This is a genomic window from Nonomuraea longispora, assembly GCF_004348345.1.
Lineage (GTDB): Bacteria > Actinomycetota > Actinomycetes > Streptosporangiales > Streptosporangiaceae > Nonomuraea > Nonomuraea longispora.
The window spans coordinates 1-57,671 of the sequence record NZ_SMJZ01000016.1 but is presented as its reverse complement, the minus strand read 5'-3'; the positions used below and the strand labels follow the sequence as shown (position 1 = coordinate 57,671).

General features: G+C 71.8%; 54 protein-coding genes and 1 riboswitch (1 of these 55 running past the window's edge). Of the genes, 6 read left to right on the top strand and 48 right to left on the bottom strand.

Annotated elements, in window-relative coordinates; all coding sequences use genetic code 11:
- The 5 genes from E1267_RS07105 to mraZ form a co-directional block, all read right to left on the bottom strand.
- On the bottom strand, positions 1-163 hold the 5' portion of the coding sequence (locus E1267_RS07105; RefSeq protein WP_132330997.1) for a UDP-N-acetylmuramoyl-L-alanyl-D-glutamate--2,6-diaminopimelate ligase. 1,367 nt of this gene lie to the left of the window's left edge; the window shows 163 of its 1,530 coding nt (coding positions 1-163); the start codon lies at positions 161-163; its stop codon lies off the left edge, out of view.
- Positions 164-203: 40 nt separating this feature from the next.
- Complete coding sequence (locus tag E1267_RS07100) at positions 204-1,934, bottom strand: peptidoglycan D,D-transpeptidase FtsI family protein (RefSeq protein ID WP_132331024.1); 1,731 nt, start codon at positions 1,932-1,934, stop codon at positions 204-206.
- Between the two features lie 950 nt (positions 1,935-2,884).
- Complete coding sequence (locus tag E1267_RS07095; RefSeq protein ID WP_132330995.1) at positions 2,885-3,382, bottom strand: hypothetical protein; 498 nt, start codon at positions 3,380-3,382, stop codon at positions 2,885-2,887.
- Positions 3,372-4,337: a 16S rRNA (cytosine(1402)-N(4))-methyltransferase RsmH gene (gene rsmH / locus E1267_RS07090; RefSeq protein WP_132330994.1), complete on the bottom strand. Its 966-nt coding sequence runs from the start codon at positions 4,335-4,337 to the stop codon at positions 3,372-3,374. The genes E1267_RS07095 and rsmH overlap by 11 nt, the downstream gene beginning before the upstream one ends.
- Positions 4,338-4,555: 218 nt before the next feature.
- Positions 4,556-4,987 carry a division/cell wall cluster transcriptional repressor MraZ gene (gene mraZ / locus E1267_RS07085; protein WP_132330992.1) on the bottom strand — a complete coding sequence of 144 codons (432 nt, stop codon included), beginning with the start codon at positions 4,985-4,987 and terminating at the stop codon, positions 4,556-4,558.
- Between the two features lie 423 nt (positions 4,988-5,410).
- On the opposite strand from mraZ, the gene E1267_RS07080 reads away from it, so the two are divergent.
- From E1267_RS07080 to E1267_RS07070, 3 genes are read left to right on the top strand one after another with little or no spacing between them, the layout of a single operon-like run.
- Positions 5,411-6,433, top strand: coding sequence for an AAA family ATPase (locus E1267_RS07080; RefSeq protein WP_236667697.1), 1,023 nt, complete (start codon positions 5,411-5,413; stop codon positions 6,431-6,433).
- The gene (locus tag E1267_RS07075) at positions 6,430-7,692 is read left to right on the top strand and encodes a DUF58 domain-containing protein (RefSeq protein WP_132330989.1); all 1,263 of its coding nucleotides are present in this window, start codon (positions 6,430-6,432) and stop codon (positions 7,690-7,692) included. Before E1267_RS07080 ends, E1267_RS07075 begins: the two co-directional genes overlap by 4 nt.
- Complete coding sequence (locus E1267_RS07070) at positions 7,689-10,145, top strand: transglutaminase TgpA family protein (RefSeq protein WP_132330988.1); 2,457 nt, start codon at positions 7,689-7,691, stop codon at positions 10,143-10,145. The genes E1267_RS07075 and E1267_RS07070 overlap by 4 nt, the downstream gene beginning before the upstream one ends.
- 63 nt (positions 10,146-10,208) lie before the next feature.
- Here the strand turns inward: E1267_RS07070 and E1267_RS07065 are convergent, their stop codons facing one another.
- From E1267_RS07065 to E1267_RS47145, 8 genes are all read right to left on the bottom strand, one after another.
- Complete coding sequence (locus E1267_RS07065) at positions 10,209-10,625, bottom strand: DUF3040 domain-containing protein (RefSeq protein WP_132330986.1); 417 nt, start codon at positions 10,623-10,625, stop codon at positions 10,209-10,211.
- A gap of 229 nt (positions 10,626-10,854) precedes the next feature.
- Complete coding sequence (gene dinB, locus E1267_RS07060) at positions 10,855-12,096, bottom strand: DNA polymerase IV (RefSeq protein ID WP_132330985.1); 1,242 nt, start codon at positions 12,094-12,096, stop codon at positions 10,855-10,857.
- Between the two features lie 112 nt (positions 12,097-12,208).
- Complete coding sequence (locus E1267_RS07055) at positions 12,209-12,928, bottom strand: methyltransferase domain-containing protein (protein WP_132330983.1); 720 nt, start codon at positions 12,926-12,928, stop codon at positions 12,209-12,211.
- Positions 12,929-13,217: 289 nt separating this feature from the next.
- Positions 13,218-13,562: an MmcQ/YjbR family DNA-binding protein gene (locus E1267_RS07050; RefSeq protein WP_132330982.1), complete on the bottom strand. Its 345-nt coding sequence runs from the start codon at positions 13,560-13,562 to the stop codon at positions 13,218-13,220.
- A 157-nt stretch (positions 13,563-13,719) separates the two neighbouring features.
- Positions 13,720-14,130 (bottom strand): transcription antitermination factor NusB, encoded by a 411-nt coding sequence (gene nusB, locus E1267_RS07045; protein WP_132330980.1) that lies wholly within the window; start codon positions 14,128-14,130, stop codon positions 13,720-13,722.
- Between the two features lies 1 nt (position 14,131).
- The gene (efp, locus tag E1267_RS07040; RefSeq protein ID WP_132330978.1) at positions 14,132-14,692 is read right to left on the bottom strand and encodes an elongation factor P; all 561 of its coding nucleotides are present in this window, start codon (positions 14,690-14,692) and stop codon (positions 14,132-14,134) included.
- A 25-nt stretch (positions 14,693-14,717) separates the two neighbouring features.
- Complete coding sequence (locus E1267_RS07035; RefSeq protein WP_132330976.1) at positions 14,718-15,755, bottom strand: M24 family metallopeptidase; 1,038 nt, start codon at positions 15,753-15,755, stop codon at positions 14,718-14,720.
- A gap of 58 nt (positions 15,756-15,813) precedes the next feature.
- Complete coding sequence (locus E1267_RS47145; RefSeq protein ID WP_165959492.1) at positions 15,814-17,394, bottom strand: serine/threonine-protein kinase; 1,581 nt, start codon at positions 17,392-17,394, stop codon at positions 15,814-15,816.
- A 166-nt stretch (positions 17,395-17,560) separates the two neighbouring features.
- Between E1267_RS47145 and E1267_RS07025 the strand changes: the two genes are divergently transcribed.
- Positions 17,561-18,166, top strand: coding sequence for a DUF2975 domain-containing protein (locus E1267_RS07025; protein ID WP_132330973.1), 606 nt, complete (start codon positions 17,561-17,563; stop codon positions 18,164-18,166).
- A complete protein-coding gene (locus E1267_RS07020) occupies positions 18,166-18,375 on the top strand; it encodes a helix-turn-helix domain-containing protein (RefSeq protein WP_132330971.1) in 210 nt (69 codons plus the stop codon). The genes E1267_RS07025 and E1267_RS07020 overlap by 1 nt, the downstream gene beginning before the upstream one ends.
- A 61-nt stretch (positions 18,376-18,436) precedes the next feature.
- On the opposite strand, the gene E1267_RS07015 is transcribed toward E1267_RS07020, so the two are convergent.
- The 3 genes from E1267_RS07015 to E1267_RS07010 form a co-directional block, all read right to left on the bottom strand.
- Positions 18,437-19,723, bottom strand: coding sequence for a dicarboxylate/amino acid:cation symporter (locus E1267_RS07015; protein ID WP_132330969.1), 1,287 nt, complete (start codon positions 19,721-19,723; stop codon positions 18,437-18,439).
- Between the two features lie 69 nt (positions 19,724-19,792).
- On the bottom strand, positions 19,793-19,861 hold the full coding sequence (locus E1267_RS47830; protein WP_425465068.1) for a putative leader peptide: 69 nt from the start codon (positions 19,859-19,861) through the stop codon (positions 19,793-19,795).
- A 73-nt stretch (positions 19,862-19,934) separates the two neighbouring features.
- On the bottom strand, positions 19,935-20,975 hold the full coding sequence (locus E1267_RS07010; protein WP_132330968.1) for an LLM class F420-dependent oxidoreductase: 1,041 nt from the start codon (positions 20,973-20,975) through the stop codon (positions 19,935-19,937).
- A 91-nt stretch (positions 20,976-21,066) separates the two neighbouring features.
- Here E1267_RS07010 and E1267_RS07005 point away from each other — a divergent pair, with 91 nt between their 5' ends.
- Positions 21,067-21,954: an endonuclease/exonuclease/phosphatase family protein gene (locus tag E1267_RS07005; RefSeq protein ID WP_132330967.1), complete on the top strand. Its 888-nt coding sequence runs from the start codon at positions 21,067-21,069 to the stop codon at positions 21,952-21,954.
- Here the strand turns inward: E1267_RS07005 and E1267_RS07000 are convergent.
- From E1267_RS07000 to pyrR, 32 genes are all read right to left on the bottom strand, one after another.
- Positions 21,940-22,506 (bottom strand): nucleotidyltransferase family protein, encoded by a 567-nt coding sequence (locus E1267_RS07000; protein WP_181957755.1) that lies wholly within the window; start codon positions 22,504-22,506, stop codon positions 21,940-21,942. The two genes, E1267_RS07005 and E1267_RS07000, sit on opposite strands and share 15 nt — an antisense overlap.
- Positions 22,503-23,606 (bottom strand): XdhC family protein, encoded by a 1,104-nt coding sequence (locus E1267_RS06995; RefSeq protein WP_132330965.1) that lies wholly within the window; start codon positions 23,604-23,606, stop codon positions 22,503-22,505. Before E1267_RS06995 ends, E1267_RS07000 begins: the two co-directional genes overlap by 4 nt.
- A complete protein-coding gene (locus E1267_RS06990; protein ID WP_132330963.1) occupies positions 23,599-24,675 on the bottom strand; it encodes a vWA domain-containing protein in 1,077 nt (358 codons plus the stop codon). The genes E1267_RS06995 and E1267_RS06990 overlap by 8 nt, the downstream gene beginning before the upstream one ends.
- Positions 24,668-25,534, bottom strand: a complete 867-nt coding sequence (locus E1267_RS06985; protein ID WP_132330961.1) for an AAA family ATPase — start codon at positions 25,532-25,534, stop codon at positions 24,668-24,670. The genes E1267_RS06990 and E1267_RS06985 overlap by 8 nt, the downstream gene beginning before the upstream one ends.
- Positions 25,535-25,605: 71 nt before the next feature.
- Entirely contained in the window at positions 25,606-26,052 is a 447-nt protein-coding gene (locus E1267_RS06980; protein ID WP_132330959.1) for a PH domain-containing protein, read from the bottom strand.
- 19 nt (positions 26,053-26,071) lie between these two features.
- Positions 26,072-26,539, bottom strand: coding sequence for a 6,7-dimethyl-8-ribityllumazine synthase (ribH, locus tag E1267_RS06975; RefSeq protein WP_132330957.1), 468 nt, complete (start codon positions 26,537-26,539; stop codon positions 26,072-26,074).
- Positions 26,536-27,762, bottom strand: a complete 1,227-nt coding sequence (locus E1267_RS06970; protein WP_132330955.1) for a bifunctional 3,4-dihydroxy-2-butanone-4-phosphate synthase/GTP cyclohydrolase II — start codon at positions 27,760-27,762, stop codon at positions 26,536-26,538. The genes ribH and E1267_RS06970 overlap by 4 nt, the downstream gene beginning before the upstream one ends.
- On the bottom strand, positions 27,759-28,418 hold the full coding sequence (locus tag E1267_RS06965) for a nicotinamide mononucleotide transporter family protein (protein WP_132330953.1): 660 nt from the start codon (positions 28,416-28,418) through the stop codon (positions 27,759-27,761). The genes E1267_RS06970 and E1267_RS06965 overlap by 4 nt, the downstream gene beginning before the upstream one ends.
- Positions 28,415-29,005 carry a riboflavin synthase gene (locus E1267_RS06960; RefSeq protein WP_132330951.1) on the bottom strand — a complete coding sequence of 197 codons (591 nt, stop codon included), beginning with the start codon at positions 29,003-29,005 and terminating at the stop codon, positions 28,415-28,417. Before E1267_RS06960 ends, E1267_RS06965 begins: the two co-directional genes overlap by 4 nt.
- The gene (gene ribD / locus E1267_RS06955) at positions 29,005-30,099 is read right to left on the bottom strand and encodes a bifunctional diaminohydroxyphosphoribosylaminopyrimidine deaminase/5-amino-6-(5-phosphoribosylamino)uracil reductase RibD (protein WP_132330949.1); all 1,095 of its coding nucleotides are present in this window, start codon (positions 30,097-30,099) and stop codon (positions 29,005-29,007) included. Before ribD ends, E1267_RS06960 begins: the two co-directional genes overlap by 1 nt.
- A gap of 106 nt (positions 30,100-30,205) precedes the next feature.
- Positions 30,206-30,336: riboswitch (FMN riboswitch) on the bottom strand.
- Between the two features lie 83 nt (positions 30,337-30,419).
- Positions 30,420-31,229, bottom strand: a complete 810-nt coding sequence (locus E1267_RS06950) for an oxygenase MpaB family protein (protein ID WP_132330947.1) — start codon at positions 31,227-31,229, stop codon at positions 30,420-30,422.
- 35 nt (positions 31,230-31,264) lie between these two features.
- Positions 31,265-31,927, bottom strand: coding sequence for a ribulose-phosphate 3-epimerase (gene rpe / locus E1267_RS06945; RefSeq protein WP_132330945.1), 663 nt, complete (start codon positions 31,925-31,927; stop codon positions 31,265-31,267).
- Positions 31,928-31,938: 11 nt separating this feature from the next.
- Positions 31,939-32,949 carry a phosphatase PAP2 family protein gene (locus tag E1267_RS06940; protein ID WP_132330943.1) on the bottom strand — a complete coding sequence of 337 codons (1,011 nt, stop codon included), beginning with the start codon at positions 32,947-32,949 and terminating at the stop codon, positions 31,939-31,941.
- A 76-nt stretch (positions 32,950-33,025) separates the two neighbouring features.
- Positions 33,026-34,456, bottom strand: a complete 1,431-nt coding sequence (locus E1267_RS06935) for an RsmB/NOP family class I SAM-dependent RNA methyltransferase (protein WP_132330941.1) — start codon at positions 34,454-34,456, stop codon at positions 33,026-33,028.
- A 22-nt stretch (positions 34,457-34,478) separates the two neighbouring features.
- The gene (gene fmt / locus E1267_RS06930; RefSeq protein WP_132330939.1) at positions 34,479-35,405 is read right to left on the bottom strand and encodes a methionyl-tRNA formyltransferase; all 927 of its coding nucleotides are present in this window, start codon (positions 35,403-35,405) and stop codon (positions 34,479-34,481) included.
- Between the two features lie 4 nt (positions 35,406-35,409).
- Positions 35,410-35,958: a peptide deformylase gene (gene def, locus E1267_RS06925; protein WP_132330937.1), complete on the bottom strand. Its 549-nt coding sequence runs from the start codon at positions 35,956-35,958 to the stop codon at positions 35,410-35,412.
- A 99-nt stretch (positions 35,959-36,057) separates the two neighbouring features.
- Positions 36,058-37,410 carry a hypothetical protein gene (locus E1267_RS06920; protein ID WP_132330935.1) on the bottom strand — a complete coding sequence of 451 codons (1,353 nt, stop codon included), beginning with the start codon at positions 37,408-37,410 and terminating at the stop codon, positions 36,058-36,060.
- A gap of 37 nt (positions 37,411-37,447) precedes the next feature.
- A complete protein-coding gene (locus E1267_RS06915) occupies positions 37,448-38,920 on the bottom strand; it encodes a hypothetical protein (protein WP_132330933.1) in 1,473 nt (490 codons plus the stop codon).
- 49 nt (positions 38,921-38,969) lie between these two features.
- Entirely contained in the window at positions 38,970-41,801 is a 2,832-nt protein-coding gene (locus E1267_RS06910) for a primosomal protein N' (RefSeq protein WP_246063570.1), read from the bottom strand.
- A 318-nt stretch (positions 41,802-42,119) separates the two neighbouring features.
- A complete protein-coding gene (gene metK / locus E1267_RS06900; protein ID WP_132330931.1) occupies positions 42,120-43,307 on the bottom strand; it encodes a methionine adenosyltransferase in 1,188 nt (395 codons plus the stop codon).
- A 640-nt stretch (positions 43,308-43,947) separates the two neighbouring features.
- Entirely contained in the window at positions 43,948-45,345 is a 1,398-nt protein-coding gene (gene coaBC / locus E1267_RS06890) for a bifunctional phosphopantothenoylcysteine decarboxylase/phosphopantothenate--cysteine ligase CoaBC (protein ID WP_132330929.1), read from the bottom strand.
- 8 nt (positions 45,346-45,353) lie between these two features.
- Positions 45,354-45,623, bottom strand: a complete 270-nt coding sequence (rpoZ, locus tag E1267_RS06885) for a DNA-directed RNA polymerase subunit omega (protein WP_132330927.1) — start codon at positions 45,621-45,623, stop codon at positions 45,354-45,356.
- Between the two features lie 5 nt (positions 45,624-45,628).
- Positions 45,629-46,222 carry a guanylate kinase gene (gmk, locus tag E1267_RS06880; protein ID WP_201761084.1) on the bottom strand — a complete coding sequence of 198 codons (594 nt, stop codon included), beginning with the start codon at positions 46,220-46,222 and terminating at the stop codon, positions 45,629-45,631.
- Between the two features lie 115 nt (positions 46,223-46,337).
- A complete protein-coding gene (gene mihF, locus E1267_RS06875; RefSeq protein WP_020541698.1) occupies positions 46,338-46,661 on the bottom strand; it encodes an integration host factor, actinobacterial type in 324 nt (107 codons plus the stop codon).
- 809 nt (positions 46,662-47,470) lie between these two features.
- Positions 47,471-48,163, bottom strand: coding sequence for an orotidine-5'-phosphate decarboxylase (gene pyrF, locus E1267_RS06870; RefSeq protein ID WP_132330923.1), 693 nt, complete (start codon positions 48,161-48,163; stop codon positions 47,471-47,473).
- Positions 48,164-48,359: 196 nt separating this feature from the next.
- Complete coding sequence (locus E1267_RS06865; protein WP_132330921.1) at positions 48,360-49,337, bottom strand: dihydroorotate dehydrogenase; 978 nt, start codon at positions 49,335-49,337, stop codon at positions 48,360-48,362.
- A complete protein-coding gene (locus tag E1267_RS06860; RefSeq protein ID WP_246063568.1) occupies positions 49,327-50,178 on the bottom strand; it encodes a dihydroorotate dehydrogenase electron transfer subunit in 852 nt (283 codons plus the stop codon). Before E1267_RS06860 ends, E1267_RS06865 begins: the two co-directional genes overlap by 11 nt.
- Positions 50,179-50,228: 50 nt before the next feature.
- A complete protein-coding gene (carB, locus tag E1267_RS06855; RefSeq protein ID WP_132330919.1) occupies positions 50,229-53,516 on the bottom strand; it encodes a carbamoyl-phosphate synthase large subunit in 3,288 nt (1,095 codons plus the stop codon).
- Complete coding sequence (gene carA, locus E1267_RS06850; protein WP_132331018.1) at positions 53,503-54,660, bottom strand: glutamine-hydrolyzing carbamoyl-phosphate synthase small subunit; 1,158 nt, start codon at positions 54,658-54,660, stop codon at positions 53,503-53,505. Before carA ends, carB begins: the two co-directional genes overlap by 14 nt.
- Positions 54,661-54,689: 29 nt before the next feature.
- On the bottom strand, positions 54,690-55,979 hold the full coding sequence (locus E1267_RS06845) for a dihydroorotase (RefSeq protein WP_132330918.1): 1,290 nt from the start codon (positions 55,977-55,979) through the stop codon (positions 54,690-54,692).
- 61 nt (positions 55,980-56,040) lie between these two features.
- Positions 56,041-56,958, bottom strand: a complete 918-nt coding sequence (locus tag E1267_RS06840) for an aspartate carbamoyltransferase catalytic subunit (protein ID WP_132330917.1) — start codon at positions 56,956-56,958, stop codon at positions 56,041-56,043.
- Complete coding sequence (gene pyrR / locus E1267_RS06835) at positions 56,955-57,500, bottom strand: bifunctional pyr operon transcriptional regulator/uracil phosphoribosyltransferase PyrR (RefSeq protein ID WP_132330916.1); 546 nt, start codon at positions 57,498-57,500, stop codon at positions 56,955-56,957. The genes E1267_RS06840 and pyrR overlap by 4 nt, the downstream gene beginning before the upstream one ends.
- Between the last annotated feature and the right edge of the window lie 171 nt (positions 57,501-57,671).

Below are 57,671 nucleotides of genomic sequence, written 5' to 3'. Positions count from 1 at the left end.
GGCTCCCGGACAACGCGACGTAGAGATCGCCGCGCCGGACGGCACGGGAGTCGTTGGTGACACCGGTCAGTGCCGCGTGTGGCGACCGTGACGTGCCGGAATCGGCGTCGATCATGGTCGCGAGCCCGGTCAGCGGGCGGGGCGGGCTGGTCGTGGGACGCATAGACGACGGGGGACGCACGGCGAGAGCGTACCTTCCCTGCTCACTGTCCCGCGCGCGTCCGCACCGGCGGCGCGGCGGAGCCTGTGGGAGGAATCTTCTTGCTCTTGATGGCGAACGTCATCACATCCTTGAACACGGGGGCGGCCAGCTGCCCGCCGAAATGGCCGTTCTTCGGGTTCTGCAGGACGGAAAGCACCACGAGCCGAGGGTTGTCCGCGGGGCTGAACCCCACGAACGAGGCCGTGTAACCGTCATAACGGCCGAGCTCGGCATCATAGCGGTTCGCCGTGCCCGTCTTGCCCGCCACCCGATAGCCGGGGATGGCCGCGAGCTGCCCGGTGCCCTCCTCGCCCACCGCGCTCTCCAGCATGGCCGTGATCTCCTTCGCCGTCGTCTGGCTCACCACCCTGGTCTGCTTACCGGGCGGAGCAGGGACGAACCTGCCCGACGGGTCGGTCGTGCCCGCGACGATCTGCGGTTCGATCTTGACGCCCCCGTTGGCGATGGTCTGGTAGACGCTGGCCATCTGCAGCGCGGTCACCGACACGCCCTGCCCGTAGGCGACCGTGCAGCTCTGGCTGCCTGACCACTCCCTGTAGTCGGGCAGCAGGCCGGCCTCCGCGCTGGGCACGCCGCCGCCCGGCCGCGTGCCGAACCCGAACTTCTTGAGCATCTTGTGCAGGCCCTCGCTGCCGACCTCGCGCGCCGCCATGATCGTGGCCACGTTGCTGGACTGCGCCATGGCCTGGAGGAACGTCATCGACTCCGTCTTGTGCGTGTGCGCGTCGCGCAGGACCTGGTCGGCGCACCGGATCCGGTCGGGCACCTCGAACACCGTGTGCGGTTCCACCACCCCGGCCTCCAGCGCGGCGGCCGCGGTGATCACCTTGTTGGTGCTGCCGGGCTCGAAGACGTCGGCGGCGGCCTTGTTGACGTAGCTGCTCGCCGGGGCCTCGCGCCAGTCGTTCAGGTCGAGCTCGGGAGAGTTGGCCATGGCGATGATCTGCGCGTTCCGCACGTCCATCACGATGACGGTGCCGCTTTCGGCTCCGGACTCGCGTACCTGCTCGCCGATCGACTTCTGGGCGGCCCACTGGATGTCGCGGTCGATGGTGAGGCGTACGTCGCGGCCGTTCACGGGGGCCGTGCGCTGGCTGCTCGTCATCGGGATGCGCAGGCCGTCACGGCCGGTCTCGACGCGCATCTCCCCGTCGCGGCCCGCCAGCAGCGAGTTCCTGGCCTGTTCCATGCCGCCGAGGCCGTCGCCCTCGTCGCCCACGAACCCGACCAGGCTTCCCGCCAGATCACCCGCGGGGTAGAGCCGGCGGTAGGTCTTCTTCGCCGACAGCGCGGGCACGCGGGCCTGGAGCAGGCGGCTGGCCACCACGGGATCGACTCCCCTGGCCAGGAGCTGGTAGCGGGTGTTCGGCGTGGCCAGCTTGGCGGCGATCTCCTGCTGGTCCTTGCCCAGGTGCTTGGCCAGCACGGCCGCCACGTTGGCGCGCCCGGCCTCCGGCACCTTCGACGGGTCGATCGACACGTCGCGCGCCTCGACCGTCACGGCGAGCTCGTGGCCGTTGACGTCGGTGATCGAGCCGCGCTTGGCGGGGATGTTCTCGGTGTGCTGGCGCTGGTCCGCCGCCGCGGCGGCGTACACCTTGGAGTCGAGCCCCTGCATCTGGATCAGCCGCCCGGCGAAGATCGACAGCACGAACGTCATGCCGATCAGGCCGATGTTGATGCGCCTGCGCGGGCTGCCGAGCCGCAGCATGAGCGGCGGCCTGGGCGGGCGCGGCGGTGTGGGGGGCCGGCGCGGGCCCCTGGGTGGCGGCGCGTCTCCGCCGCGGCGCGTCGCCACCCGCTCACGGCCGCCCGGCGCCGGATCCGGCCTGGAGCCCGCGGCCTGCGGCCTGGCTCCTGCCGCCTGGGTACGGCGCAGCGGCCCGTCCTCGTGTCTGCCGGGGCGGCGTGGGTCACCGGCGTCCGGCCTGGCGCCGTCACGGCGCGAACGCGGGCCCTGCGGCGCGTCGGGCGCGTCCCGGCGGTCGCCGCGCCCGCGTGTGCGTTCGTCGCGGCCCCTGAGCCGGTCGGCGGCGTCGCGGCCCTGGGGAGGACGCCCTCTGGGACGCTCCCCCTCGTCCCGGCCCGGGGTGGAACGCCCTCGGGGACGCGGGCCCTCCTCGCGGCCCTGCGGAGCCCGGCCGCGCAGCCGGTCGTTCTCGTCACGCCCCTGCGGCGTGCGCCCTCTCGGGGCGTCGCCGCCGCGGCCACGGGAGACGCGGCCCCTCGGCGGGTCGCTCTCATCACGAGGCCGCCGGCGCACTCCCGCATCGCCCGCGCTGCCCCGCCCGGAAGCACGCCCGGAGTCACGCCCGGACGCGCGCCCGGAGCCGCGGCCCGGGTCGCGGTCGGAATCACGGTCCTGGTCCCGGCCGGAGTCGCTGGGGCGGCGGCCGCGTGGGGAGCCCGGCTCCTGCGGCGGCCGGTCCCTCGTCGCGTCGTCACGCCCGAACGGCAGGTCGAACGGGTCGGGCTTGCGTGGCCGGCGGGGCGGTTCGTCCGGGGACGCCGGGCGGCCCGTGCCCTCGGAGCGGGCCGAGCCGCCTTGCCGTCCGCCCCGCCCCGGACCTCCCGGCGTACGACGAGCGGCGCCTGGCCCTCCTTGAGAGCCGGCGCCGCCAGCGCCACGGCCGGGTCCCTGCCCCCTGCCGCTGGAGTCCCTCACCGTTCCCTGTCCACCCGGCTGGCTCGCTCTCCCGCGCTGGTCCAGGCGTTCGGGTTGTCCCAGTCGGGGTGCTGGCCCTGCTTCTCGGCCATCTCGGCGATGACGTCCGGCTGGGTCTTGCGCTGGTATTCCTGGTTGATCTTCTCGTTCTCCTGGCGCGCCACGGCGATCTCCTCGCGCAGGTTGGCGTCGGTGATCGCGTCCTTGGCCAGCATGGTGTTGAGCAGCAGCAGGCTCACCAGGCCACCGCAGAGCAGCCCGACGACGAGCAGCACGAACGGCGCGCGCTGCCGGCGCGCGGGCCTTGGCCGCGGGACGGGGCCGGTCTCGGGACGCGCTCGGCCGGTGACCGGCCGCGCGCCTCCGGCGTGGGGGCGCGCGTCAGGACGGGGCCGCGGCTTGGACTGGTGCTGCGCTCCGGACCGGCGCGTGCCCGTCTTGGGCACGGCGCGGCGGACGGGCGCACCCCGGCCGAACTCCTGCTCAGTCGTCAACACGGATCCTCTCTGCCGCCCGTAGCCGGGCCGAGGCCGCCCGCGGGTTGCGGGCGAGCTCTTCTTCGCTCGGGAGCTCGGCTCCCCTAGTCAGCAGGCGGAACCTCGGCTGATGCGCCGGCAGCGGGACCGGCAGCCCGGGCGGGCTGGTGTCCTTGGTTCGCGCCGTGAGGGCCTGCTTGGTCAGCCGGTCCTCGAGTGAGTGGTAGGAGAGCACGACGACTCGCCCACCGAGCGCCAGCGCGTCGAGCGCCGCGGGAAGCGCCGCCTCAAGGGCGGACAGCTCCGCGTTCACCTCGATGCGCAGCGCCTGGAAAGTCCTCTTGGCGGGGTTTCCGCCGGTACGCCGCGTCGCGGCCGGGATCGCCTGCCGGACGATGTCCGCCAGCCGCTTGGTCGAGGTTATTGCCTCTTTGGCCCGTTCTCTGATGATCAGGCCCGCGACACGCGGGGCGAATCGTTCTTCGCCGTAGTCACGCAGGATGCGGACCAACTCGTCCGCGGCGTAGGTGTTGACCACCTGCTCCGCCGTCAGCTCCTGCTCGGTGTCCATCCGCATGTCGAGCGGGGCGTCGTAAGCGTAGGCGAACCCGCGCCCGGCCTCGTCGAGCTGCGGCGAGGAGACCCCCAGGTCGAACAGCGCCCCGTCGACCGTGGTGCGCCCCTCACCGGCCAGCACCTCGGCCAGGTCGGCGGAGGACGCGTGCACCAGGGTCGTCCTGTCGGCATAAGGGCTCAGCCTGCGGGCCGAGTGCTCGATCGCGAAAGGGTCGCGGTCGATCCCGATCAGGTGGAGCGCGGGAAAGGCGGCGAGCAGGGCCTCCGCGTGCCCGCCGAGGCCGAGATTGGCGTCGACGACCACCGGCGCGCGGCCGGACAGCGCGGGACCGAGCAGTTCCAGAACGCGCTCGAGCATCACCGGAACGTGACCGCCCGTGCCGACGTCGTTCTGCATCTCCAACCCCCCTTTCGCGTCCTGCTCGCGGATGACGCGTATCGATCGTCTCGCCGGTCTTCCTGGGTCCCCACCCGGCGCCGTCCGGCCAGGTCCCCATCCGCACCCTCTTCGTGGACGCCTGTCATCTGACACCGGGGAAGGTGCATCAGCTGGCAGACAGTGGTTGCGGGTGGAGACCTCGCCGAACGACATCACCGACGGATCGACCGTGGTCACTACAGGATCCCTGGCAGCACCTCCTCCGACAGATCGGCGAACGCCTGCTCCTGCGCGCTGAGATAGGTTTCCCAGGCCTGCGCGTCCCAGATCTCCAGCCGGGTGTTGGCCCCGATGACAACGCAGTCACGCTCCAACCCCGCGTACTGGCGGAGACTCTGCGGGATCGTGATGCGTCCTTGTTTGTCCGGTTTCTCGTCGGACGCACTGGCGAAGAAGACGCGGCTGTAGTCACGCACCGCCTTGGCGGTGACCGGGGCGGTGCCGAGAGCCTCGGTTATGCGCTGGAACTCCTCCACGGGAAAGACGTAGAGGCATCGCTCCTGGCCTTTGGTGATCACAAGACCCTCCGCCAGCTCCTCACGGTACTTAGCCGGCAGGAACAGCCGTCCCTTGTCGTCCAGACGCGGTTGATGGGTGCCGAGGAACATCGGCCCCACCTCCCGTGCCTCGTGAAGCGCTCAGCGCTGGCGCACCGGGCCCTCCACTGCGCACCACCATACTCCACTTCTCCCCACCGTCAACTGATTCGAACCGTCTTCATCATCAGTTTCCGTTGCGTTACCGCAGGTCAGAGCGGTGGAGTGCAGTGAAGGGGGGTGAGCGGCCGGTCAACCCTCATGGGCGTGTCGAGGGTTGTAAAGACCGCGAAATTAGGCGGCGAGCGCCACACGAAGGCCGGGGTGGGGGAATGTGGCGCGGATCATGGCCCTCGTGTCACTGGATTCGCATCGCTATGCCACAAGAACAGGCACATCGCCGAGGTTCGCTGGAATATCCACAAATGTCGCTCGCGAACCCACAGCGTCGTAGGGTCGTACACACAATGGAAAAGGAATGGCATGGCTCCCGCAATGGCACCAACGGGACAGCCGTCGCACTTCTCTCATGGAGGCCTGGTGGCAGTTACCCATGACGTCCCTCCCCAGCTCGGCGAGCTGGTCTCCACCGCCCACCGGATTCGGCAGGCCATCGAATCGGTGATCGAGGGCAAGAGCGACGCCGTCCGCCTCACGCTGACCGTCCTGCTCGCCGAGGGGCACCTCCTCATCGAGGACGTGCCCGGGGTCGGCAAGACCATGCTGGCCAAGGCTCTCGCCCGGTCGATCGACTGTCCTGTGCGGCGTGTGCAGTTCACCCCCGACCTGCTGCCCAGCGACATCACCGGGGTGAGCGCGTACAACCAGCAGACCCGAGAGTTCGAGTTCAAGCCCGGACCGGTGTTCGCCAACATCGTGGTGGGCGACGAGATCAACCGTGCCTCCCCCAAGACGCAGTCCGCCTTGCTGGAATGCATGGAGGAGCACCAGGTGACGGTGGACGGGGTGACGTACAAGCTGGACTCGCCGTTCATGGTGATGGCGACCCAGAACCCCATCGAGATGGAGGGCACCTATCCCCTGCCCGAGGCACAGCGCGACCGCTTCTCCGTACGGATCGCGATGGGCTACCCGGAGCCGACAGCCGAACTGGAGATGCTCGACGTGCACGGCAGCGCCTCGCCGCTCGACAAGCTCGAGCCGGTGGCGACGACGGCCGAGGTGCGGGCGCTCATCGAGGCCGTACGCGGGGTCTACGTCTCGCAGGCGGTCAAGAAGTACGCCATCGACCTGGTCGTGGCCACCCGCCACTCCCCCGACCTGCGGCTGGGCGCCTCACCCCGGTCCACACTGCAGCTCGTACGGGCCGCGCGGGCGCACGCGGCGCTGGCGGGCCGTGACTACGTCATCCCCGACGACGTGCAGGACCTTGCCGTTCCCGTGCTCGCGCACCGGCTGCTGCCCAGCACCGAGGCGCAGGGGCAGCGCCGCCTGCCCGAGCAGGTGGTGACCGATCTGCTCAGGCGCGTGCCGGTGCCCGAGTCCCGAGCGTCGTGAGGGCCGGCCTGCAGGCGCTGACCTCCAGGGGACGATCGTTTCTCGCCTCGGGGATCGCGGCGTTGCTGATGGCCCTGCTCCTGGGTGAGAACGACCTGTTCAGGATCGGGGTGCTGGTGACCGCGCTGCCGCTGCTGGCCGCGCTCGTGGCCGCGCGCACACGCTACCGGCTGAGCTGCGCCCGGCGGCTGGACCCGGCGAGGGCCGAGGTGGGCGGCGAGGCCACCGTCACTTTGCGGCTGGAGAACGTCACCAGGCTGCCGACCGGCCTGCTGCTCATCGAGGACACCGTTCCCTACGCCCTAGGGGTGCGGCCCCGGTTCGTGCTGGACCGGGTGGAGTCGCGGGGCGTACGGGAGATCGACTACCGGGTGCGCTCCGACCTGCGCGGCCGCTACACGATCGGCCCGCTGTCGATCCGCATCACCGACCCGTTCGGGCTGGTGGAGCTGACCCGCTCGTTCACCATCAGCGACACGCTCGTGGTGACGCCGCACGTCGCGGCGCTGCCGCACGTACGGCTGTCGGGCGAGTGGACGGGCGGCGGCGACAGCCGTACGAGGAGCGTGGCGGCGGCCGGCGACGACGACGTGGCTCCGCGCGAGTACCGGCAGGGCGACGACCTGCGGCGGGTGCACTGGCGCTCGACCGCCCGCCGCGGCGAGCTGATGGTGCGCCGGGAGGAGCAGCAGTGGCAGAGCCGCGGCGCGCTCCTGCTCGACACCCGCAGGCACGCCCACCGCGGCGAGGGCCCGCGCTCCTCGTTCGAGGTGGGGGTCTCGGCCGCGGCCTCGATCGGCGTGCACCTCGCCCGTGAGGGACTAGGCCTGCGGCTGGTGACCGACCAGGGTGCCGAGCACCTGACCGACACGGGCCTGAGCTGGTCGTTGCTCGACACCCTTGCCGTGGTACGGCACAGCCCGGCCCGCTCGCTGGAGATGGGGGTCTCCGCCCTGCGGCAGGGCGGCGGCGACGGGCTGGTCGTGGCCGTGCTCGGCGCGATGGACGCGGAGGAGGCGAGGGAACTGGCCAGGCTGAGACACAGCGGCATCACCGGTGTGGCGGTCCTGCTCGACGTGGCGACCTGGAACGGCGGCGACAAGAAGGCGGCCGAGGACCTCGAGGCGGTGCAGACCGTGCTCGCCGGGTACGGCTGGCGCATCGTACGGCTGCCCGCCGGCACCTCGATCGCCAACGTCTGGCAGGACGCCGCCAGCCGCGGCAGGTTCGCGGCCGGCATGACGGGGGGTGCGGCATGAGGCTCACCGCCGCCTCGGGCGTGGCCGCGTTCACCGCGGCGATCCTGCTCTACCCGCTCTTCGAGGGCGGCGACTGGTTCTGGGCGTCGCTCGGCGCCGTGCTCGCGGTGATGGCCGCGGGTCTGCTCACCAGCCGCCTGTCGCTGCCCGCGTGGGCGGCCCCGCTCGTGGCGCTGGCCGCGACGTGGATCTACCTGACCGTCACCTTCACGTCGGACGAGGCGTGGGCGCTGGTGGTGCCGACGAAGGGCTCGGTCGCGGAGCTGGCCCGGCTGCTGGGTGTCGGCTGGGCCGACATCCAGCGCTTCGCCGCACCCGTGCCGGAGACCGCCGGCATCACGCTGCTGACCACGGGCGGCGTGGCGCTCATCGCGATCACCGTGGACCTGCTGGCCGCGCGGCTGCGGCGGGCGGCGCTGGCCGGGCTGCCGCTGCTGGCCCTGGCCACGGTGCCGGCCACGATCCTGGCCGACCCGATCAGCTGGCCCGCCTTCATCCTCGCCGCGCTGGGGTTCCTCAGCCTGCTCATCGCCGACGGGCGCGAGCGGGTGGGGCACTGGGGCCGGGCCGTGCTCGTGCGGCGCACCACCCGTGCCGCGCAGCCGCATGACGGCGCCCCTTCCACGGCCGACACGAGTGGCCTGCGCCTGTCCGGCAAGCGCATCGGGTTCGCCGCCATCGCGCTGGCCGTGCTGGTGCCGGCCGCGCTGCCGGCGATGGAGCCGGTGTCGTTCTTCACCTTCGGCGTGGGCGGCAACGGGTCGGGGCGGGGCAACTCGATCAGCATCGCCGACCCGGTCGCGAACCTGAAGGGTCAGCTGGAGCTGCCCGAGCGGCGGGAGGTCCTCACCTACAGCAACAACGACGACCAGGCCAGATACCTGCGGATCTACTCGCTCGACCGGTTCGACGGCCAGCAGTTCGGCATGACCGAGCCGAAGGGTGCGCCGCAGAACCGGACGGACAACGGCCCGCTGCCCGACCCTCCCGGGCTCAGCCGGAAGCCGAAGGTCAACAAGGTGGTCACGAACATCCGCATCAGCGACGAGGTCTCCCGGCTGTCGTTCCTGCCGCTGCCGTACCCGGCCCGGCAGATCCGGGTGGACGGCGACTGGCGGGCCGACGTCGACACGCTCATGGTCTTCTCCACCCGTGACGAGGCCGCCGGCCTGGAGTACGACGTGGCGTCGAGCGAGCCGGAGCCGACGCCGGACCTGCTCGACTCGCTCGACGGGGAGCAGCCGAGGGTCGACGACCGGTACCTGGCGCTGCCGGACAACCTGCCGCCCGAGATCGCCGCGCTGGCCGAGCGGGTCACCCGTAGCGCCTCGACCACGTACGAGGCGGCGGTGAAGCTGCAGCGCTTCTTCACCACGGACGGCGGTTTCACCTACAACCTGCGCACGCGGGGGCACAGCAACTCGGCGCTGCGGGACTTCCTGCTGCGTGACCGGGCGGGCTACTGCGAGCAGTTCGCCGCGTCCATGGCGGTGCTGGCCAGGCTCGTGGGCATCCCGTCGCGGGTGGCGATCGGCTACACGGGCGGCATGAAGATCGGCGACCGGTGGACGGTCGGCACCAACGACTCGCACTCCTGGCCCGAGCTGTACTTCGAGGGCGTGGGCTGGCTGCCGTTCGAGCCGACCCCGTCGGGGTCGGTCGGCCAGGGCAGCGCGCGTGTGCCTCCGTACTCGCTGCCCAGGCCGAGCACCGACACGGCCGAGGAGTCGACGCCGTCGACGGAAGAGAGCGGCTCCCCGGCCGACGAGCCGCAGGACCCGCAGGCCCGGCGCAACGAGCGGCAGCTGGACCGCGAGGCCCAGGCCGCGACCGGCGGGCTGCCGCCGGACGACTCGATGCCGCTGATCGGCCAGATCGGCATCGGCGCGGGCGCGCTGCTGGTGCTCCTGCTGATCCCCGCGGGGGTGCGGCTGGTCGCGCGGAACAGGCGCGTGCGCACCCTGAGGGAGAAGGCGCCGCGGCCGTCAGCGCCGCCGGCGCCGCCGGGGAAGGCACCAGGGAAGGCGCCGGGCAAGGGCGGCGGGAACGCCGTCCCCTGGGTGGCGGCCGTCTGGGCGGAGCTGGACGACGTGCTGTACGACTACGGGATGGCCCGCGAGGGCAGCGAGACGCCGCGGGCACTGGCCCGGCGGCTGACCCAGCAGTACGAGCTCGACCCGGACTCCGCGGCGGCCGTCTCGGCCGTCGCGTCGGCGATCGAGCGCGCGATGTACGCCAGGGACCCCGGCCGGACCGCGCCCATGAGCAAGGACCTGCGCCAGGTGCGGCAGGCCCTGGCGGCCACGGTGTCGCGCGGCAGGCGGATCAGGGCGGTGCTGCTGCCCCCGTCGACGCTGCACCGGCTGCGGCGCATGGGTGAGGGCCTGCTCGACGGGTTCGACCTGCTGGAGAACATCAGGCTGCGGCGGACGGCGGCGCCCAAGGGATCATGACCACATGACGGAACGTGCGGCCGCTCCCCTGGTCAGGGGAGCGGCCGCACGCTTTCCGGTGCGTCAGCGCTCGTCGTGGCGACGGCGCCAGCGCTCTTCCATACGCTCCATGAAGGTGCCACGGTTGCCTCTGCGGGGCTGTTTGCCCCGAGGTGCGGCCGTGCCGCCACCGGGGGCGGCCGGGGGCGAGTCACCGAACCCATTCATACGTTTCCAGCTGGACAAGCCCCACAAACACGCGGCGAGCATGACCACGAAACCGCCGACGCCGAGCGGGATCAGGGCACTGCCACTGACGACCACGCCGACCATCATGATGACGACGCCGAGGGCAAAGCCGATGGAGGCTTTGACCAGGCGTCGCTTGTAATGGCTGCGCGGGTCACTGATCCGTACGGTGTTGGCCCACTTCGGGTCCTCGGCGTAGAGGGCCTGCTCGATCTGGTCGAGCAAGCGCTGCTCGTGCTCAGAGAGCGGCACGGCGCCTCCCAAGGACGGCCCCAGGACGGGGAAGACGGCAACGGACGACACGGGGTGTCCGAACCTCGCGGTCGGTCATCCCCAGGATACGAGGCTGTAGACGCAGGCGAAAGCAAACGTCCAACGCAGACCAAACCGGAGGTGACGTCATGGCTCCATTGTGACCCATCTCGTCCTCCTTCCCCCAAAACTGGGACACTGACGTCCCTCTAAATCTGGACATCGAACGTCATGTCTCTATTTCATCAAGCTTGCCACGTACGAGCGATGCTGGGAGTACCGCGTCGGGACCGAATCTCCGGATCGCCTTGTCCATGGCCTGTTCGGCCTCACGCCAGCCGGTCTCCCGCTCACCCAGCGTGAGCTGGCGCACCGCTTCGCCGGCCGGTCGCAGGCTCTCCATCCGCACGCCCACCAGGCGCAACCTCACACGTTCGAGGCCGGCCACGTCGAACAGCTCGCACGCGGTGGCGTAGATGACCTGCGCCACATCGGTGGGCTCGCGAAGAGTGCGCGAGCGGTTGATCGTGCTGAAATCGGCGCGGCGGAGCTTCACACTTACCGTTCTTCCCACGTGTCCGCCCTTACGCATCCGGGCGGCCACCCGCTCCGACAGGCGCAGCAACTCCCGCTTGATCACCTCGGGATCGTCCACGTCGGCCGCGAACGTCTCCTCGTTGCCGATGCTCTTGTCGGGCACGTGGGCGGTCACCGGGCGTTCGTCACGCCCCCAGGCCAGCGCCGCGAGATGGCCGCCCACGGCCTGCCCCAGCTCCCGCTGCAGGGTGCTGGACGGCACCCTGGCCAGATCTCCGACCGTGCGGATGCCGAGCCGCACCAGCGCCTGCTCGGTGCGCTCCCCCACCCCCCAGAGCGCCGACACGGGCAGCGGATGAAGGAACGCGACCACCTCACCGGCGGGCACCACCAGCAGCCCGTCGGGCTTGCACTGCTTGGAGGCGAGCTTTGCCACGAATTTGCTCGCGGCCACGCCGACGGAGCAGGTGATGCCGTAGCGGTCGAGGACCTGCTCCCTGATCATGGCGGCGACGGCCGCGGGCGGGCCGAGCCTGCGCCTGGCTCCCCCGACGTCGAGGAACGCCTCATCCGAGGCGATCGGCTCGACCAGCGGGGTGATCGCGTGGAAGATCTCCATGACGCCCTTGGAGACCTCGGAGTATTTGCCGTGGCTGGGCGGGATGACCGTGGCGCGAGGGCACAGCCGGCGGGCCCTGCTCATCGGCATCGCCGAGTGCACTCCGTAGGCCCTGGCCTCGTAGGTGGCGCTGAGCACGACGCCGCGCCCCGCGGGAGAGCCGACGATCACCGGCCGGCCGCGCAGCTCGGGCCGCCCGAGCAGCTCGACGCTGGCGTAGAAGGCGTCCATGTCGACATGGAGGATCGGGCAGCCGCTGTCATCGACCCCGGTCCGCGGAGCGGGGCCGATGCCGGTGATCTGCTTGCGAGACACGCGCCGAGTCTATCCGAACGGGCGTTCTACACCGAGGGGGGCTGGCATCGATCTTTCCTTCCTGACGCTGGTAAGGCGCGATCTCCGCCGCACCGGTGCCGGTCGGCGGGGCTCAGGTCCTGTGGCCGAGCACGTGCAGCTGGGTGGCGATGTCTCTCAGCACCGGGTGGGTCGAGGCCGCCTGCTCGAGCGCGACGAGCGCGTCCGCGGCGCCGGGCTCGCCGTCGACGAGCCTGCTCGGCACCAGGTCGGCGAAGACCCGCACACCGTGGACGGCGCCGATGGAGAACCCGGTGGCGCCCAGCAGTTCGACCAGCGTGGCGGCGGCGAAGCGCCGGGGCGTGGGATCGCGCTCGCCCCAGCTCCCCTTCGGGTCGTCGAGCACCGACCTGGCCTCGTCGAACTGACCGGCGAGCGCCCGGTGGATCGCGCTGGCGACCGGGTTGGCGGCCAGCACGCTCACGGCCCCGCCCCTGCGCAGCAGGCCGGCGACGGCGGTCAGCGCGCCGATCGGATCTTCGACGTATTCCAGCACGCTGTGGCAGAGCACCAGGTCGGCGCTGTCGCGGCTGAGCAGCTCGCCCAGGTCGGCGGCGTCCCCCTGCAGCGCGCGCACGCCCACGCCCTGCTCCTTGGCGCGGCGTTCGAGCGCGGCCAGGGAGTCGGGGCTCGGGTCGACCACGGTGACGTCATGGCCGAGCGCCGCCAGGGGCACGGCGAACCCGCCGGTGCCGCCGCCCGCGTCGACGATGCCGAGCCGCTCGCGCCCGGTGGACGCGGCCCGCTCCGCCAGCACGGAACGCAACGCGTCCCAGACGACGGCGGTCCGCACCGCCGGGGTCCTCGTGACGCCTTCAGCACGCAACGTCGGCTCGCCTCCCTTTCCCTCGCGACCGGCGCCCTGGCGAACGCGCACTTCGCGAACGGCTCCTCCGCGGATGGGCCCAGCCTACGCGGTGCGCGCGATCGCCCGCTCCCCCGTAGCGCGACCCGCTGCGCCGGTCCCGGGCGCCGGTCCCGGGCGCCGCGCCCTGTCACGGTCGGTGTCCGGACTCCCGCACGGCCGGGCGCGGTGGCCATTCCGCCGGCCGGACGCGTGGTGGCCGTGCGGGACGGCACGGTCAGGCGTGGTCGTCGAGCTCGGCCGCCAGCCGCCTCGGCGCCCGCAACCGCCACGCCTCGGTCAGCAGTTCGCGCAGCTCCCCGGCGTCCACCGCCCCCAACCGCACGAGCACGATCGCATGCCCGTCGTAGTGCGGGGTGGTGAAGAACGTGGCCGGCTCGGCCGCGATGAGCCCGGCCTTCTCCTCCTCGGCGGACACCGGGAGGACGAGCACGTCGCCCTCTTCCCTCATCCGGGCGAACCACTTGCCGCGCACGTAGAAGGCGGGCGTGCCGTACATGGTCTTCTCGGTCGTCGCGGGCAGCGCCAGCGCGAGCCCGCGCACGTCCTCTTCCGTCACCATGGTGCGCACCTTAGCCGGACAGCAGGAAGAAGGGCGCGTCGCGGCTGGTGACGCGCCCTTGTCCCGCATGCCGGACAGGCCCGCACACGTCGTACGGGAGCCGCCGTGGTTGGAACGTACCCCGAACTCGCGGCCATGACGGCGGGAAAAAGGGTGTCTAAAGGGTGAGGCTTGGCTTGAGTTGCTTGAAGCGGGCCAGCAGGCCGTTGACGAACTGGGGGGACTCGTCGGTCGAGAGCTCCCCCGCCAGGTGCACCCACTCGCTGATGACCACGCCCTCGGGCACGTCGGGCATCCACAGCAGTTCGTACGTGCCGCCGCGCAGCAGATTGCGGTCGACCACCGGCATGCGGTCGAGGGTCCATCCCTCGGCGTAGGTCGTGATCAGCTCGTCGATGCGCTCGTTGTGCCGGGCGACGCCCTCGACGAGGGCCGAAGTGTATTCGTTGACCGGCGGCTCCTGCCGCTCCACCCGCTCGGCAAGGATCTTCAGCGGATCCTCGTCGCGCAACTCGGCCTCGAAAAGGATGTCGAGTGCCCGCCTGCGTGCTTTGCCGCGTGCCGACACCTCAGGCCCGGCCGAGGTATTCGCCGCTGCGGGTGTCGACCTTGACCTTCTCCCCGGTGGTGATGAACAGCGGAACCTTGATCTCGGCGCCGGTCTCCAGCGTGGCGGGCTTGGTGCCGCCGGTGGAGCGGTCGCCCTGCAGGCCGGGCTCGGTCTCCGAGATGGTCAGCTCGACGGCCGCGGGCAGATCGACGTAGAGCGCGGAGCCCTCGTTGAAGGCCACCGTGGCCAGGGTGTTCTCCAGCATGTAGCTGGCCGCGGTGCCGACCGTCGCGCTGGGCACGTTGACCATGTCGTAGGTCTCGGTGTCCATGAACACGAACTCGTCGCCGTCCTTGTAGGAGAACTGCATCTCGCGCTTGTCGACGTTGGCCACCTCGACCTTGACGCCGGCGTTGAACGTCTTGTCGAGAACCTTGCCCGACAGGACGTTCTTGAGTTTGGTGCGCACGAACGCGCCGCCCTTGCCCGGCTTGACGTGCTGGAATTCCACGACGGCCCAGAGCTCCCCGCCGTCGAGCCTCAGCACCATGCCGTTCTTCAGGTCGTTGGTCGTCGCCACTCGTTCTCTCCCGCGTGTGGCCGCTCTAAAGGACGAGCAGCTCCTTGGTGGTCCTGGTGAAAAGTTCCGGCCCGCCCTCGCGTGTCACCAGCGTGTCCTCAATGCGAACGCCGCCCCGGCCCGGAAGGTAGACCCCAGGCTCGACGGTGATCGGAACTCGATCCTCTAGTCTACCGGTCCGAGAGGGACCCAGGAACGGCTCCTCGTGGATCTGGAGCCCGACTCCGTGCCCCAGACCGTGCCTGAAGTGCTCGGCGTGACCCGCTCCGGCGATCACGGACCGGGCGGCGGCGTCCACGTCGCCCACCGGCGCTCCGGGGACGACCGCGTGACGGCCCGCCCGCTGCGCCTCGGCGACCAGGTCGTACAGCTCGCGCTGCCAGCCGGCGGGCGGGCCCAGGCTGACCGTGCGCGTCATGTCGGCGTGGTAGCCGCGGTGGCGGGCGCCGAAGTCCATGGTGACCAGGTCACCGGCGCGCAGCTCCCGGGTGGTGGGGGCGTGGTGCGGGATCGCGCCGTTCTCGCCGGCGGCCACGATCGTGTCGAACGCGGGCCTGTCGGCGCCCAGCTCGGTCATGCGGTTCTCGAGCAGGCGAGCCAGGTCGCGCTCGGTCATTCCGGGGGCGATCCGCTCCGCCACGTCGGCGAAGGCCTGGTCGGTGAGCTCGCATGCGGTACGCAGCAACGCCAGCTCGGCGTCGTCCTTGACCGTCCGCAACACCTCCACCACCGGCCCGAGCGGGACCAGCCCCTCGCCCAGCCGGCGGTAGGTGGCCACGCTCATGCTCGCCGCCTCGATGCCGGTCCCCGGCGCCGCCAGCGCTCCCGCCACGTCGGACGCCTCGACCGCCGGCACGTCGAGGTCGCGTGCCACGTCGATGTAGCGGTTGTCGGTGGCCAGCAGCGCCGACCCGTCGGCCCTGACGAGCACGGCCGCGTTGGAGCTGGCCAGCCCGGTCAGGTAGCGGACGTTCTCGGGCGAGGTGACGAGCAGGGCCTGGACCTCGTGGGCGGGCAGCAGCCCGGCGAGCCGCTCCCGGCGGGCGGCGTGGTCGAAGGTCATTGGGCCAATGTACGGCGTTTCGCCCCTCACATCACGATCACCCGCCCTGTCGCGGCGGTCAGCGGCCCGGCAGGCGCCACTCCCCCATGAACTCGGCCAGCGGCCCCCCTGGAGCCATGCGGCCTTTCTCCTGCGCGCGCAGCAGGTCGCGGTAGACGCCGGCGACGTGGTTGATCGCGGGGTCGATGTGGCCCTCGTCGAACTTCCTGCCCGCCTTGCTGATCTTCTCGCGGGCCTTGGCCGCGACGGCGGGGTCGATCCCGCCCATGGCCTGCTGGGAACTCAGCGCGTCGTCGAACGCCCCCAGCCACCTGCGCCACCCGCCCGGAGGAATGGCCTCACCCAGCGTGGCCTTGGGCGGCACCGTCTCGAGCAGGGAGGTCGGTTCGGTGTCGAGCGTGGTCACGACGCCGGGAGTGGGGGTGCCGGAGGGCGGGTCGAACGGCGTCTCGATCACGGTGCTCGGCTCGGAGGACGGTGTGGGCACGGCCCCCGTCCGCTGACCCGGCCCCGACGCCCACACCACCATGGCGACGACCACGACCGCGATGATCCCCACAGCCGCGCCGAGCTGGACGAACAGCTTGCGGTTGGCGGCGGCGGGCGCAGGTTCCAGGTCGCCCGCCTGGTAGATCGCGGTGTCACCGGCCCGGGGGACGGCGAACTGGTACACCTCGGTCGCCCCCGGCCCACCCTCCGGCCCGCCGCCGGGAGCGCCGGTCATGGGTGGGGCGGCCGGGTTGGCGCGGGGCCTGGCGATGGCCGCCAGCGCCCGCCGGATCGACTCGCCACCGGCCGGCCGCTTGGCCGGGTCCTCGGCGAGCATGGCCAGCACCAGCCGGTCAAGTTCCGCGGGGACCTCGGGCCGGTGCGCGCTCGGCGGCACAGGCTCGCCCCCGCGCGCCTGCGCCGTTCCCGCAGTGCCGGGTCCGCCGGGTCCGCCGCCACCGGGAGTGCCCGCCTCATCGGGTGCGCCCGTCCCGCCGCCGGCGCCACCAGCCGTGTCCGCGACGCCGGGCTGGGCCGGGCCGCCGGAGCCGGGACCGTGGGCGGTGGAGGGCGGGCGGCCGCAGAGGAGCTCGTAACAGACGGTTCCGAGCGCGTACAGGTCGCCGGGAGCCTGCGCCGCCTGCCCCGCGACCCGTTCGGGCGCCACGTACCGCGGGTCGCGGACGGGCGGTTCCTTGCCGTCCATCCCGAACCCGACGGCCTTGAGCACGCCGCTGCCCGCCCGGCGGAAGCTGTGCGGGTCGATCTGGCCGTGCACGACGCCGGCCCGGTGCGCGGCGTCGAGGCCGGCCGCGGCCTGCCCGATGAGGTCGCAGACCTCGACGATCGGCAGCGGGCCCCGCGCGGCCACCTCCTCCCCCAGGCTGAGGCCGGTGAGGAACTCCATCACGAGGAACGGCGCGCCGTCCTCGTCGCCGACGTCGAGCACCATGGCCACGTTCGGGTGGATGACCTTGGCCACGGCCTGAGCGTGCTGCTTGAGCACTTCTCTGGTGGCGGGCCCCGCCGCCTTGGCGCCGAGGACCTTGACGGCCACGACCCAGTCGGCCCGCGTGTCGTACCCCCGCCACACCTCACCCATCGGCCCGCTGCCGATGCGCTCGTCAAGCCGGTACCGGTCAGCGACCAAGGACGGCGCGCGCTCCGTCGCGTCGGACATATCCCCGCCAATAACTCGAACATCAGTATTTCGACCAACCATAAGGCCACGCAGCCACCGCCGCCCCGCCATCGCCCCGGCTGGCGGGCTTCCCGCCGTCTTGACGTAACGACTATCGTTATTTACGTTTATCGTTATGCCAACACGATGGGTCACCCGGCTCGAGACCTTGTTGTCCTTCGCCCTCGTCCTCGGCTGCCTGGGCGCCCTGGCCGCGCTCGCCGCGAACGTGGCGATCACCGTGTCCGGCGCGCCCAAGGGGATATCGATCCCCCTCCGCGTCTTCGACGTGTCCACCTCAGGGCTGGGCGTGGCCGGGGTCGCCGTCGACGGCGCCACCGCCGAGGCCATGGTCCGCCCGCAGGGCGCCTCACCGCTCGCGGGCCTGCTCTACCTGCTGATGTGGGCGCCGGGAGCGGCCACGGGCCTGTTCGCTCTGTCCACGCTCGTACGGGCGCTGCGCAGAGCGAGGTCGGGCGACCGGGCGCTGTTCTCCGCCACGACGGCCGCCCTCCTGCACAGGATCGGCTGGATCCTGATCGCGGGTTCGTGTGCGTCGGCCGCGCTCGGGATGGTGGCGGAGGCGGCACTCGCCTCCATGGTGCTGACCGAGAGCCATACGTTCTACCCGCCGTCGGACACGCTGCTCTGGGCCGTCGTCGCCGGGTTCGCCGCGCTCGGCGTGTCGGAGATCGTACGGCGGGGCCTGGCCCTGCTCGAAGAGGTCGAGGCCACGGTCTGATGGGCGAGCCGGTCGTCAGGGTGCGGCTCGACGAGCTGCTGAAGGAACGCGGCATGACGCTCACGGAGCTGTCGCACCGCGTGGAGATCACCGTGGTCAACCTGTCCATCCTGAAGAACGGGCACGCCAAGGCGATCCGCTTCTCCACGCTGGCGCGGTTGTGCCAGGCGCTCGGGTGCCAGCCGGGTGATCTGCTGACGTACGAATGACCGGGGGGACGGCGCGGAGAGCGGGCACGCCCGCCGCGCCGTCCCCCCGGGGCTCGGAGCCTCAGGCCGTGGCCGGCTCCGGGGCGCGCGGCGCGCGGCCGGCGGCGCTGTCGAGCGGCTGCGGCGGCGCGTTGAAGACGGCCTCGTCGAGGCGGCCCTCCGAGCGCGCCACCACGACCGGCACCACCATCTGCCCGGTGACGTTGGTCGCGGTACGGATCATGTCGAGGATCGGGTCGATCGCCAGCAGCAGGCCGACGCCCTCGAGAGGCAGTCCCAGCGTGCTGAGCGTGAGCGTCAGCATGACGATCGCGCCGGTCAGCCCGGCCGTCGCGGCGGACCCGACCACCGAGACGAACGCGATCAGCAGATAGTCGCCCACCCCGAGCTGCACGTTGAACACCTGGGCCACGAAGATGGCCGCCAGCGCCGGGTAGACCGAGGCGCAGCCGTCCATCTTGGTGGTGGCGCCGAACGGCACGGCGAAGGAGGCGTAGCCACTGTCCACTCCGTTGCGCTCGATGGTGACCTTCTGGGTCAGGGGCAGCGTGCCGACGGAGGAGCGCGAGACGAAGGCCAGCTCGATCGCGGGCCAGGCGTTGCGGAAGAACTGGATCGGGTTGACCTTGCCCCACACCGCCAGCAACGTCGGGTAGACGGCGAGCAGCACGATGAAGCAGCCGACGTAGACGCCGACGCTGAACTTGGCGAGCGGCGCGAGCAGGTCCCAGCCGTAGGTGGAGACGGCCTTGCCGATCAGGCCCGCGGTGCCGATGGGGGCCAGGCGGATGACCCACCACAGCGCCTTCTGCACCAGCTCCAGCACGGAGCGGTTGAGGTTCAGGAACGGCTCGGCCTTCTCTCCGACGGCCAGGGCCGCCGCGCCGAGCACGACCCCCAGGAAGACGATCTGAAGGACGTTCACCTCGGTGAAGGCGGTGAAGACGTTCGTCGGCACGATGCCGGTGACGAAGTCGAGCCAGCTGCCGGAGCTCTCGGGCGCCTTGGCCGCTCCGATGTCGAGGGTGATGCCCTGGCCGGGGTTGATCACCAGGCCGAGCCCGATCGCGAACGCCACCGACACGAGCGCGGTGAGCAGGAACCACAGCAGGGTCTTGGACGCGAGCCTGGCCGCGCCGCTGACGTTGCGCAGGTTGGCCACGCTGACCAGCACCGCGGTGAAGACCAGGGGCGGGACGGCGAGCTTGAGCAACTGGACGAAGATCGCGCCGACCTGGGTCAGCGTCTCGGCGAGCCAGGCCACGTCCCAGATCCTGGCGACGAACCCGAGCGCGACGCCGGCCACGAGGCCGAGCAGCAACTGCAGGGAAAAGGAAAATCTCTTCACGGGGAGCTCCGGGGTTTCGCGGCATGCCGGTGGGCACGCCCAGGGGGTGGAGGGTCGTAGGCGGAGCGATCAGAGACAGAGTGAGCCGCGCGTCCGGCACAGGTCGATGTGGAGCCGGCCGACCAGGCGTACGAGCACGACAGAGAACCTCACAAACCCCGTAAACTACTCAGTTTATACGTATATTCCCCAGGTTGTGTGATTCAGATCACTATGCGGCGATCTCCTTGATCGTTTCTATGAGCCGTACGCGCTCCTCGTGCGTCCCGCCGAGCGGCGTCACGTTGAGCGTGGTCACGCCCGAGTCCTTCAGTGCCCGCACCCGGTCGCGCACGAACCCCTCACTGCCGATGAGCGACATGTTCTCCAGCAGTTCGGCGGGCACCAGCGCGGCGGCGGCGTCCTTCTGGCCCTCCAGGTAGAGGTTCTGGATCTGCTCGGCCTCCTTCTCGTAGCCGTAGCGCCTGGCCAGGTCGTTGTAGAAGTTCTTCCCCTTGGCGCCCATGCCGCCGATGTAGAGCGCCGCCATCGGCCTGCCGAACTCGCGCAGCCCCGCCACGTCGTCGCCGATCGCCAGCGCCGCCTGCGCGACCACGTCCAGCTCGCCCAGCTCCGGGTCCCGCCTGGCCCTGCCCGCGGCCAGCGATGGGCCCCACACGTCGGCCGCCTTCTCGGGGAAGTAGAAGATCGGCTCCCAGCCCTCGGCCAGCTCGGCGGCCAGCTCGACGTTCTTGGGGCCGATGGCCGCGACCACGATCGGGATGCGGGAGCGTACGGGATGGTTGATCAGCTTCAGCGGCTTGCCCAGGCCCGTGCCCTGACCGGGTGGCAGCGGCAGCGTGTAGTGCCGGCCGTCGTGCTCCAGGCGCTCGCGCCGCCACACCTTGCGGCAGATCTCGATGACCTCCCGTGTGCGTCCCAGCGGCGCGGTGTACGGCACCCCGTGGAAGCCCTCGATCACCTGCGGCCCCGAGGCGCCGAGGCCGAGCGTGAAACGCCCGTCGGAGACGTAGTCGAGGCCCGCGGCCGTCATGGCCAGCAGCGCCGGCGTGCGGGAGTAGATCGGCAGGATGCCGGAGGCGATCTCCAGCCGTTCGGTCCTGGCGGCGATGTAGCCCATCTGGCTGACCGCGTCGAACGAGTAGGCCTCGGCCACGAACACGATGTCCAGGCCCGCCTTCTCGTAGTCGGACAACTCTTCCACCGACTCCTTGAAGCCGCCCGAGTAGTTGAGTGCCATACCGATGCGCATGCCGGGCTCCCACTGACCGAATGATGTTCCGTTCGAGTGGTGACAGGCTATCGTGTCGGCTGTTCGGAGGGGGAGCCGCTAATCTGGATCAGTGCTGAGCCGGATCGTCGTCATCGTCTCGGCCGCGGTGGCCATCGCCCTGGCGGGGCATGGCCTGATCCCGGCGCTGGGCGGATTCACCCCCGTTTTCGAAAGCCTGCTGCCCTGGATGGGCTGGTCGGTTCCCGTGCTGCTCGTGGCCGCCACGCTGGCACGTTCCAAGGCGGCCGGCGCCGCGGCGCTGGTGCCCGGGGTGGTGTGGGCGATGATGTTCGGCTCCACGCTGCTGCGCACACCGCCCGGCGGCCCGAGCGACCTGACCGTCGGCACGATCAACGTCGGCGTGACCAACAACGCCTCGGGCGAGGCCGTGCGCCAGGTGGCCAAGGACCTCGACCTGCTCGCCGCCCAGGAGCTGACCCCGGGCGGGCCCGCGGCCAAGCAGCTCAACAAGATGTTCCGCTACCGCTATCCGGTCAGCACGGTGGGTCTCTGGAGCCGCTACCCGATCAAGCAGAGCAGGCCGCTCGACGTGGGCATGGGCTGGCCGCGGGCGCTGCGCGCCGTGGTCTCCACGCCCAAGGGCAGGGTGACCGTCTACGTCATGCACCTGGCCTCCGCCAGGCCTGGGCACACCACCTCGCGCGACGCCTCGCTCGCGCAGGCGCGCAGGCTCATCGACGCCGACCCCAGCAAGCGCATCCTGCTGCTCGGCGACCTCAACACCGCCACCACCGACCGGGGCATGCGGGGGCTCACGCCCCCGCTGACCGACGCCCAGAGCGCGGCAGGCAACGGGTTCGGCTTCACCTGGCCGTCGGAGTTCCCCGTCACCAGGCCCGACCACATCCTGTTCAAGGGCATGACGGCGGCCCAGGCGGGCGTGGCCCCCGCGACCGGCAGCGACCACCGCGCGGCCGTGGCCTCACTCCGCCTCTAGCAGGTGCAGGTCCTCCGGCGTGTCGATGTCGGCGGGGTCGCCGTGCCCGTCGCACGGCACCTCGGTGACCAGTTCTGGGTGGGCCCTGACGTACGCCCGCGCGCCCACGTCGCCCTCGGCCAGCTCCGCCACCCCGGCGAAGTGCTCACGGCCGATCAGCACGGGGTTCCTGCGCCGGCCGCCGTAGGTGGCCACGGCCAGCCCCGCGCCCGACCCGATCAGCGCGCGCACCGCGCCCGCGCGGATCAGCGGCTGGTCGACCAGTGCCACCACCACCGACTCCGCCTCCTCGGGCAGCGCGGCCAGCCCCACCCGCAGGGACGAGCCCATGCCGGACGCCCAGCCGGGGTTGCGCACGGTGACCGCGCCCCGCACCTGAACGGTGGCCGCGCCGAGCACCACCACGACGGGATGGCAGCCGCCCTCGTCCAGCAGGCGTACACCCCGGTCGACCAGCCGCTCGCCGGCATACTCCACCAGCGCCTTCGGCGTGCCCAGCCGGGAGCCACGGCCCGCGGCCAGCAGCAGGCCCGCCACCTTGCCGCTCCTCATGGGCCCTCGTGGTGGATGCGGCCCCGCGTGGTGGACAGCGGGGCGCCCGAGCCGCCCCACCGCAGCTGGATCAGCTCGGCGGCGATGGACACGGCCGTCTCCTCGGGGGTGCGCGCGCCGAGGTCGAGTCCGATGGGGGAGCGCAGCCTGGCCAGCTCCTCCTCGGTGAGGCCGGACTCGCGCAGGCGTGCCAGCCGGTCGTCGTGGGTGCGGCGCGAGCCCATGGCGCCCACGTAACCGGCGCCGGTGCGCAACGCCACCTCCAGCAGCGGCACGTCGAACTTGGGGTCGTGGGTCAGCACGCAGATCACCGTGCGCTCGTCCACCTCCACGGAGGCCAGGTAGTCGTGCGGCCACTTCACCACCACCTCGTCGGCGTCGGGGAAACGCCTGGCTGTGGCGAAGACGGGCCGGGCGTCGCAGACCGTGACGTGGTAGCCGAGGAACTTGCCCACCCTGGCCACGGCCGCGGCGAAGTCGATGGCCCCGAACACCAGCATGCGCGGCGCCGGCGCGAACGACTGGACGAACACCGCCAGGTCGTCCAACCGGCGCTCCCCCTGGCCGCCGTAGTGCCTGACGCCGGTCAGACCCTGCGCGAGCATGCCGCGGGCGTCGTCGTCCACGGCCTCGTCGAGGCGCTCCAGGCCCAGGCTGCCCGACGAGCGATCCGGCCAGATGATCCGGCGGGCGCCGACCTGGCCGGGGCCCGAGACGATGGTGGCCACGGCGACCGGCCGGCGCTCCTCCACTGCCGCGGAGATCTCCCCCAGCTCGGGGAACGTCTCCCCCGACACGGGCTCGACGAAGACGTCGATGATGCCGCCGCAGGTCAGCCCGACGGCGAACGCGTCGTCGTCGCTGACGCCGTACCGCTGGAGCACGGGCCGGCCGGCCTCCGTGACCACCTCCGTGGCCAGCTCGAACACCGCGCCCTCGACACAGCCTCCCGACACGCTGCCGGCCACCTCGTCTCCGCGCACCGCCATGGCCGCGCCGGGCGGCCGCGGCGCGCTGCTGAACGTGCTGACCACCGTCGCCAGCCCGAACCGGTGCCCCGACCTCCACCACTCCATGATCTCCGGCAGCACGTCACGCATGGGCGAGCCTTTCGCTGAGTTGCTCGAAGGCGGCCAGGCTGTGCCCGGCCACCAGGTCGTCGAGGTGCGGCAGGGCGGCCCGCATGCCGCCCGTGAGCGGCTGGTAGTCCGCGTGCCCCTTGTGCGGGTTGACCCAGATCACCCGGTGCGCCTGCCTGGCCAGCCTGGCCACCTGGGCGCCGAGCAGCGCCGGGTCACCGCGTTCCCACCCGTCGGAGGCGATCACCGCGATCGTCCCTCTGGCGCTGTAACGGGCCAGGTATTCGCGCAGCTCCTCCCCCAGGCGGGTCCCGCCGCTCCAGTCGGGGATGGTCTTGGAGACGTCGTTCAGCGCCGTCCCCGGGTCGCGGTGGCGCAACTCGGCGGTGATCGGGGTCAGGCGGGTGCCGACGGAATAGACCCTGGTGGCCCTGGGCTCGCTCCTGACCAGCGCGTGGGCGAAGCGGAGCAGCGTCTCGGCGTACGGGGCCATGGAGCCGCTGACGTCGACGAAGAGCACCACCGCGCGCGGCCTGGTGGTGTGCCTGCGGTGCCTGAGCCTGGCCACCTCGCCCTTCCTGAGGGCGTCGCGGATGGTGCGCCGCTGGTCGAGCACGCCCCGGTGCGCGCTCTCGAACCGGCGCGAACGCCGCCGTGCGCGCCCGGCGCGCAGCAGGGAGAGCATCCGGTGCACCTCGGCCCGCTCGGCCTCCGTCAGCCGGGCCACGTCGCGGTGCCGCAGCACCTCCACGCGGCTCGCCGTGGCCGGCGCCGCCGTCCCGTCGTCCTCGCCGTCCGCGCGCGTCTCGGCCTCCGCGGCGAGGTGCCGGGTGACGCTGGTTGTGCTCGTACGGGCGACGCCCGCCCGCCGCCCGCCGAAGTAGGCGGCGAAGCACCGGTCGTAGCGCGGCAGGTCGTCAGGCGTCGCGCACAGCGTGAGCCGCCCGGCCCAGTAGACCTCGCGCTGGTCGCTCACGTCGAGATGGTCGAGTGCCCTCAGCAGGTTCTGGGTGCGCTCGTGGTCGGCCGCGACGCCGGCGGCCCGCAGCGTCCTGGCGAACCCCGTCATGGTGGCGGCCAGCTCATCCATGGGCGAGCAGCCCGTTCCCGAGCACGGTGGCGACGTCCTCGCGGTATTTCAGGGCCGCGCCCAGCGTGGCCGCGGCCCTGCCCGGGTCGAGCTCCTTGGCGCCGAGCGTCAGCAGCGCCTCGGTCCAGTCGAGCGTCTCGGCCACTCCGGGCGGCTTGACCAGGTCGGCCTGGCGCAGCCGCTCGGCCGCCCGCGCCACCTGCATGGCCAGCGTCTCGGTGCAGGCGGGCAGGCGGCGCAGCAGGATCGCGACCTCGCGGTCGAAGCTCGGATGTTCCAGCCAGTGGTAGAGGCAGCGTCTTTTCAGCGCGTCGTGCACCTCCCGCGTCCTGTTGGAGGTCACCACGACCACCGGCGGCGTCGAAGCCCTGACGGTGCCCAGCTCGGGGATGGAGATCGTGAAGTCGGAGAGCACCTCCAGCAGGAACGCCTCGAACTCGTCGTCGGCCCGGTCGATCTCGTCCACGAGCAACACGCTCGGCTGCGTCTCGACGGCCTTCAGCAGCGGTCTGGCGATCAGGAACCGCCGGTCGTAGATCTCCCCTTCGAGCCGGTTCACGTCCGTGATCCCGGCGGCCTCCGCGGCCTTGAGGTGGAGGAGCTGGCGGGCGAAGTCCCAGTCGTACAGGGCCTGGGCCGCGTCCAGCCCCTCATAGCACTGGAGCCTGATGAGCGGCGCTTTCAGCAGCGTCGCGAGGGTCTTGGCCAGCTCGGTCTTCCCGACGCCTGCCTCTCCTTCGAGGAACAGCGGCCTTCCCATCCGCAGCGCGAGAAAGGCCGCCGTGGCCAGCCCTTCGTCCGCAAGGTAGGCGTGGCGGTCGAGGAGCTCGATCAGCTTGTCCGGCGACTCGATGTCCATTGCCTTGATTGTCCGCCGTAGCACGCTTTCAGGCTACGCCGCCCCCGCCCACCGGCGGAGCCGCCGACCGGCTATTCCTCGCGCGCCTCGCCGCGCTCACGGATCAGCGCCTCGAGCTCCGCCGTGGCCTGGCGGGCGCGAGCCTTCTCCGAGCCCTGGATGCCCATGGCGCCGATCGTGCGCCCGTCGGAGACGTCGATGCGCGGCCACGGGTCGCCCACGAGGAGCGTGACGTCGAGGATCTCCGGCCAGCTGTAGCGGTGGGTGCGTACGGCGTTGACGATCGTGACGCCCTCCTCGTCGGCCACCACCCGCACCCGCCCCAGCAGGTGCAGCACGTAGGCCACCGCGCACCCGAACGCCACGATCGCCACCCGGTCGGGCAGCTTGAACGGCTCGGCGATGAAGATGGCCATGACCACGGCCCCGAGCACGATCAGCACGGCGAATCCGTAGGCGACGATCCTCGCCCGGCGCGGGCGCCAGGTGACGGGCAGGGGCGGAGCGGTCTGCGACACGAGGGAAACCTACCGCACGTTACCGGAGGTCCCGGAGAAGGAGGGCGGTCTCGAGCGCGGCCACGGCCGACTCGTACCCCTTGTCCTCCTTGCTGCCCGGCAGGCCGGAACGGGCGAGCGCCTGGTCGAGCGTCTCACAGGTGAGCACGCCGTTGCCGACCGGCGTGCGCTCGTCCAGCGAGATCCGGGTCAGACCGGAGGTCACCGAGTCGCAGACGTAGTCGAAGTGGGCGGTCTCGCCCCTGATGACCGCGCCCAGCGCCACGACGGCGTCGCAGCGGCGGGCCAGCGCCTGGGCCACCACCGGAATCTCCAGCGACCCGGGCACCCGCACCACCGTCGCCACGGCGCCGCTGTCGTCGCACGCCTGCACCGCCCGCGCCACGAGCTGGTCGGTGATCGTGGCGTGCCAGCTCGCCGCCACCACGCCCACCGTCAGCCCGGACGCGTCCGGCGCCACCGCCCCCGGCCGTCCTTCACCGCTCATGACGTCTCCCCGGATGTCGCGATGTCATGGCCCAGCCGGTCGCGCTTGGCCCGGAGGTACCGTTCGTTGTGGGCGTTCATGGCCACCGGCATGGGCTCACGGCCGAGCACCTTGATGCCGTAGCCGTCCATGCCCTTCAGCTTGGCCGGGTTGTTGGTGAGCAGCCGCACCGACTTCACCCCGAGGTCGGCGAGGATCTGGGCCGCGTTGGAGAACTCACGCGCGTCCACCGGCAACCCGAGCTCCACGTTGGCGTCGACGGTGTCGCTGCCGTTGTCCTGCAGGCTGTACGCCCTCAGCTTGGCCAGCAGCCCGATGCCCCTGCCCTCGTGACCGCGCAGGTAGACGACCACGCCGCGGCCCTCACTCGCGATGGCCGCCATCGCGTGGTCGAGCTGCACCCCGCAGTCGCAGCGCAGCGAGCCGAACACGTCGCCGGTCAGGCATTCGGAGTGGGCCCTGACCAGGATGTTCTCGCCGCCGGCCAGGTCGCCGTAGACGAGGGCCACGTGCTCGCCGCCGTCGAGCGCGCTGGCGTAGCCGTAGGCCCGCCACAGGCCGTGAGCGTTGGGCAGCCGCGTCTCGGCGACCCGGGTGACCATGCTCTCCTCGCGCCGGCGGTGGTCGACGAGCTGCTCGATCGAGACGAGGGCCAGGTCGTGCTCGTCTGCGAAGCGGCGCAGCTCGGGGAGCCTGGCCATGGTGCCGTCGTCGTTGACGACCTCGGCCAGCGCGCCCGCCGCCGACAACCCCGCCGCCCTGGCCAGGTCGACCGCCGCCTCGGTGTGGCCACGCCTGGCCAGCACGCCGCCCTCGCGGTAGCGCAGCGGGAAGACGTGGCCGGGGCGTACGAGCTCCTCGGGCTCGGTGGCGGAATCGGCGAGCGTGCGGATGGTCCGGGCCCGGTCGGCGGCGGAGATGCCCGTGGTGACGCCGTCGCGCGCGTCCACGGTGATCGTGTACGCCGTGCGCATGCGCTCCGTGTTGTGGAACACCATGAGCGGCAGGCCGAGCCGGTCGAGGTCCCCGCCCTCCATGGCCACGCAGATCATGCCGCTGGTGTGCCGGATCGTGAACGTGCACAGGTCGGGCGTGGCCTTGGCGGCGGCGAAGATGAGGTCGCCTTCGTTCTCCCTGCTCTCGTCGTCGACGACCACGACGGGTTTGCCGGCGCGGATGTCCTCGATGGCGCGTTCGATGGGGTCGAGCGTGATGTCGTTCACTGGGCCACCGCCACCTGGAGCCGGGTCGTGCGGGATTCTCTCAGCCACTTCACGAACCCGACGAGCACCAGCACGAAGAACACGGCGTACACGTATCCGGAGACCACCAGTCCCGAGTAGAACGCCACCGGCACCCCCACGAGGTCGACGGCCACCCATACGATCCAGAAGTCCACCAGCGCCCTGCCCTGGGCCCAGGTGGCCATCGCGCTGCCGACGAAGATGTAGGCGTCGGCGGCCACCAGGAAGGCGCCCTCGGGCAGCGGCACCTTGGCGCCCCACGACAGGCCCGTGACATAGAAGAGCAGGCCGACCGCGGCGGTGCCCAGCACCATGCAACCGATCAGGACGAGTCGTTCCCACCACTGCGCCGGGCGGACGGCCAACTGCCTGCCGTTCTCGGTGCCACGCCGCCACGCCCACCATCCGTAGACCGCCAGCCCGGCGAACATCGCCTGCTTGAGCGCGTTGCCGGTGATGTGCGCGTTGACGGAGGCCACGAACAACAACACCGCGCCGGTGAACTGGACCGGCCACGTCCACATCGACTTGCGGATGGCGAGCAGGACCGTCGACAGGGCGGCGATGTTGCCCACCAGGTCGGTCCACAACACACGGGTGCCGAATATCTCAAATCCGGCGTTTGCCCAGTTCACTGCCTGGCCACCAGCCTCTCCACATATTTGGCGATCACGTCGACCTCGATGTTCACCACGTCGCCCACCTGGCGGTCGCCCAGAGTGGTGAGCTTCAACGTGGTCGGGATGAGGCTCACGCCGAAGCTTTCGTCGTCAACCGTCGTGACCGTCAGGCTGATTCCGTCGATCGCGATCGAGCCCTTCTCCGCGACGTAGCGGGCGAGCGGCCGCGGCAGCGAGAACCGCACGTCGTCCCAGCTCTCACCCGGCTCCCTGGACAGCAGCGTGGCGGTGCCGTCCACGTGGCCCTGCACGATGTGGCCGCCCAGGCGCTGGTCGGCGCGTACGGAGCGCTCCAGGTTGACGGCGGAGCCCTCGGTCAGCGTGCCCAGCGAGCTGCGGTCGAGCGACTCCCTGATCACGTCGACGGTGAACACGTCGCGCTCGGCCGTCACGACCGTGAGGCACACGCCGTTGACCGCGATCGAGTCGCCGTGGCGGGCGTCGGAGGTGACGAGCGGCCCGCGTACGGACAGCAGGGCGCCGCCTCCCGTCCGCTCGATGGCCACGACCTCGCCCTTTTCCTCGATGATTCCGGTGAACATCACTGCTCCCTGCTGGATGGGTGGGCGGGCCGCGCGATCAGCCGAAGATCCGGCCCGATGAGGGAAAAGTCATCAAAGGTCAGGCGATGGACGTCGTCGATCGTGCCCACCCCCGCCGCGCCGAGCGCGGCCCTGCCCGAGCCGAGCAGCGCGGGCGCCACGTAGGCGAGCACCCGGTCGGCCAGGCCCTGCCTGACGAACGAGCCGGCCAGCGTGGGGCCGCCCTCCAGGAACACGCCGACCACCTCCCGCGCGGCCAGCTCGCGCAGCAGGGCGCCCAGGTCGAGGCCGCCTTCGTGGCGGGGCAGGCGCAGCAGGTCGGCCTTGAGCGGGGTGCGGGCGTCCTCGGCCACCGCGACGAGCGTGGGCGCCTTGTCGTCGAGCACCCTGGCGTGCTGAGGGGTGTGGCCCTCGGTGTCGATGACGACCCGCAACGGCGTCCGGCCGCTTCCGTCACGCACCCGGGCGGTGAGGCCGGGGTCGTCGGCCAGGACGGTGCCGATCCCGGCCACGATGGCGTCGGCCGCGGCGCGCATCCGGTGCACGTCGGCCCGCGCCTCAGGGGAGGTGATCCACTGGCTGGTGCCGTCCTCGGCGGCCGACCTGCCGTCGAGGGTCGCGGCGAACTTCCAGGTCACGTGGGAACGCCCGAGCCGCGCGTACGTGAGCCACTCCTCGTTGCCGCGCTCGGCCGCGCCGGCGAGCACGCCGGACGTCACGGACACCCCGTGCGCCCGCAGCCGCGCGGCGCCGCCCGCGGCCTTCGGGTTGGGGTCGGTCACCGCGATCACCACCCGCGCGACCCCCGCGTCGAGCAGGGCCCGGCTGCACGGGCCCGTCCGGCCGGTGTGGTCGCACGGTTCGAGGGTCACGTAGGCGGTGCCGCCGCGGGCGCGCTCTCCCGCCCGCGCCAGCGCGGCGACCTCGGCGTGCGGGCCGCCGGCGTAGGCGTGGAAGCCCTCGCCCGCCACCTGGCCGGCCGCGTCGAGCACGACGCAGCCCACGAGGGGATTGGGACTGGTGCTGCCGTGCCCGTGCCCGGCCAGCTCGACGGCGCGCGCCATGTGCGCGGCGTCCTGCTCGGGAGTCTCCACCCGGGTCTCCTACTCGCCAGTAGCTTCTCGCCACGGCGGGCCCCGGGGGACGTGCGATGGTGCACCCGTGCACCACAGCAGGCGCCCGGCTGGGACACCGGACACCTCGCGCGCTTCCTCCCATCCGGACTTTAACCGTCGGTCCCGGAATTTCACCGGGTCAACCGGCCGATGGCATCGGCCGGGTCGCGGACTGTCACCGCCGGTTCGGACTTTCACCGACCCCGGAGCACGCTAGCTCTTCTACCAGTTTGCCATGCCCTGATCCGGGCGCGCGACCGCCCCGGGCGAAATGACCAACCGACCGCTTGGTCCGCCCGTTACGCGGCCATGATGCGCTGCGCGCGCTTGGCCGCCGGGCTGTGCAGGACGTGCCCGGGAACCAACCCCAGCCCCGTGTGCAGGGTCCGCAGCGTGGCCGTCGCCCACAGGTCGCCGACCGGCGTGGCGGGCAGCCCGTACAACCGCCGCGCCCAGCGCGGCAGCGTGGCGAACGCGAGCAGCGTCAACGCCGGCATCGCCGGCTTGAGCGGCGTGAGCAGCATGGGCAGGGGGGCGTTGAGCGACAGGCGCAGCGGATGGGCCGCCTCGGGGACGAAGCGCAGGCCTGGCCGCTCGGCGTCGATGTACGCGCGCAACCCCGCCACCGAACCGGGCACCTCCTCGGCCCGCAGCCCCACCACCTCGGCCGCCCGCCGCCACTCCGCGACGAACGCGTCGGCCTCGTCGTCCGTCAGCCGCACCCCCGCTCTGCGGGCGACCGACAGGTAGGAGTCGACCTCGCCGACGTGCACCCAGCGCAGCGCGTCGGGCTCGTCGAGGCGGAACGTGGTGCCGGTGTCGGGGTCGTGGGCGGTCAGCTTGGCATGGATCTTGCGTACGCGGCGGCCGGCCCGCTCGACCTCGGCGCGGGTGCCGTAGGTGCGCACGCGTACGAACTCGGTCGTGCGAACGAACCTCGACCAGGCTTCGTTCGGATCCATGAGCGCGGAGTTCTGCAGCACCCCGCGCATCGCTCTCGGGTGCAGCCCCTGCATCAGCAGGGCGCGAATGCCGCCCACCAGCAGAATCGGCTCGCCCATCACCCGCCACGTCACCGAGCGGGGCCCGAAGATGCCATGGTCGCCCATAAGTGAACAGTTACCCAGACAACGGGCACTTCATGTCACGCGCCGGCCCGCTCGGCCGCGGCCCGAAGCTCGTCGATGGCGGCCGCCGGGTCGGACGCGCCGTAGACGGCGCTGCCCGCCACGAACACGTCGGCGCCCGCCTCGGCGCAGCGCTCGACGGTCTCGCCGTCCACGCCGCCGTCCACCTGCAGCCACACGTGCCCGCCGTGCTTGTCGACGAGCTCGCGTGCCCGCCGCAGCTTCGGCAGCACCACGTCGAGGAACTTCTGCCCGCCGAACCCCGGCTCGACGGTCATCAGCAGCAGCATGTCGACCTCGCCCAGCAGGTCCTCGAACGGCTCGACGGCCGTCGCCGGGTTGAGCGCGAGACCCGCCCGCGCCCCGAGCGCGCGAATCTCGCGCAGTGTGCGGACAGGGGCACGGGACGCCTCCGCGTGGACGGTGACGCTGCCGGCGCCCGCCTCCGCGTATTGTGGCGCCCAGCGGTCGGGCTCGGCGATCATGAGGTGGCAGTCGAGCGGCTTGTCGGTCGCCTTGCGCAGCGACTCGACCACGGGCAGCCCCAGGGTGAGATTGGGCACGAAGTGGTAGTCCATCACGTCGACGTGCAGCCAGTCGGCGTTGGGCACGGCGGCGGCCTCGTCGGCGAGCCTGGCGAAGTCGGCGGCGAGGATGCTGGGCGAGATCTGTACGGCCATGATGAGCCAGTCTATTGAACCGGCTGAACCTGTCTGGCAGGCGACATCAGCCCGAGCCTGATGAACAGCACCGGCGCCCCCAGCTGCACCCAGAGCGCCAGCAGCGCGTACCCGGCATACAGCACCACCCCGGTCTGCGGCAGCAGCTCGCGCATCACGTAGAAGACGGCCCCGGCCACGAGCATGCCGAGCAGCCAGCGGGCGGCGCGCACGCCCGCCGGCCCGCCCACGTCGAACCAGCCGATCCGGTGCATGACCGAGGCGCCCACCAGCGTGCCGGCCAGCAGCCCGGCGAGGATGACGACCCGGTCGAGGTTCTCGGGGTCGATGGCGCCGGCCGGGCTCCACGCGGGGGGCGGCGACCAGCCGGCGTAGGAGGCGTTGATGAGCGCGGCGGCGCCGATCAGCACGAACGACAACGCCGCGGAGGCGGTCAGCTGCGCCCACAGCGCCTGCCGCCGCCACCACACCAAGGCCGGGCGCTCCAGCTTCACGACGAGCGCCAGCACGGCCAGTCCGAACATCACCCCCGTCACGACGTCGGAGACGAAGTGCACGCCGAGGTAGACCCGGCTCACGCACACCAGCCCGACGAGCCCGCCCGCCGCCCACCACGCCCACGGCCTGCCCGACAGCCAGGCGAGCCGGCCGAGCCCCGCCGTGCCGCTCTGGGCGTGCCCCGACGGCAGCCCGAACGCGCCCTCCAACGACAGCGGGCGGACGCGCCCGTCGATCCAGTACGGTCGCGGCTGGTGCCAGGCCAGCTTGGCGAGCGCGTTCGTGGTCGCCGCCACCATCACGGTGAGGCCGAGGCGCAGCGCGAGCGCGGGGTTGACGCACCAGTAGAGCAGAGGCAGGCACAGCAGGTAGAAGGTGTCGGTGCCGAGCGCCGAAATCAGCTTCATCACCGGCAGCACCCACTCGGGCCACTGCTGGAGCCCGATGATCGGCCCGAGCTCCGCCAGGTGCAACTCGTCCAGGAAATCCACCCTGCCCTCCGTGTCCCATCCGCGCGCCGTCATGCCTGGCCCGATGCTCCCGGTTGCCGGGCCGACGCCGTATCCGCCCGCTGAGCTGGGCGGACGACGCGCGAAGAGATCAATGACGTTTGCGCAGCAGGGCCAGGAACATGGCGTCGGTGCCGTGCCGGTGCGGCCAGAACTGGGCGTGCGGCCCCTCTCCCAGCCCGTCGACGCCCGGCAGGAAGGCCCGAGCGTCGAGCTGCTCGGCGTCCTTCCTGCGCGTGACGACGTCGCCGACCACGACCCGGGTCTCGGCCAGGTGGGGCGAGCAGGTCACGTACGCCACGACGCCCCCCGGCCGCACGGCGTCGAGCGCCGTGCCGAGCAGCCGGCGCTGCAGCTTGCCCAGGTCGCCGATGCCGGCCGGGTCGCGCCGCCAGCGCGCCTCCGGACGCCGCCGCAGCGCGCCGAGCCCGGTGCAGGGCGCGTCGAGCATGACCCGGTCGAACGCGCCCTCCCGCCAGGCGGGCTCGGTGCCGTCGGCCGTGACCACCCAGGCGTCCCTGGTGGTCTGATGGACCAGCCGCGCCCGATGGTGCTGCAGGTCGGCGGCCAGCAACCGGGCCCCTCCCGCGAAGGCGCCCGGCTCTCCAAGGTCGATCCCCGCCTGGTCGCCGTGCACGGCGATGGCGTCGAGCAGCCCGGCCTTGCCGCCGGGGCCCGCGCACAGGTCGAGCCACCGCTCCTCGCCATCGCCCTCGACCGGAACCCGGGTCAGCGCGAGCGCCACCAGTTGGCTGGCTTCGTCCTGCACGGCGGCGCGGGTCTCGGCGACCGCCGCGATCTGGCCGGGGTCGCCCTCACGCAGATAGGCGGCGTACGGGGAGTAGCGGCCCGGCGCGGCGCCCGACTTCTCCAGCTCCGCCACCGAGCTGCGCCCCGGCCGGGCGACCAGCGTCACCAATGGCCGGGCGTTGTCGGCCTCGAGCAGCGCGGGCATCTCGTCAGGGCCGCCCAGCGCGTCGCGGAACGCCGATACGATCCACCGGGGATGACCATGGGCGACGGCGAGGTGGCCCACCGGGTCGTCCGCCGCGTCGGGGGCGACGATGGGCAGCCACTCCTCGATCGTCCTGGAGCCGATCTTGCGGAGCACCGCGTTGACGAACTTGGCCGCGCCCGCGCCGATGCGCAGGCGTACGAGGTCGACGGTGGTGCCGACGGCGGCGTGCGGCGGCACGCGCATGCGCAGCAGTTGGTGCGCGCCGAGCCTGAGGGCGTCGAGCACGTCGGGGTCGGGCGCGCGGTCGCTGCACATCTCGATGATCGCGTCGTAGGTGCCGAGGCCGCGCAGCGTGCCGTAGGCCAGCTCGGTCGCCAGCGCCGCGTCCCGCCCCTTGATCCCGCGATCGCGCAGCAGCCGCGGCAGCAGCAGGTTGGCGTACGCGTCGCGCTCGCCGACCGCCCGCACGACGTCGAAGGCGGCGTTTCGGGCCTGGTCGCGCACAGGTCTGCGAGGCCCGCGACGACGGCTGCCGCCGGCCCTCCGGTTGCCCGCGTCGCTCATGCCCGGCACCCGTCGCGCCGGATCACGTGAACCTCTCTTCGTCCTCGGGGCGGACACCCCGGGCCCACTCGACGGCTCCCATGAGCCGCTTGCCCTGAGGCTGCACCTCGCCGAGCTCCACCGCGTCGGTCGCGGTGCCCACCCGCACCGCGGTCTTCGCCGCGAAGATCACACCAGGCGCCAGCCGCTCGCCGGGGAGCACCCGCACCGGGCCGAGCTTCACCCGCTGCCCTCTGAACCCGGTCCACGCCCCCGGGCTCGGGGTGCAGGCCCTGATCAGCCGGTCGACGTGCAGGGCTGGCCTGTCCCATGCGACCCGGGCGTCGGAAACGGTGATCTTGGGTGCGACGCTCACGCCCTCCGCCGGCTGCGGCCGGGCCTCCAAGGTGCCGTCCTCGACGCCGTCGAGCGTGGCGGCGAGCAGGCCCGCCCCCGAGATCGACAGGCGTTCCAGCAAAGTGCCGCTGGTGTCGGAGGCCCGGATCTCCTCGGTGAGCACGCCGTAGACGGGCCCCGCGTCGAGCTCCTTGACGATCTGGAACGTGCTCGCGCCGGTGATCTCGTCGCCGTGCAGGATGGCGTGCTGCACGGGGGCGGCTCCGCGCCAGGCCGGCAGGATCGAGAAGTGCAGGTTGATCCAGCCGTGCCGGGGCACGTCGAGGGCCGCCTGCGGCAGCAGCGCGCCGTAGGCGACGACCGGGCAGCAGTCGGGCGCGATCGCGCGCAGCCGGTCGAGGAAGGCGGGGTCACCGGCCTTCTGCGGGCGCAGCACCTCGATGCCCGCCTCCTCGGCCATCTCGGCCACCGGAGAGGGACGCACCTTGCGCCCCCGGCCCGACTGGGCGTCGGGGCGGGTGACGACCGCCACCACGTCGTGCCGGGGAGAGTCGATGAGGGTGCGCAACGACGGCAGTGCCGTCGCAGGTGTGCCCGCGAAGACCAGGCGCATGCTCTCAGAGCGCCTTTCCGCCGGTGGGGTGCGGCGAGGTCTTGATCACCGGGGCGGACAGCCCGCTCCACTCGGCCTCGCGCACGGCCTTCATGGCGAGCTTGCGCTGCTTGGGGTCCATGCGGTCGATGAAAAGGATGCCGTCGAGGTGGTCGGTCTCGTGCTGGAAACACCGGGCCATCAGGTCGGTGCCCTCCAGGACGACGGGCTCGCCGTGCATGTTGAAACCCTTGGCCACGGCGCGGACGGCGCGCGGTGTCGGGAACGACAGGCCGGGGAAGGACAGGCAGCCCTCCTCGCCCTCCTCGTCGACATCGGAGGACAGGTCGAGGTCGGGGTTGATCAGATGGCCGAGCTGATCGTCGACGTAATAGGTGAACACCCGCAGCCCGACGCCGATCTGCGGCGCCGCCAGGCCCGCGCCCGGAGCGTCCATCATCGTGTCGGTGAGGTCCTTGACCAGCTTGCGGAGCTCCTTGTCGAAGTCGACGACCGGGGCCGCCGGGGTGCGCAGCACCGGATCTCCGAACAGCCGGATCGACTGGATCGCCAAGGGGGTCACTCCGTTTCTCGAACGTGGATCAGCCCAGTTTAGTGGAGCCTGTCACCTGCGAACGGCCTCCCGCGCCGCCCGCGCCCGGCGGCGGGCCGCTCACCTGCGGCGGGCCGTCGTGCGCAAGCCGTCGTGCGCCAGGGAACGCGCCTTCATCGCGGCCTTGCGCGCCGCCTTGACCACGGCCTGGTCGTCGTGGGCCGTCGCGAGCATGTCGAGCACGGCGATCGCGTCGGGGTGATCGACCGAGGGCATCTCGCCGACCAGTTTGATCAGGTCCTCGCCGGGCTCCGGGGTGTCGAGCCGGCCGGCCGCGTGGCCCGACACCTGCATGAGCGCCGCCAGCGCGTCGACCGCGATCCAGGTGTGGTCCTCCGGGCTGAGCGCCGGCGCCTCGAGGTCGCGGATGTGCAGCCACGAGGCGGCGTAGCGGCGCATCAGCGGATCGCCGAGCGCCTCCCTGACGGGTTGCTCCGCCTCCGGGCCGAGCTCCTCCAGGATCGCGCCGACCGCGCCGCGCTGCCCGGCCGTGCCGGAGGCGGCGATCTCGATCAGGGCGCGGGCGGCCGACTCAGGCGGGCGGCGCTCCAGCCACCCCGCGACCGCGCTCTGCGTGGCCGCTCCCTTGACCAGCTCGTCGACCAGCTCGGCCGCGGACAGGTCGGCGTACACCTCCACCTCGGCCGTGGTCGGCGCGTCATGGCCCTCGCGCAGCAGGTCGCGGCGGATGGCCCAGACGCCGAGCGGGGTGAGCGCGGTGCGGCCCGCGGCGGTCTGCTCGACGAGCCCGCAGTAGGTCAGCAGCGACAGCGCCTCCAGGAGCTCCGCGGGCAGCGCCGCGGCGATCCTGCGCATCTCGGCCGGCCCCGGCGCGCAGGCGACCTCGTGGGACTGCAGAATGCCGCGCGCGAGGTTGGCCGTGGCGACGCCCGAGCGCACGGAGTAGATCGTGGCCAGCATCTCGGCCAGGTGGCCGTCGACCACGGCCGAGCCCGTCAGGCCCTCGTCGGCGCGGTCGAGCACGTCCATGACCACGCCGTCCCAGAACTCCAGCGTGGCCTCGACGGTGAGCTGCATCGTCAGCGGACCTCGCGAGGCCAGCCCGCCGACGATCTGCAGCAGCCCGGTGTTGACGGCGACGATCCAGATGAGACGCAGCCGTGCGGCCGGCACGCCGAGCTCCTCGGCCGCGGCCCGCGCGGCGGCCTCGTCGAGGTGCCCCTCCGCGGTCACCTCGCGGATGCCCGTCCAGCTCGTGAGCCTGATCGCGTCGGCGACGAGCGGAACCGCGGGCACCGCCCTGGCCAGCTCGGCGTCGGGCGCCGGCCGGACCGGCGGGAACGTCAGCGCCTCATGCTCCACGGGAGTCTCCACCGGAGGCCGTGACGGCACGGCGGCCTGCTCATCGATCAGCTTGCGCAGCTCGGCGAGGTCGAAGACATTGTTGGCCACCCACGAAACTTACTGCACAGGAGTCACATGAGCGTACTCAACGGATGGCCCGGGACCGGGCCTTGAACGCGGCCTTGCGGGCCGCCTTGGCGACCCTGCCGTCCGGTATGGAGCGTCCGAGCAGCTCGAGCACGTCGACCACGTCGGGATGGTCGACCCGCCACATCTCCTCGATCATGTGGGCGGACGGGCCGGAGGCGGCCATGTTCTCGGCGAACACCTCGAGGTCCTCCTCGGCCGCCGGCATCGCCAGCGCCAGCATGTCGACGCTGACCCAGAGCAGCTCCTCCTGGGTGAGCTGCGGCGCGGGCAGCCCCCTGGCGGCCAGCCAGTGGATGGCGTGCGGGCGCAGCTCCTGGTCGTCGAGATAGTCGCGCACCTGCGGCTCCGCCTCCTGGCCGAGCCGGTCGACGATGGTGATCGCGATGCCGCGGGCCACGGCCGGCGCGCCGGAGGCGGCGCCCAGCAGCTCGGCCGCGGCCTCTCCGGCGTCCCTGCCGGTCAGCCAGCGGCTGATGTCGTCCTCGGCCAGCTCGGCGGGCACGCCTTCGAGCAGCCCTTCGATGAGGCCGCGGGCGTCGGCCTCGGCCAGGTCGGAGGCCTGCGGGGCGTCGAGCCCCAGCGACAGGTAGTGCTCGCGCAGCCCCCACACCGCCAGCGGCGTCAGCTCCGCGGTGTCGCCGGTGACCTCGATCATGCCGTGCCAGGCCAGCCGGTCGAGCACGGCGCCGAGGTCGGCCCCGCCGTCACCGGCGACCTCGTCGAGATAGTCGCCGATCACCGTGACGGGCACCCGCACCTGCAGCCGGTAGAGCATGTCGAACAGGTCGTAGAGGCCCTCGTCGAGCTCGACGGAGCCGGTGACCGCGCCTTTCGTGCCCGGCTCCAGCATGCGGGCCACCGCCCGCGCCCAGCCTTCCAGCGGGTCGCCGCCGTCCCGCGGCAGCGGCTGCTCGGCCAGCATCGGCACCGAGGCGAGCGCGGCGCGCAGGTCGTCGGCCGGGGCCAGCCGGGCGGCCGGCAGCGGCGAGCAGCCCGGGCAGTCGCAGGGCGCCTCCCCGAGATCGGGCACCTCGCCCGACGGGATGGCGATCGACTGCTCGAGCGATTCGGGCCCGATCGAGCTGAACAGGCTCTTGGCCATGCCGAAGTTGGCCGGATCGGCGAGCGCCTCGGGCATGCGCGTCCCGATGTCCTCCAGCCGGCCGCGCATGAGCGCCGCCGTCTCCTCGCTCACCGCCCCGCGCTCGCTGAGGAAGGCCACCAGAGTGCGGGCCGCGGACACGGTCTCCTCCGCGCTCTCCGGCGGCGCGATGACCTTGCGCGGGTAGATGGACAGCAGCAGCTCATCGAACGTCTCAGGGGTGAAGTCACCCAGCTCGTTGACGTTGAGGTAGTCGCTGGCGTAGTCGCAGAGCAGGCGGACCTCGTCCGCGTCCACTTCGACGTCCCGCGAGCGCCCCCAAGCACGCAGGTCGTCGATGGCCTGGTTCACCCATTCGATCGACACAGAGGCACGCTAACGGCTGGCCATGAGATGAGCGAATCGGGGAAACGGTCTAAATCAGGTCGAGCGGGTCGACACTCACCCTCACCACCTCCGGTGTCTTGCGCGCCGCGCGCACGCCGCTGGCGCCCTTGAGCGCGGCCGCCAGGGCGGCGCCGCCCTGGCGGCGTACGCGGATCATGGCGCGCTCCTGTCCCTGCTCGTCCACCGGCACGGGGCCGAGCACCTGGGCGCCGGGCGGCAGGCGTACCTCGTCGAGCATCTGCCTGACCGCGGTCGCCGCGCCCGTGAGCGTCGCCATCCGCACCGCGGGCGGGAAGCCGAGCTCGGCGCGCTCGCCCAGCTCACGCTCAGCATGCGTGACGGGATCCCACCTGACCAGCGCCTGTACGGCGGGCAGCGCCGCGTCCCCGAGCACGACCAGCTCGGCGCCGGGGCGGAGCAGGGCGGCGGCGTTCATCCAGCGGCGCACCGCCTCCTCGGACGCCCTCAGGTCGGCCCTGCCCAGCAGCGCCCACCCGTCCAGCAGCACGGCGGCCGCGTATCCCCCTTCCGCGACGGGTTCGGCGCCGGGGGTGGCGACGACCAGCGCGCGGGTGGACGGCACGGTGGCCAGCACGCCGTCACGGCCGGACGTGCGCACCGGCACGGAAGGGAAGGCCCTGCCGAGCTCCTCCGCCGTACGCCGGGCGCCGGTGACGACGGCGCGCAGCCGGGGACTTCCGCAGGAGGGGCACCGCCAGCGCGCATCCACCCGGCCGCACCAGCGGCAGTAGGGGGCGGCGTGGCCACCTCTGAGCGCCAGCGGGCCATGACACAACCGCCCGCCCTCGCCCACAGGGCCGGGATCCGTTCGCTCACTCACACCGGCACCGGTCCCACCAGCCCCGGACCCTTCGCCACGACCGGTGCCCGTCCCGCCGGCCGGACCGGTTGCCGTCCTATCGGCTCGGCCGGGCGCGCGTTCCCGGCGGGCGGCGTGCGCTCGCCGGTCATCCGTGCCCTGCCGACCGGCCTGGGACCGGCCGTCGGACGCAGCCCCCTTCCCGGGCGCGGACGCGCCGCTCACCGCACCATCGGCGCCGGGCCGGCCGGCCGGCGACGACCCGCCGCCCGGATCCGCGCCACCGGGCGGCCCTGCCGGGCTCGGCCCGGTGAGCGGGTCAGGGCCGCCGAGCTGGATCGCCCCCACCATGACCGCCGGACCTGAGGGCTTCGCGCTCGGCGACGGAAGGGCAGGAGCGGCCGTCCTGGTGGGAGGCAGGACACACCGGGCGGGCGTACGGCAGTGCCGGCAGGCCAGGGCGGGCAGATAGCCGCGTCTGGGCACCTGCACCAGCACCGGTCCCTTCTCCAGCCCCTGCCGCAAGGCCCGCCAGGCGATGCTCGGAAGCCTGGCCTGCCGCGCCGCCTGGTCCTTGGCGAGCTCGGCGTCCTCACCCGCGGGGCGCACGCGGGGGGCCAGGCTCCTGATCGTCGTACGGGCGGCCACGATCGGCCTGGCCCAGCGGGAGGCGATGAGCTGCGTGGCCTCGGCGGTGCGCGCGTATCCGCCGATCAGCATCGCCGCGCCGGTCCTGTGCGCCCTGAGCCCGAGCACCTCCCGCGCGTGCGGGTACGGGGCCAGGCGCTCGGCGTGCAGATCGTCGCCGTCGTCCCAGATGGCCACCAGGCCGAGATCCGCCACGGGGGCGAACATGGCGGCCCTGGTGCCGACAACGGCGCGCACCTGGCCTCTCAGCACCTTCAGCCACCGTCTGTACCGCTCCGCCGGACCCAGACCGGCCGTGAGCGCCACGTGCCTGCCGGGGCCCAGCACCCGCTCGAACTCGGTGTCCACCAGCGCCACGTCCTTGCCGTCGGGCACCACGAGGACCGCGCCCCTGCCGCCGTCCAGCGTCGCGTGCACGGCCTCGGCCACCGCCCTCGCCCACCCGCGGGCACCGGGAAGGGCCGACCACACGGCCCGGGGTGCGCGCCCGCGGCGCAACGCGTCCAGGAAGGAGGGCCCGGTGGGATAGTCGTCCCACGCACTCTCCTTCGCGCCCTCGGCCGGCGCCACCGGGCCGGCGCCATCCGCCGGCGTCGCCGCCGCGTCACCGGCCGGAACCGCCTGCTCAACGTGTTTCCTGGTGTCCTCTCCGGCGCCCGGGGGGCTCCCGGCACGTTCGCTGCTCCCGTGTGAGGCCGCCTGACCGGCGCGTACGTCGCTCGCCGCCCGCTCCGGCGGCCGGTTCTCCTCCACCAGGGACGCTTCACCCGGCGTGAGCTCCTTCGCCGCCCCCTCCCTCTCGCCGGAGCGTGGCCGCCCCGCGGCGGGAACGTCGCCAGGTTGGGGCGGTCCCCCTTCGCCGGGGTTGCCCGGCGAGGCCGGGTCATCGGGTCCCCCATCGGTGGCGGCGCGCGCAGCCAGGGCGGGCGGGCCGGACGGGGCCGGCACCTTCGGGGTCTCCGACTCGACCTTGGCGTGGCGCGGCGGGACGGCGAGACGGAGCACGTCGGTCAGGGTGCCCGCGTACCGGTCGGCGACGGCACGGGCCAGCCCGGCGATCTCCGGGGTGAGCACGCGCTCGGGAGAGACCACGCGTTCGACAGGCGTGAGCCGTCCCTCGTGCTCGCTCTCCTCGACCCGCTCCAGGAGGAACCCGTCCACGAGCTTTCCCGCGAACCGCACCCTGACCCGCACGCCCGGCTCGGCCGTCTCGTGCATGGAGGCCGGGATCAGGTAGTCGAAGGAGCGGTCGAGGTGTGGCAGCGGGCTGTCCACCACGATCCTCGCCACCGGCCGCTCCGGAGCGGGCACGGGAGCGCCTTTGGCGTCCTTGGACGACGCTGGGGGCCGCACGGCGTCGAGCGGCAGGAGGGCGTCGTCGGAGTGGGTCACGCCCTACGTCTACCAGACCTCACCACCCACGGCGTCCGCCGCCCGCACACGGTACGGACGCCGTACGCCGCGTCCCCCGGACAGGAGACGCGCCGGCCGGCGGGCGCGTGAGGAAACGTCATTTCCATAGCGCGGCAGTCCCGTTTCAAGCCGGGCGAAGGCTCCAGGCAGCACCCCGCTGCCGGGGAAAGGCACGTTCACCGGTCAACCCCCGGGCTCTGCGGAGTCCAGGGGTTGACCGGTCACGTCATGCCGGCCGGCGGCGCCCCGCCCCCGGGGGTCGGCGCCCGGGGAGAGGGGGTCGCAGACGGCGGCGGCTCACATGCCGGCGGCGGTGCGCAGGGCCTCGGCGCGGTCGGTGGACTCCCAGGAGAAGCCCTCACGGCCGAAGTGCCCGTAGGCGGCGGTCTCCGAGTAGATGGGCCGCAGGAGGTCGAGGTCGCGGATGATGGCGGCCGGGCGCAGGTCGAACACCTGCAGGACGGCCTCCTGGATCTTCTCCACGGCGACCTTCTCCGTGCCGAAGCACTCCACGAACAGCCCGACCGGCTTGGCCTTGCCGATCGCGTACGCCACCTGGACCTCGCACCGGTCGGCGAGCCCCGCCGCGACGACGTTCTTGGCGACCCAGCGCATCGCGTAGGCGGCCGAGCGGTCGACCTTGGACGGGTCCTTGCCGGAGAAGGCGCCGCCGCCGTGGCGGGCCATGCCGCCGTAGGTGTCGATGATGATCTTACGTCCGGTGAGCCCGGCGTCGCCCATCGGGCCGCCGATCTCGAAGCGGCCGGTCGGGTTGACCAGCAGGCGGTAGCCGTCGGTGTCGAGTTCGAGCTCCGCGAGCACGGGGTCGACCACGTGCTCCTTGATGTCGGGCGTCAGCATCTCCTTGAGGTCGATCTCGGCGGCGTGCTGCGTCGAGACGACCACCGTGTCGAGCCGGATCGGCGTGTCGCCGTCGTACTCGACGGTGACCTGGGTCTTGCCGTCGGGCCTGAGGTAGGGGACCGTGCCGTCCTTGCGCACCTGGGACAGGCGCAGGGCGAGCCGGTGGGCCAGGGTGATCGGCAGGGGCATCAGCTCGGGGGTCTCGCGGCAGGCATAGCCGAACATGAGGCCCTGGTCACCGGCGCCCTGACGGTCGAGCTCGTCGCCGTCCTCGCCCTCACGGTGCTCGTAGGCGGCGTCGACGCCCTGGGCGATGTCGGGCGACTGCGCGCCGATGGACACCGACACACCGCACGAGGCGCCGTCGAAGCCCTTGTGGGAGGCGTCGTAGCCGATCTCAAGGATCTTCTCCCGGATGACGCCAGGGATGTCGACGTAGGTCTCGGTGGTGACCTCGCCTGCGACATGGACCTGGCCGGTAGTGATCATCGTCTCGACGGCGACCCGGCTCTTCGGATCGTCTTTGAGCATGGTGTCGAGAATCGCGTCACTGATCTGGTCGGCGATCTTGTCCGGGTGGCCCTCGGTGACCGACTCGGAGGTGAACAGGCGACGTGACAACTCAGTGGCTCCTCATGCAGCGGCTGCTGACGTATGTACGGCTCAGGGCCGAACGGGCGGACCTGGGCTTCGCCGAAGTCTAGCCCCACCCGGCGCCCGGCCGCGAAGCCGCACACCGCATGTCGGGCATCACAGGTCGGGCATCACAGGTCGGGCAGCGGATCGGGAGGCAGGGTCTCCGGCGCGAAGACTTCCGCGTCGGCGGCCTTGACCACGGCGGTGTACTCCTCATCGAATTCGAAGGCCATAGAGCCCAGCTCGATTATCGGTCCAGGCTGGATGGGACCCAGCCTGGTGTGCCTCGGGAACGAGGCCAACACGGCGACGGGACGATCGCTTCTGAGCGTCCTGGTGGCGAGCACCGAGATAGCGGCATCGGTCACAACGATGAGGAAATGTCCACTTTCTGTCGTTCCCACCGAACGCGCGGGAAAGACGTAATGGAGCTCCCCTTGGTCGGCGAGCAATGTCCTACAACGATCCCTGACAGCAGAACCCACCGGCATTCCATCCCCCCTTGCCCCAAGTATCCGCAGGCGTACGGGGATGTCGCAACATGTCATTTGGAAATGAGTCTGACACGATTTGTACGTTCTTCGCCGCTCGCGTCCCCTATGCAACCGTCAGTACGGTCCCTCGGTCACGTGAGACGGGCCGCCACGAGATCCCACACGGCGTCGGCGAGATCCTCCTTGGGACCGAGAGGCACCTCGACCGGCTCACCGCCCGCGACGAGCACGGTGGCCGCGTTGTCGGAGGTGCCGAAGGCCTTGCCCTCACCCACCTGGTTGACGACCAGCAGGTCACACCCCTTGCGCACGAGCTTGGCCCGGCCGTTGGCGAGCACGTCGTGCGTCTCGGCCGCGAAGCCGACAATCACCTCAGGGTGCGGCCCGCGCGCCACCCGGCCCTGCGCCGCCTCCGACCCGCCTCCAGAGCCGACACCACCGGACGGGACGCCTCCGGACGCGACACGACCGGACGGCTCGCCGGCCACGGCACCCGCCGCGCCGGCCGTCCCTCTCCCCGGGTGTGCCGCCGCTCCCGCCGGGACAGCAGCGCCCGCCGTCTCCCCGGCACCGGCCGGATCGGCAGCGCGGGCCTGGAGACGGCGCCGCCCCAGCTCCGCGAGGATGTCGGGATTTTTCGTCAGCTGGATGGACTCAGGCTCGCCATGGGACTTCTTGATCTTCTCGTCGTGCCGCGTCGCGGGCCGGAAGTCGGCCACGGCCGCCGCCATCACCACGACGTCGGCGTCGCCCGAGGCGGCCAGCACCGCATCACGCAACTCGGCCGTGGACTCCACCCGCACCACCGTTGCCCCGGCGGGATCGGGCAGCGTGACGTTGGCCGCGACGAGGGTCACCTCCGCCCCACGGGCGACGGCTGTTCGGGCCAGGGCGTAGCCCTGCAGCCCGGACGAACGATTGCCGATGAAACGGACCGGGTCGATCGCCTCGCGCGTGCCCCCCGCGGACACGACGATCCTGCGCCCGGACAGGTCACGCGGCCGGCCGCGCAGCACGCGCCGGCAGACCTGGAAGATCTCGGCCGGGTCGGGCAGCCTGCCGGGACCGGTGTCGGCTCCGGTGAGCCGCCCCACGGCGGGGTCGATCACGATGGAGCCGCGCTCGCGCAGCGTCGCGACGTTGGCGCGGGTGGCGGGATGCTGCCACATCTCGGTGTGCATCGCGGGCGCGAACACGACCGGGCAGCTCGCGGTCAGCAACGTGTTGGTGAGCAGATCGCCCGCCAGCCCGTGCGCCGCCTTGGCGAGCACGTCGGCGGTCGCGGGCGCCACCACGACGAGGTCGGCCTGCCTGCCGATCCGCACGTGGGGCACCTCGTGAACGTCGTCCCACACCTCGGCGCTCACGGGGTTGCCCGACAGGGCGGCCCAGGTGGGCGCGCCCACGAACTTCAGGGCCTCGCGGGTCGGGACGACCCGCACCTCGTGCCCCGACTCGGTGAACAGGCGCAGCAGCTCACATGCCTTGTACGCGGCGATGCCGCCGCTGACGCCCAGGACGACCTTCATCGAAGGGGTCAGACCGCGCCTTCGATGGGCTCGGCGTTGAGCAGGCCCTCGGAGACCTCACGCAACGCGATGGACAGCGGCTTCTCCTGAGCATGCGTCTCGACCAGCGGCCCGACGTATTCCAGCAGGCCCTCGCCGAGCTGGGAGTAGTAGGCGTTGATCTGGCGAGCGCGCTTGGCACCCATGATCACCAGGGAGTATTTGCTGTCGACGATGTCGAGCAGCGCGTCGATCGGCGGGTTGGTGATGCCCTCCGCGGCCGGGGAAATGCCTGCCACGATTGTCAGACCTCTCGGTTGGTGGTTGTCGTGACCCCCTGAGGGTCAGTCATCAAGGCTATCAGCCGGCGGCACACGTCCTGGACACTCGTGTTCACCAGGGTGAGGTCGAACTCGGACTCGGCGGCCATCTCGATCCGCCCGGCCGCCAGACGGCGCGCGATGACGTCCTCGGGTTCGGTGCCGCGCCCGCGCAGCCGCTTCTCCAGTTCCTCCCAGCTGGGCGGGGTCAGGAAGATCAGCAACGCCTCGGGCATGCTGCGCCGCACCTGTCTGGCGCCTTCGAGGTCGATCTCCAGCAGAGTCGGTACGCCCTCCGCGAGTTTCTTCAGCACCGGCTCGCGGGGCGTGCCGTAGCGGTTGCCCGCGAACTCCGCCCATTCGAGCAGCTCACCGGCCGCCACGAGGCGGTCGAACTCGTCGTTGTCGACGAAGTAGTAGTGGACCCCGTGCACCTCGCCGGGCCGGGGCCTCCTGGTGGTCACCGAGACCGACAGCCACACTTCGGGGTGTGCCCGCCGGAGCTCGGCGACGACCGTGGACTTGCCGACGCCCGACGGCCCGGAAAGGACCGTCAGCCGTCTCTCACTCAGGGGCAGGAAGCCGTCCTCCGCTCCCGATCCGACAGTCTCGTGGGCACTGACGTCGCCGGACCAGGACCTGTCGGCCACTTCCTACCCCCCGTTGAACCTGCGCTTTCGTGTGGAACAGAGATTAGCTCTCGTTGCCACCGAACTCGCGCTCGAGGGAGGCCCTCTGGTTCGCGCCGAGGCCCCGCACACGGCGGGACTCGGCGATGGCCAGCCGCTCCATCAGCTGCTTGGCGCGGACCTTGCCCACGCCTGGGAGCGATTCCAACAATGCCGACACCTTCATCTTGCCGATGACGTCGTCGGTCTGCCCATCCTTGAGCACCTCAGCCAGAGAAACCGCGCCATGCTTGAGCCGGTTCTTGACCTCGGCACGCTCTTTACGGGCCTTGGCAGCCTTCTCCAGGGCTGCGGCGCGCTGCTCGGGGGTCAGGGGAGGAAGAGCCACGCCGGGTCACCTCGAATTTCTGTCGATGTACTCGGACGGGAAGGGAAACTAGCTGGTCATCGCCCTCTAAGCAACGTCAAGAGCGGTTTCTCTCGCGACAAAATTCACTTCATCACTGTCCGTGCTTGTAAAATCACATTGTGCTGATCAAATCGCCGCACTTCCCGTTCAGGGAGGCGGCGCGCGACGACGCCGCGAAACGCAATGAAGATCACGTTTCAGCCGTCCGGCATTGTCCGAAATCCCGCTCACACCTGGGCCGAAACCTTCTCGGGGATCGGTGTGCGACCGCTTCGGGAATGCCTTATGATCTTGCCAGCGGCACCGGACGACAAGATCCATCGTGCCCGCCCGACCATGATCACTGCCCCATGGCGACGGGCGCACGGACAGACGCGGCGCCCGCCTCCTGACTCGCGCCGTCAAACGCACGCACCCGGCGACGCACGAGCCGGAGGCCCCGCCCTCGACGCCACAGCCGGAGGCGCCCGATCCAGGCGCGGGGAACGTCGCGCCCGTACGCCGGCGCAAGCGCGTGACGGGCGTCCGCAGCCTGCCGGGCACCCGGCCATGTGGGCAACGCGAGAACACCCGGGACCGCACGGCACTCGGGCGTACCAGGCCGTATGGGCGCGCGTGCACCCGTGCGGGGGCTCACGGCCCGGGGCAACAGGTGCACGGCCCGGGTCAAGCGTGCGCTCGTCACGGCGATTTCCACGTGAGCCTTCACGACCGGCCATGACAGACGGAAACGGACGTCGGCGCGTGCGGGCAAGCCAGGCCTGCCGTAAAGGCAGGTCAGAAGAGCATCACACAGAACGCCGGAGAGACGCGGCGATGGCGGCGGCCGCGGCGCCCGGGTCGGGTGAGCCCGTGATGGGGCGGCCGATGACGAGCAGGTCCGCTCCGTCCGCGAGCGCCTGCTCGGGCGTCGCCACGCGCGCCTGGTCCTGCGTGGCGGCGCCCTCAGGCCGCACGCCCGGCGTGATCAGCCTGATCCCGTCCCCCACCTCCGCCCGCACGGCGGGCACCTCGTTGGGCGAGCACACGAGCGCGGTCGCGCCCGCCTCGACCGACAGCGCTGCCAACCGGCGTACGGCGGCGTCGGCCGGGCCCGCGAGCCCGATGCGGTCGAGGTCGGTCTCGGTCAGAGAGGTGAGAATCGTCACGGCGGCGATCTCGGTGTGCGGCGCCGCCTCCACGGCGGCCCTGATCATGGCGGGCCCGCCGGCGGCGTGCACCGTGAGGATCGCGGGACGCAGGCGGGCCACGGCGCGGGCGGCCCCGGCGACGGTGTTGGGGATGTCGTGGAGCTTGAGGTCGAGGAACACCTCCACACCGCTGGCTCCCTTGACGGAGGCGATCACTTCGGGGCCGTAGCGCAGGTAGAGCTCCAGGCCCACCTTGACCGTGCTGACGTGCGGCGTCACGAGGGCCGCCCACCGGGCTGCGGTTTCCAGGTCGGGTGCGTCAAGGGCGACGGCGATCGGTGCGGGAGTCAAGACGTGCTCTCCTCAGGTGCTGGAGCGAGTGCGGGCGGGGGGAATCAAGGGTGCTCCGCCGCGTCGGCGGGGGGCCGAAGCCGCCGCCGAAGCCATGGGCGGCAAAGCCGGGGGCCGAAGCCACGGACCAACGCACGGGCCAACGCACGGGCCAACGCCCCGGGCCGAAGGCCGAAGCCGGATTGGACCCGGGTGGTCACGGGATGCTCTCTTCGGAGTCGACCATCAGATGCCGGGGCGCGCTGCCTGGGGGCCGGTGCGCGAGGCCGACGGCGTCGGCGAGCCGCTGCAGGCCGCGCGCCCGGAGGAGGTCTTCGAGCTCGCGTTCGATGCGCAGGCAGGCGTAGGGGTCGTGGAAGAGCGCCGTGCCGACCCCGACGACGCAGGCCCCCGCGAGGACGAACTGAAAGGCGTCCTTGCCGCTCATCACGCCGCCCATGCCGATCAGGGGGACACCGGGCAGCGCGGCGTGAACCTGCCAGACGCACCGTACGGCGAGCGGCAGGACGGCCGGCCCCGACAGCCCGCCGGTCACGGCGGCGAGCGAGGGCCGCAGCGCCTCGGTGTCGATGGCCATGCCCAGCGGGTTGTTGATCATGGACAGGGCGTCGGCCCCGGCGTCCACGCACGCCCGCGCGACCGAGACGATGTCGGCGACGTCGGGCGCGAGCTTGGCGACGACGGGGACGTCGTAGCGCATGATGGAGCGTACGGAGGCGATCACCTCGGCCGCCGCGCTGCCTTCGCGGGCGAAGACGCGGCCGCGGTCCTCCATGTTCGGGCAGGAGAGGTTGATCTCCAGGGCGGTGACGCCGGGCGCGTCGGCCAGCCTGCGGGCCAGTTCGGAGTATTCGGCGACGGTGCCCCCGCCGATCGAGACGATGGTCCTGATGCCGCGCTGGGCCAGCCAGGGCAGTTCGCGCTCCAGGAACGCGTCGATGCCTGGGCCCTGCAGGCCGACGGAGTTGAGCATGCCCGAGGGGGTCTCGGCCATGCGGGGGGTGGGCCGGCCGGCGCGCGGCGCCATGGTGATCGAGCGGGTGGTGAGGGCGCCGAGCCGGTGCAGGTCGAAGAACTGGGCCAGTTCCCGTCCTGAGGAGGCGCAGCCGGCCGCCGTGGTGATCGGGTTCGCCAGCTCCACATGCGCCAGAAAAGTCCGCATATCAACTGACATGTCGTGCTCCGCCTCCAGGGGCGCCCAGCGCGTCGAACGGGATGGTCCCCACGTCCTCGAACCGCACCCGCTCTCCCCGGAACACCGGGCCCTCGGCGCACGCCCTGACCATCCTCGTCGCCCCGTCCTCGCCGATGACGGGCAGCACGCACGTCATGCACACCCCGATGCCGCAGGCCATCGACTCCTCGACCGCCACCTGCACCGGGATGTCGAACTCCATCGCCACCGCCGTCACCGCCCGCAACGTCGCCATGGGCGCGCAGGCGTAGACCGCGTCGGCCCGCGTGTCGGCGATCACCGAGGGCAGCGCGTCGGTGACGGTGCCGCGCAGGCCGAGTGAGCCGTCCTCGGTGGTCAGCGTGGTCGTCTCGGCCATCCTGCGGGCCCGCATCGCCCCGAAGACCCGCTCGGCCTCCGCTCCCCCGATCACGAAGTCGACCCGGCAGCCCCGCGCCAGCAGCGCGTCCGCCAGCGGGAACAGCACGGCCGAGCCGTAGTCGGAGCCCACCAGCACGCAGTTCGCGGGATCGCGCGGCAGCGGGAACGGCCGCCCGAGCGGCCCGACCAGGTCGAGCGTGTCACGGGCGCGCCGCTCGGCGAGCCAGGCCGTGCCGGGCCCGCCGGTGGTGAAGACCAGCTCGACCGTACCGCCGTAGTCGGCCTTGACGTCGTGGATGAAGAACGCCCGGCGCGTCACCATCGAGGTGTAAGCCCCTCCGACCGCCACCGACACGAAGTGACCGGGGCGGTAGCGCTCGGCTATGCCCGGCGCCACCACCGTCAGCGCATGGTAGGCGTCGACGCGGCGCGTCGTCAGCACCGTGCCAGTCACCTGCACCGGAGTGCCGGCCAGTCGTCTTCACCTCCCGCCCCGGGGGTCGTAAGGGGTCAGCCCCTGAGTGCCTGCGCGTGTTCCTGGAGCGACCGTACGCCCACATCGCCCCGGACGATCGCCTGGATGCCCGCCGCCGCCGCGGCGAGTCCGGCGACCGTGGTGATGCACGGGATGCCGCGCAGCACCGCGGCGGTGCGGATCTCGTAGCCGTCGAGCCGCGGGCCGGACTGCCCGGGGCTGCCGAAGGGCGTGTTGATGATCAGATCGACCTCGCCGTCGAGAATGCACTGCACGCTCGTTGGCTCACCTCCGGGCCCCGTCCCCTCGCTGTGCTTTCGCACGATCTTGGCATGGACGCCGTTGCGGCGCAGCACCTCGGCCGTGCCCTCGGTGGCCAGGATCTCGAACCCGAGGTCCGCGAGCGCCTTCACAGGGAAGATCATCGCACGCTTGTCGCGGTTGGCCACGGACACGAACGCGCGTCCTTTGGTCGGGAGCTCACCATAGGCGCCCGCCTGCGACTTCGCGAACGCGACGCCGAAGAAGGCGTCGATGCCCATGACCTCGCCCGTGGAGCGCATCTCGGGCCCGAGCACGATGTCGACGCCGCGGAAACGGTTGAAGGGCAGCACCGCCTCCTTGACCGCGATGGAGGAGTCGAGCGGCAGCGTGCCGCCGTCGCCGGTCGCGGGCAGCATGCCCTCCTCGCGCAGCTGGGCGATCGACGCCCCGAGCATCACCCGGGAGGCCGCCTTCGCCAGCGGCGCCGCGGTGGCCTTGGACACGAACGGCACCGTACGGCTGGCGCGCGGGTTGGCCTCAAGGACGTAGAGGACGCCGGAGGACATGGCGTACTGGACGTTCAGCAGCCCGCGCACCCCCACGCCGGAGGCGATGGCTTCGGTGGCGGCGCGGATGCGCTTGATGTCGTTGCTGCCGAGCGTGATGGGCGGCAGCGCGCACGCCGAGTCGCCGGAGTGGATGCCGGCCTCCTCGATGTGCTCCATCACGCCCCCGAGGTAGAGCTCCTCACCGTCGTAGAGGGCGTCGACGTCGATCTCGGTGGACTCGTCGAGGAACTTGTCCACCAGCACCGGATGGCCGCCCTCCTGGGCCGCCATGTAGGTGGTCAGCGTCTCGTCGTCGTAGACGATGGCCATGCCGGCCCCGCCCAGCACGTAGGAGGGCCGCACGAGCACGGGGTAGCCGATGTCCTCGGCGATCTCCAGCGCCTCGGAGACGGTCAGCGCCGTGCCGTGCTTGGGCGCGGGCAGGCCCGCCTCGGCCAGCACCCGCCCGAACGCGCCGCGCTCCTCGGCCAGGTGGATCGACTCCGGCGAGGTGCCGACCACGGGCACGCCCGCGTCCTTCAGCGCCTGCGCGAGCCCCAGCGGCGTCTGGCCGCCGAGCTGCACGATCACGCCCGCCACCGGCCCGGTCTGCTGCTCGGCGTGCACGACCTCCAGGACGTCCTCCAAGGTCAGCGGCTCGAAGTAGAGCCGGTCGGAGGTGTCGTAGTCGGTGGAGACGGTCTCGGGGTTGCAGTTGACCATGACGGTCTCGAACCCGGCCCGCGACAGCTCGAACGAGGCGTGGACGCACGCGTAGTCGAACTCGATGCCCTGCCCGATGCGGTTGGGCCCGGAGCCGAGGATGATGACCTTCTCCCGCTCGCCGGAGGGGACCTCGCTCTCCTCGTCGTAGGTGGAGTAGAGGTAGGGGGTCTTCGCGGCGAACTCGGCGGCGCAGGTGTCGACGGTGTTGTAGACCGGCCGCAGCCCGAGCGCGTGCCGCAGGTCGCGCACCCGCGCCTCGTCGATGCCGCGGATCTCGCCGATCTGCACGTCGCTGAACCCGTGGCGCTTGGCGCGTTCGAGCACCTCCACGGTCAGCTCGGGCGCGGCGGCGACCGCCTCGGCCTCCTCCTGCAGCAGGAAGAGCTGGTCGATGAACCACGGGTCGACGCGCGTGGCCTCGAACAGCTCGCCGGGCGTGGCGCCCGCCCTGATGGCCTCCTGCATGGTGCGCAGCCGCCCGTCGTGCGGCGTGCGGCACTCGGCCAGCAGGTCGTCCTTCGGCCGCACGTCGCCGGCCCAGGCGAAGGAGGAGTCCTTCTTCTCCAGCGACCGCAGCGCCTTCTGCAGCGCCTCGGGAAAGGAACGGCCGATGGCCATGGCCTCGCCGACCGACTTCATGTGCGTGGTCAGCGTACGGTCGGCGCCCCTGAACTTCTCGAACGCGAACCTCGGCACCTTCACCACGACGTAGTCGAGCGTCGGCTCGAAGGAGGCCGGGGTCTCCTTGGTGATGTCGTTGGGGATCTCGTCGAGGGTGTAGCCGATGGCCAGCTTGGCCGCGATCTTCGCGATCGGGAAGCCGGTGGCCTTGGAGGCGAGGGCGCTGGAGCGCGACACGCGCGGGTTCATCTCGATGACGATCATGCGGCCGGTGCGCGGGTCGACCGCGAACTGGATGTTGCAGCCGCCGGTGTCGACGCCGACCTCGCGGATGACGGCGATGGCGACGTCGCGCATGTTCTGGTATTCGCGGTCGGTCAGGGTCAGCGCGGGCGCGACCGTGACGCTGTCGCCGGTGTGGACGCCCATCGGGTCGATGTTCTCGATGGAGCAGACGATGACCACGTTGTCGCGCCGGTCGCGCATGACCTCGAGCTCGTACTCCTTCCAGCCGAGGATCGACTCCTCCAGGAGCACCTCGGTGGTCGGCGAGGCGTCGAGCCCCGCCCCGGCGATGCGCCGCAGGTCCTCCTCGGTGTGGGCGAACCCGGACCCGGCGCCGCCCATGGTGAACGACGGCCTGACCACCACCGGGTAGCCGAGCTCGTCCGCGGCGGCCAGGCACTCGTCCATCGTGTGGCAGATGGCCGACCTGGCCGACTCGGCGTTGAGCGCGTGCTCGCGGGCGACCTTGGCGACGATCTCCTTGAACCGCTCACGGTTCTCGCCCGCCTGGATCGCCTCGACGTCGGCGCCGATGAGCTCGACCTCGTAGGTGTCGAGAACGCCCGACTCGTGCAGCGCGACCGCCGTGTTGAGGGCCGTCTGCCCGCCCAGCGTCGGCAGCAGCGCGTCGGGGCGCTCCTTGGCGATGATCTTCTCGACGAACTCGGGGGTGATGGGCTCGACGTACGTGGCGTCGGCGAACTCCGGGTCCGTCATGATCGTCGCGGGGTTGCTGTTGACCAGGACGACGCGGAAACCCTCGTCCCGCAGCACCCGGCACGCCTGGGTGCCGGAGTAGTCGAACTCGCACGCCTGACCGATCACGATCGGCCCCGAGCCGATCACCAGGACCGACCTGATGTCCTCACGCTTGGGCACGGGTCATGACCTCACAGAACTCGTCGAAAAGGTAGGCGGCGTCGTGCGGGCCGGCTGCGGCCTCGGGGTGGTACTGGACGCTGAAGGCGGGCTGCTCCAGCAGGCGAAGGCCCTCCACGCAGCGGTCGTTGAGGTTGACGTGACTGACCTCGCCCGGTCCGTACGGCGTCTCGAACGGCCCGTCGAGCGGCGCCTCCACCGCGAACCCGTGGTTGTGCGCCGAGATCTCCACCTTCCCGGTGCGCACGTCGCGCACCGGCTGGTTGACCCCCCGGTGCCCGTAGCGCAGTTTGTACGTGGAAAGGCCGAGGGCCCGCCCGAAGAGCTGGTTGCCGAAGCAGATGCCGAAGAAGGGCACCTTGGCCTCCAGCACCTTGCGCAGCGCCGACACGTCGGCGGTGGCGGGGTCGCCTGGACCGTTGGAGAAGAACACGCCGTCCGGTTCGACCGCCATGATCTGCTCGAAGGTGGCGGCCGCGGGCAGCACATGCACCTCGCAGCCGCGCTCGGCCAGTCGCTGCGGCGTCATGCCCTTGATGCCCAGGTCGACGGCCGCCACAGTGAACGTCTTCGCCCCGGTCGCGGGCACGACGTAGGGCTCGGCCGTGGCGACCTGCGCGGCCAGGTCGGCGCCCTCCATGCCGGGTGAGCGGCGCACCCGCTCGACCAGCTCCTCGACGGGCTCGGACGTGCGGGTGAAGATGCCGGCTCGCATGGCCCCGCGCTCGCGCAGGTGGCGCGTCAGCGCGCGGGTGCCGGGCATGGCGATGCCGACGACGCCCTGCTCCTTGAGATAGGCGTCGAGCGAGCGGGTCGCCCGCCAGCTGGAGACCACCCTGGACGGCTCGCGCACGACGTAGCCGGCCACCCAGACGCGCGACGACTCGGGGTCGTCGTCGTTGACGCCCGTGTTGCCGATGTGCGGCGCCGTCATGGCGACGATCTGCCGGTGGTAGGACGGGTCCGTCAGGGTCTCCTGGTAGCCGGTCATGCCGGTGTTGAAGACCATCTCGCCGAACGTCTCGCCTTCGGCGCCATACGGGGTTCCGTGGAAGACGCGGCCGTCTTCCAGAACGAGCACCGCCCCTGGGTGGGCTCCGCCTCCCGAGTAGCCCCCGAAGGGCGTGGAGCCGCTTCGCGGCACGTTGTTGCTCACATCAGCAGGGCTGTCGTTCAAACCAGCTTCCCTTCGAGAACGGTCGGCCTGCCGCGCAGGAACGTGGCCACTACCCGGCCCGGCAGCGTCATGCCCTCGTAGGGCGTGTTCCTGCTCTTCGACGCGAAGGCGGAGGGCTCCACCTCGATGCGGGCCAACGGGTCGTACAACATGATGTTGGCCGGCTCGCCCGCCTCCAGCGGACGGCCCTGGCCGGGCAGGCGGCCGATGCGGGCGGGCAGCGCGGACATGCGCTGCGCGACTCCCGCCCAGTCGAGCAGGCCGGTCTCGATCATGGCCTCCTGGACGACGCTGAGCGCCGTCTCCAGGCCGACCATGCCCATGGCCGCGGCCGGCCACTCGGTCTCCTTGTCCTCGACCGGGTGGGGCGCGTGGTCGGTGGCCACGATGTCGATCGTGCCGTCGGCCAGCGCGGCGCGCAGCGCCTCCACGTCGGCGCGGGTGCGCAGCGGCGGGTTGACCTTGTAGATCGGGTTGTAGGCCCCCACCGGCGACTCCTCGACGAGGTCGTCGGTCAGCAGCAGGTGGTGGGGGGTGACCTCGGCGGTGACGTTCCAGCCCTTGGACTTGGCCCAGCGGATGATCTCGACGGAGCCGGCCGTGGAGACGTGGCACACGTGCAGCCGGGAGCCGACGTGGGCGGCCAGCAGGCAGTCGCGGGCGATGATCGCCTCCTCGGCGACCGCGGGCCAGCCTGTCAGGCCGAGCCTGCCGGAGACGACGCCTTCGTTCATCTGTGCGCCGCCGGTGAGCCTGGGCTCCTGGGCGTGCTGGGCGACGACACCGTCGAACGCTTTGACGTATTCGAGCGCCCGGCGCATCAGGACGGCGTCGTCGACGCACTTGCCGTCGTCGGAGAAGACGCGCACGCGGGCGGCGGAGTCGGCCATCGCGCCCAGCTCGGCCAGTTGCCTCCCCTCCAGGCCGACGGTGACGGCGCCGACGGGGTGCACGTCGCAGTGGCCGTGTTCGCGGCCGAGCCGCCACACCTGCTCGACCACGCCGGCGGTGTCGGCGACGGGCGAGGTGTTGGCCATGGCGTGCACCGCGGTGTAGCCGCCGCGGGCCGCCGACTGCGTGCCGGTCTGCACGGTCTCGGCGTCCTCCCGGCCCGGCTCGCGCAGGTGGGTGTGCAGGTCGACCAGCCCGGGAAGCGCGATCGCGCCCCCGCCGTCGATCGCCCCCGGCGCGTCCAAGCCCGGCGCCACCTCGGTGATCACGCCGTCGTCTGCCCGGATGGACACCGGCTCGCCACCGAGAATCCTGACGTTCTTGATGATCATCATGCCTCCTTCGCCGGCACAATGGTGAGAACGCTGTGCCCGCCGGTTGGTTCGCTGCGCTGCCTCACGCGGTCTCTCCCCCGAGCAGCAGGTAGAGGACGGCCATGCGGATGGTGACGCCGTTGGCGACCTGCTCCACGATCGTCGAGCGCGCCGAGTCGGCCACCTCCGCGGCGATCTCCATGCCCCGGTTCATCGGCCCGGGGTGCATCACGATCGCGTCGTCCGGCATCTTGGCGAAGCGGTCGCGGTCGAGCCCGTAGCGGCGCGAGTATTCGCGCTCGCTCGGGAAGTAGGCGGCGTTCATGCGCTCCTTCTGCACCCGCAGCATCATCACCACGTCGGACTTCGGCAGCACCGCATCGAGGTCGTAGGAGACCTCGCACGGCCAGGTGCCGACGGAGACAGGCAGCAGCGTGGGCGGCGCGACCAGCGTGACCTCGGCGCCGAGCGTGCCGAGCAGCAGCACGTTGGAGCGGGCGACCCGGCTGTGCAGCACGTCGCCGACGATGGTGATCCTGCGCCCTTCGAGCGCGCCCAGGCGGCGGCGCATGGAGAAGGCGTCGAGCAGCGCCTGCGTCGGGTGCTCGTGGGTGCCGTCGCCGGCGTTGACGACGCTGCCGTGCACCCAGTTGGCCAGGCGGTGCGGCGCGCCCGACGAACCGTGGCGGATGACGACCGCGTCGGCCCCCATGGCCTCCAAGGTGAGCGCGGTGTCCTTGAGCGACTCGCCCTTGGACACGCTCGACCCCTTGGCCGAGAAGTTGATCACGTCGGCGGACAGCCGCTTGGCCGCCGCCTCGAACGAGATGCGCGTGCGGGTCGAGTCCTCGAAGAAGAGGTTGACGACCGTGCGCCCGCGCAGCGTGGGCAGCTTCTTGATGGAACGTTCCGAGACACTCGCCAGTTCCTCGGCGGTGTCGAGGATGAGCAGCGCGTCGTCCTTGGTGAGGTCGCCGGCGGAGATCAGATGCCGTTTCACCTGGCGCCTCCCTTCATGAGCACGACCGCGTCGCGCCCGTCGGTCTCCTTCAGGTAGACCTTGACCTTCTCGCTCTTGGCGGTCGGCAGGTTCTTGCCGACGTAGTCGGCGCGGATGGGCAGCTCGCGGTGGCCGCGGTCGACCAGCGTGGCCAGCTGCACGGCGGTGGGCCGGCCGAGGTCGTTGAGCGCGTCGAGCGCGGCCCGCACGGTGCGGCCGGAGTAGAGCACGTCGTCGACGAGGACCACGACCTTGCCGTCGATGCCGTCGGGCGGCAGCTCGGTGTGGCCGAGCGGCCGGGCGGGCTTGAGCCGCAGGTCGTCGCGGTACATCGTGATGTCGATCGAGCCGACGGGGATCTTGACGCCTTCGAACTGCTCGACGCGGTCGCCGAGCCGGCGGGCCAGCGTCGCGCCGCGGGTCGGGATGCCGAGGAGGACGACGTCGTCGGCGCCTTTGGTCCGTTCGAGGATTTCGTGCGCGATTCTGGTCAGCGCCCGGTGGATGTCGGGGGCCTCCAGCACGGCACGGGAATCGGACATGGCGAATCTCACCGCCTTTCCCGCCTCACGGGACGGGTCTTAAAAGGGTGTTGGTCGGGAGACACAGTACCAGCCGCTACCAGCTACAACGTGAGCGCCCTCCCCGTACGCGGCGACGGCTCCCCTACAGGGGGTGACCGGCCACTGCAGGTCCCCGCCGCCCCCATACGC

Coding starts and splice junctions, on each gene's coding strand:
- E1267_RS07080 (WP_236667697.1), top strand. CDS start 5,411: ATGGCACCAACGGGACAGCCGTCGCACTTCTCTCATGGAGGCCTGGTG.
- pyrR (WP_132330916.1), bottom strand. CDS start 57,500: ATGTCCGATTCCCGTGCCGTGCTGGAGGCCCCCGACATCCACCGGGCG.
- E1267_RS07020 (WP_132330971.1), top strand. CDS start 18,166: ATGGGCGAGCCGGTCGTCAGGGTGCGGCTCGACGAGCTGCTGAAGGAA.
- fmt (WP_132330939.1), bottom strand. CDS start 35,405: ATGCGCCTGGTCTTCGCGGGCACACCTGCGACGGCACTGCCGTCGTTG.
- E1267_RS07010 (WP_132330968.1), bottom strand. CDS start 20,975: ATGCGCATCGGTATGGCACTCAACTACTCGGGCGGCTTCAAGGAGTCG.
- E1267_RS07050 (WP_132330982.1), bottom strand. CDS start 13,562: ATGGTGACGGAAGAGGACGTGCGCGGGCTCGCGCTGGCGCTGCCCGCG.
- E1267_RS06865 (WP_132330921.1), bottom strand. CDS start 49,337: ATGTCAGTTGATATGCGGACTTTTCTGGCGCATGTGGAGCTGGCGAAC.
- E1267_RS07100 (WP_132331024.1), bottom strand. CDS start 1,934: ATGCTGCGGCTCGGCAGCCCGCGCAGGCGCATCAACATCGGCCTGATC.
- mraZ (WP_132330992.1), bottom strand. CDS start 4,987: ATGTTCCTCGGCACCCATCAACCGCGTCTGGACGACAAGGGACGGCTG.
- E1267_RS06845 (WP_132330918.1), bottom strand. CDS start 55,979: ATGATGATCATCAAGAACGTCAGGATTCTCGGTGGCGAGCCGGTGTCC.
- E1267_RS06990 (WP_132330963.1), bottom strand. CDS start 24,675: ATGGATGAGCTGGCCGCCACCATGACGGGGTTCGCCAGGACGCTGCGG.
- ribH (WP_132330957.1), bottom strand. CDS start 26,539: ATGAGCGGTGAAGGACGGCCGGGGGCGGTGGCGCCGGACGCGTCCGGG.
- E1267_RS07025 (WP_132330973.1), top strand. CDS start 17,561: ATGCCAACACGATGGGTCACCCGGCTCGAGACCTTGTTGTCCTTCGCC.
- E1267_RS06940 (WP_132330943.1), bottom strand. CDS start 32,949: ATGACGGCGCGCGGATGGGACACGGAGGGCAGGGTGGATTTCCTGGAC.
- E1267_RS06935 (WP_132330941.1), bottom strand. CDS start 34,456: ATGAGCGACGCGGGCAACCGGAGGGCCGGCGGCAGCCGTCGTCGCGGG.
- E1267_RS06950 (WP_132330947.1), bottom strand. CDS start 31,229: ATGGGCGACCATGGCATCTTCGGGCCCCGCTCGGTGACGTGGCGGGTG.
- rpe (WP_132330945.1), bottom strand. CDS start 31,927: ATGGCCGTACAGATCTCGCCCAGCATCCTCGCCGCCGACTTCGCCAGG.
- E1267_RS06985 (WP_132330961.1), bottom strand. CDS start 25,534: ATGGACATCGAGTCGCCGGACAAGCTGATCGAGCTCCTCGACCGCCAC.
- E1267_RS07035 (WP_132330976.1), bottom strand. CDS start 15,755: ATGACCTTCGACCACGCCGCCCGCCGGGAGCGGCTCGCCGGGCTGCTG.
- E1267_RS06995 (WP_132330965.1), bottom strand. CDS start 23,606: ATGCGTGACGTGCTGCCGGAGATCATGGAGTGGTGGAGGTCGGGGCAC.
- rsmH (WP_132330994.1), bottom strand. CDS start 4,337: ATGCAGAACGACGTCGGCACGGGCGGTCACGTTCCGGTGATGCTCGAG.
- E1267_RS06960 (WP_132330951.1), bottom strand. CDS start 29,005: ATGTTCACCGGAATCATCGAGGAAAAGGGCGAGGTCGTGGCCATCGAG.
- E1267_RS07000 (WP_181957755.1), bottom strand. CDS start 22,506: ATGAGGAGCGGCAAGGTGGCGGGCCTGCTGCTGGCCGCGGGCCGTGGC.
- E1267_RS07070 (WP_132330988.1), top strand. CDS start 7,689: ATGAGGCTCACCGCCGCCTCGGGCGTGGCCGCGTTCACCGCGGCGATC.
- coaBC (WP_132330929.1), bottom strand. CDS start 45,345: ATGAAGGTCGTCCTGGGCGTCAGCGGCGGCATCGCCGCGTACAAGGCA.